This window comes from Arthrobacter sp. SLBN-83 (genome assembly GCF_006715285.1).
Lineage (GTDB): Bacteria > Actinomycetota > Actinomycetes > Actinomycetales > Micrococcaceae > Arthrobacter.
The window spans coordinates 172,274-229,122 of sequence record NZ_VFMX01000001.1 but is presented as its reverse complement, the minus strand read 5'-3'; the positions used below and the strand labels follow the sequence as shown (position 1 = coordinate 229,122).

The window sequence follows — 56,849 nt, the reverse complement described above, 5'->3', positions numbered from 1 at the left end:
CCGCCCGCCGACCAAAGGACACCCCTTGACTCCTCGCACCATCGTGATCACCGGCGCCAGCGACGGCATCGGAGCTGCAGCGGCACGGACGCTGGCCAAGGCAGGGGAGCAGGTGGTCGTCGTCGGCCGGTCAGCGGAAAAGACCCGCGCCTTGGCCGGAGACATCGGCGCGGACCACTACCTGGCCGACTTCGCGGACCTTGCACAGGTCCGCGACCTCGCGGAAAAACTGAAGGCCAACTACTCCCGCATCGATGTCCTGGCCAACAACGCCGGCGGCATCATGGGCAAGCGCGCCCTCACTGTGGATGGCAACGAATCCACGTTCCAGGTCAACCACCTGGCGCCGTTCCTGCTCACCACGCTCCTCATGGACACGCTCACTGCCAGCAACGCGAAGGTGATCAACACCTCCAGCGCCGCCAACAACTTCGGCAAGCTGGACCTGTTCGATCTCACGGCCGAGCACGGCTACAGCACCAACCGCGCCTACGGCACCGGCAAGCTGGCCAACATCTTGTTTACCTCCGAGCTGCACCGCCGCTTCCACGAACAAGGGATTACGACGGCGGCGTTCCACCCCGGCGTGGTCCGCACCAACTTCGCGGCGGAGTCTTCAAGCCCGTTCCGACACGTGTACACAACGTTGCTGAACCGCTTCATGCTCAGCCCGGACCAGGGTGCCGACACCATGCTGTGGCTCATCAACGGCACCGCCGGCACGGACTGGATCTCCGGCGCCTACTACGCCAAGCGCGCCCTGGCCAAGGCCAACCCCCAGGCGTACGACGCCGTGCTGGCGCGCGGCCTGTGGGAAAAGAGCGCGGAACTGGTCAGGGCGTTTGCCTGACCGGACCCTTATTCGCAGCCCACGCCGTCGTGGTCTGCGTCCAGCCCGTAGATGTCCCGGCCGATGACCTGGACCGGGCCACGGACGTAGGCAGGTCCGTTGCCGCTTCCGCCTGCGCAGTCCACGTCGGAGGCGATGGGCACGCAGCCTGAATAGTTCGGATCGCAGCCTGGGTTGGTTCCCGGGACGGCCGGTGCCACGGGGGCCGGAGGAGCCGCGGCCTTCGCAGCAGCCTCGGCGGCTGCCTTTGCTGCCGCGTCCTGGGCCGCCTTCGCTTCGGCGGCCTGCCGGGCTGCTGCGGCGTCCGCGGCGGCCTTGTCAGCTGCTGCCTTGTCTGCCGCGGCTTTATCGGCTGCGGCTTTGTCTGCCGCCGCCTTCTCCGCTGCTGCCTTGTCTGCCGCCGCTTTCGCTGCCTCCGCGGCGGCGATCTTGTCGGTGACCCGCTTGGATTCGGCGGCTTCAAGCCACACCAGCTTGCCGGATTCGTCCTTGGTGCATACGTAGCTGGCGCTGGCAGAGACCTGCTGGGCGTTGACAGCCGTGCAAGGAGTATTGGCGATCGGCGTGCTGGGGGTGGGCTTCGCCGTGGGTGTTGCGGAGGCGGACTCACTGGCTGGCCCGGCGGCGGAGGTCAGCGAGGCCTGGGGTCCGCCGCAACCGGCCAGGAGAAGTACGACGGCGGCAGCGGCCCCGGCGCCCAGCGCCTTGCTGGTGCCCTTCCGCAGCAGGGAGCCTGCCGGGGATGTGTCTTCCTGGCGGCGTGAACAGGGCGGGGCGAAGTTGTGGAAGCCGGGCATAGTTGTCCCCCAATTGCGTGTGCCGGATGCGGATGCACGGCCAGCGTAGCTTCGTCCGCCGGGGGGAGAACGGGTTAAGCGCAAATCTTGATTTATTCCTTGGGCAACCCTCAGAGATGACGGGCCGGCGTCATTTTTTGTCCGGTGACCCGTCCGGGGATTTCCCGAGCGGTTGCCCCTTCGTTCCGTCGTGGGCCCCGTCGTGCTTCGCGTCAGGGCCGTGCGTGGGCTTCTTGCCGTTGGGGCTGTAGGGGGCCATCCGGCGCGGGGGAAGCTCCTTGATGAGTTCGTTGACTGCATGGGCCACGAGGTCCCGCTCGGGGGCCGGCAGTTCCAATGACCCATTCAGGTAGGCGTCAATTTCGTACTCGCCTGCGGCGCCGGTGAAGCTGAAGTAGCGCATCCAGACGGCGCTGAGTGTGATCCCGGATTCCTGCATGGCTTCGCAGGTCGCCTGTGCCTGTTCCAGGGGCTGAGCGAATTCGTCCACAAAAGGTTCCTACCCGTCGGCGAGCCCGTTAACGATTCCGCGCGCTACCTCCTGCAATGGCTTGCCCTCTTTGCGGGACTCAGCCAGCATTACATCCAAGGCCTCGCGGGAGCTCACGTGCATCCGCTCGATCAGGACGCCTTGGGCTTGCGAAATCGCGTCCCTGTTGGCGAGCGCCTCCGCAAGCTGCGAACCAAGCCGCTGTGTCGCTTCACGGTCGCGCGCGCTGCCCAGGAGGACGGCTGCGGGACCGGCCAGCCGCTCAATCAGGAAAACTGAGTGGTCGTCGAACACCAACGGAGACGGCGAGTACACCTTGAGTGCGCCGATGCGCCTTCCCTCAGTGGTCAGTGGGGCACTGAGCACGGACCGCAGCGGCAGTTCCGCGATGGCTGCTGTCCACTTGGGCCAGCGGGTCTCTTGCCTGGTGTCCTGGATGATGATGGCACGCTGTTCAGCCCACGCGCTCAGGCACGGCCCCTGGCCCAGCTCGTACTGCAGCTTGTCGGCCCGGAGGACCACTGGATCGGTGGCACCCGCGCTTTCCCGCCGCCCGCGCGCGTTGATAATCGAAGCGCCGGCCCCGGCGGCGTTAGGGATCGAGTCCCGGAGGACGTAGGCCAGGGACTGGACGGCTTTGGACGCATTCTCCTCGGTGAGAAAGCCGTCCGCTGCCTGTCCTGTCAGCTTGGCCAGCTCATTGGCCAGCGGTAGGGAGTTGTCCATGTTGATCACCTTTTCATGCCCCGGCACCGAGGCTGCTGGATGAAGGTGGCCGGCCCTCCCCATCGGAAGGGCAAGAGCAGGTCAAAGTGCGTGGCGTGGTTGTGCCTGTGATGAAAACAGTAGTCCCTTCCGTCACGGATGCACCGGCCCGAAACGCACCAACTCAGACCTGCCGTGCCAGTGCGCCGCCGATGATCCTGGCTCCCTCCGGGTAGGCGCCGGGGTTCGGGCCAGAGTAGTTGAGCCGGATGAAGGCCCCCGCCGGTTCGGCAGGAAACCATTCCGTGCCGGCGGCAATGATGACGCCGGCATCGTCACAGTCCCGCACCAGCCGGGGAAGATCCGTGCCGTCCGGCAGACGCACCCACAGGTTGAGCCCACCCTTGGGCAGGTTGTCGATATGGGCCTGCGGAACGTGCTCACGGATGCTGCTGGCCAACAGGTCCCGGCGCGACTGGAGCTGCTGGCGGAGGTTCCGCAGGTGCGAGTGCCATCCGGGTTGGGTCACCACATCCAACGCCGCGGCCTGCAGCAGGCCGCTCACGTACATTGATTCGGCGGCCCGGTGGCCCAGAATGCGTTCCCGCGCCGGTCCGCGCGCGATCACGGCGGCTACGCGAATGGCGGTGGAAACGCTCTTGGTCAGGGACCGGATGTAGACCACGTGGCCGGAATCGTCCCTGGTGGCCAGGGGTATGGGGTCCGAGGTGATGCCGAAGTCGTGTGCCCAGTCGTCCTCCACCAGGAACGCGCCGTGCCGGCGTGCCACCTCCAGGATCTCGTCGCCCCGCCCCCGGGACCACTGGGTGCCGGCAGGATTCGAATAGTTGGGCTGTACGTAGAAGGCGCGCGCCCCGGTTTCGACAAAGGCGCGCTCCACGTCCGCCGGGTCCGGTCCCTCCGGTCCGCTGGGAACGGGAATCAGCCGCACTTCGGTCTGGGCTGCAGCCAGGATGGCGCCCCAGTAGGACGGTGATTCGATGAGCAGCGGCTGGCCGGCACCTACCAGCGCACGGAAGATGGAGCTGAGTCCGCTTTGGCTTCCCGGCAGCACGATGACGTCATTCGGTGTCGGGGGAGTGATGCCCACAGGGGTCGCCGATCCCAGTTCCTGGGCGAACCATTGCTGCAGTTCGGGCATGCCGGCGGCCGGAGGCCTGGACAGGGCGGCGTCGCCGCGCGCGGCCCGAGCCAGGGCGGAACGGACCAGCCGTTCCGGCAGCAGCTCGCGGTCCGGGTAGCCGGAGTGGAACCAGATGGCGTCGCCCGGAACGTTGCGCATGGTGCCCGACGACGACGGCAACGGGGCCGACGGCGGCCGCAGCGCAGCGGTTTGCCAGCCATAGTCCGACGGCCGTGCGGTGCGCACGGCCCGGACGAAGGTTCCCACCCCCGGCCGGCTGTCGATCAACCCCTGCGCGGTCAGCGCCTGCAGCGCCTTTTGCACCGTCACGGGACTGGCCTGGTACTCCGCCACCAACTGCCGGGTGGACGGCAAGCGCGCGCCCGGGGCGGCGTCCGAAATCCAGTGGCGCAGTGCCGCAACGATCCGGGAGCTGCTATCGTTATTCATGAAAGAACATAGTAGCGCTACTGTCCTTGGTGACCCAGTGGTACTGCCGTCCCAGAGCAATGGACTGCCCAGTTCCGCTCAAGCCCGCAAGGCCATTGGAATCTGGTGGGGCCTCCTGGGCGTCGCGGCCTTCTCCTTCACCGTCCCATTCACCCGGGTCGCCGTCGCCGGGATCCCACCGCTGTTCATCGGTTCCGGCCGGGCCGTGGTGGCCGCACTCCTCGCGGCCGCAGCCCTGGCCATCACCCGCCAGCGGCTGCCGCAACCCGGCACCTGGCTGCGCCTCGCGCTCGTGGCTGCGGGCGTCGTCGTCGGCTTTCCGCTGCTCACCTCCTATGCACTCACTGCCGTTCCGGCGGGGCATGGCGCGGTGGTCATCGCCCTGTTGCCGGCAGCCACGGCAACGGCGGCCATCCTGCGCACCCGCGAGCGGGCGCGTCCCGCTTTTTGGGCGGTGATGCTGCTTGGTTCGCTGGCGGCGGTGTCCTTCGCGTTCCTTCAGTCCGGCGGTGTGGGGCACCTGCACTGGGCCGACCTCCTGCTGCTCGGCGCCGTCGCCTGCGCGGCGGTGGGGTACGCGGAGGGCGGCCTGCTGGCCCGCGAACTGGGATCGTGGCAGACCATCGCATGGGCGCTGGTCCTCGCCGCTCCGGCCATGCTGGTCCTGGCCGGGGTTTCCGTCCTGGACCAGCCGCCGTCGGCCACCCCCGTCCAGTGGGCCGCCTTCGGATACCTCGCCGTGGTGAGCATGTTCCTGGGCTTCTTCGCCTGGTACCGCGGACTAGCCATCGGCCCCATGGCGCAGGTGAGCCAGATCCAGCTGCTCCAGCCCGTGATGAGCATCTGCTGGGCAGCCCTCCTGCTGGGCGAGGACCTCACCTGGACCACCGTCATTGGCGCCGTTGCCGTCATCCTCTGCGCCGCCGCGGCCGTCCGCGTCCGGCTTAAGCCAACCTCCTGACCACCGAAAGGACCCCGACATGTACGTTCCTGCCCACTTCGCTGCCCGTCCTGACGCCGTCCGGAACCTCCTCGCGAGCCCCGGCGCCGCCAACCTGGTGACCATGACAAACCAGGGCCTGCTGGCAACGCTGCTGCCGTTCGCCTTCAACCCCGCCGTGGGGGAGCACGGGGCGCTGCAGGCGCACATGGCGCGGAACAACCCGCAATGGTCCAGCGTGCCGATTGGTGAGGCGCTCGCCATCATCCAGGGGCCGGACGACTACATCTCGCCGTCCTGGTACGGCTCCAAAGCCGAGCACGGCAGGGTGGTCCCCACCTGGAACTACAGCACCGCCCACGTGTACGGCGAGCTGGTGGTCCATGACGACGCCGGCTGGCTGGCACGGCACGTCCGGCACCTGACCGCGCTGCACGAGAGCGGCCGGGAGGAACCGTGGACTGTTGACGATGCGCCGGACAAATTCATCGCAGGGCAGCTGCGGGCCATCGTGGGCGTGGAGCTGGTGATTACCCGGATCGAGGCGAAGGAGAAACTGAGCCAGAACCGCTCCGCCGCCGACGCGCAAGGGGTGGCTTCCGGGCTCCGGAGCGTCGGGCGGGAAGCCGGCGCGGCCGCCGTCGAACGGGTCCGCCCCTGAGCCGGCCGAACGTTGCTGCCTACGCAGTCCGCTCCAGCAGCACCATCACCTCGTAGTGCGTGGTCTGCGGGAACATGTCCAGCACCCGGGCCCGCCGTGCGCTGAAGGAGGGAAGGGCGGCCAGGTCGCGGGCCAGCGACTGGGCGTTGCAGCTGGAGTAGACCACGTGCTGCACGCCGGATGACTCCAGCCAGCCGCACAGCTCCTTGCCGATGCCGCGCCGGGGCGGGTTCACGATCACCAGCTCCGGCGACTGCTCCGCCGCAAGGGCGAACGCCGTGGCGTCACCGGCCTGGAACTCCATCCCCTCCAGCCCTGCTTCGTCGCTGCTGAGCCGGGCGGAAACGATCGCTTCGCTGCTGGCCTCGATGCCGGTCACCGTGCGGGAGGGGGCGGCGCTGTGCAGGGCGAAGCCGCCCACGCCGCAGTACAGGTCCCAGACCGAGGCCGGGGCCAGCTCGTTGACCCATTCGCGCCCCTGCCGGTACAGCGCCCCGGCCATCTCCGTGTTGGTCTGGAAGAAGCTTTGCGGGCGGAGGCGAAGGTTGATGCCGTTGACCCGCATGTTCAGGGTGGACTGCTCCGTCAGCAGGATCTCGCGCTCGCCCTCCAGGACTGCCTTGTGCTCCGGGAGCAGGTTGACCGATACCACCTTCACTTGCGGCAGGGCCGCCAGGAGGTCCGGCAGGTGCTTCCGGATGCGCGGTAGCGTGTTCTCGGAGCGCAGCACCAGGCGGAGCATGACCTCGCCGTCCGGGGACTCGGTGATGATGACGTGCTTGAGTTCACCCGTGCGCCTGGGGACGTCGTAGGGCGTGAGGCGCAGCCTGCGGATGAAGCTGGCCAGCACCGGGAAAACTGCCCGCAGGCCGGGGGAGCAGACGCCGCACTTGCGCAGGTCCACGCCGTGGCCGTCGGCGTCCAGGATCCCGATTGTGGGGTTTTGCGCCGTGCCGCCGATCACCATCTTGGCCTTGTTGCGGAAGCCGGACTCTTCGCTGGCAACGGGCGGCAGCCATTCGAGGCCGGTGTGGTCGGAGAGGAGGGTCTGGCAGTGCTGCTGCTTGCCGGCCAGCTGTTCGCCGTACGGCCTGCCCATCTGGGTGCAGGAGCGGCAGGTGCCGGCATCAAAGTAGGAACAGTGCATGACTGGTCCATTTTACGCGCCCAGCGCGGAAGGTCCGACGACGGCGCTGGGCGATGGCCGCCGTCGTACTTTTCTGAAGGGTGCCGAACCATGCGGGAACACCACTGTCTCCCCAGGTGTTAAACCCAGTGGAGACAGAACGATGGACAACAGAACTTACACAGCACTTGTAGTACCGGCCGGCAATTCAGAACCCATGCGCATCGAGCAGGTGGCAGCGGACCTGCAGGCACTGGAAGCCCTGGTAGGCGGGCCGCTGGAGTCGGTGATCCGCGGCGACTGGCACGTTTACCTGAACGCCGAAAGTGTCACCATGCTCCTGCCGGTCAACATCCGGGCCGGGCAGTTGATGCACGAATGCGGTTTGGACCTTAACGGAATCCGTGGCACCGCGGTCTTCCTGGGCCGCGGTGAACACGGGGCGGAAGCCGACATCCCGGAGCACTTGGCGCGGCTGGCCGAGGAATTGTTCGGGTCGCCGCTGGCCGCCTAAGTCCGGCCGGCTACTCGCTGCGCACCCCGTAGGTGCTGAGCACGTTGCCCTTGCTGGTGGTCTTCTGGTCCTGGAGCACCAGGCGGGTCAGCGGGTCGCCGTCCTCGAACAGCCGGCGGCCGCTTCCGGCGATGACTGGGTGGGTCATCAGCTGCAGCGAGTCCAGCAGCCCGGCGAACAATAGCTGCCGCACCACGGAGATGCTTCCGCACACGGCGATCTCGCCGCCGTCGCGCTCCTTCAAACCGGCCACGAACTCCTCAAGCGGCGCATCCATCAGCCGGGAGTTCTGCCACTCCAGCGGTTCGGTCAGCGTGCGCGAGGCCACGAACTTCTCCACCGGGTTGATGAACGCCGCAAAGTCCTGGTCGGTTGAGGCGTTCGGCCAGTAATCCGCCCACTCCTGGTAGCTGACCCGGCCCAGCACCACGGTGTCCACGTTGTTCATCATCCTGGTCAGGCCTTCGCCCAGTTCGTCGTCGAAGCTGTCGAACTGGAACTTGAAAGGTTCGGACACCACACCATCCACGGAGTGGAACAGGCCGGCAGTGACATTGCGCATGGGAGCCTCCAGAAATTGAGCGGACAGGCCTTACGGTATTCGGCAGTTTCCGTTGGGGGAAGGGTCTGCGGCACGCTTTTTTGGGCCAGGGATACGTACGACGGCGGGTGGCTGCGTTAGGTTCATCACTCGCCGTGTCGTCTTACCCGGTTTCGCCCGGGCCGGGCCCCATACTTGTTTTTGAGCGGCTTTTGCCGATCCCCCCGGCCAGGCAGGAGGAAGTGCATGGAAACCCTGAAAAAAGTCGTGACCAACCAGTATTTCCCCGCCGGTGCCGTACTGACAGCCGTTCTGCTGTTCTGGATCGTCGGCCTGCTCGGCGGACTGTCCCTGCTCAACAACAACCAGCCGCCGCTGACCACGCTGACCTGGATGCTCTTTGTCTACGCGTCTGCCGTGCTGACCCCCCTGGCTGGGCTGCTCGCCGCCGCCGACCTCATCCGCCGTTGGCGCCGGAACCGCGCGGCCGCGCCGGCACCTGCCAGCTTTGCGGCAACCAGCGCCGAACCTGCCGCTGGGCACTTTGAGGACGCGCCGGCGTCGGACCCTGTCACTTCCGGTGCCTCCGCACCTGCCGACCCGGCAGAGCCCAATGGTTCTGCACCTGCGCCCACCAAGCCGCGCCCCGGGCGCACGGAAGCAGCCTAACTCCGAAGAGGCCCTTACCGCCCCTTCAGGGCGTTAAGGGCCTCTTCGGCATGGTGGAGCGCCTGGCCAAGGCGTTCGCCCGGTTCCGGCAGCGAGAACAGGTAGCCCTGCAGCGAATCGCATTCCAGCGCGGTCAGGTAGTCAGCCTGTGCCGGGGTCTCTATTCCTTCCGCGGTAACGGTCAGCCCCAGGCTGTGGGCCATGTTGATCATCGAGCTGAGGATGGGCAGCCGCTCGTTGCCGGTCCGCACCATGGACACAAAGGTCTTGTCGATCTTGACCGTGTCCACCGGCAGGTCCTGCAGCCGGCCCAGGGAGGAATAGCCGGTGCCAAAATCATCCAGCGCCACGCGGGCGCCGGCATCCCGGAGGGTGCTCAGCTGCTGGATCAGGCTGCAGTCGGCGTCGAAAAAGACGCTCTCGGTGACTTCCATAACCAGCTGGTAGGGCGCCACGCCGCTGGCCTCCGCCAGTTGCAGGACAGTCTCGGCGAAATCCGGTTCCTGCAACTGGACGCCGGAGACGTTGACGGCCAGGGAGCGGGACGGATCTTCGCTGAGCCAGCGGGCCAGCTGCACCATGCCTGATGCCATCACCTCGGCCCCGATCTCGCCGATCAGCCCGGTGCGCTCGGCCAGTGGAATGAAGATTGACGGCGGCACCTGCTCGCCGCCGCGGTCCCACCTGGCCAGTGCCTCCAGCTGGACCACCTGGCCCATGCGGTGGGAGACGATCGGTTGGAAGTCCACGGTGATCTCGCCCCGCGGCACGGCCAGCTGCAGTCCGCTCTCCATGTGGGTGCGCTGCACCAGAGCCTGCATCATGTCCGGGTGGAAGCGCAGGAACCGGTTCTTGCCGGCAGCTTTGGCCGCATACATGGCAATATCGGCGTGCCGCAGCAGTTCGGAGGGCCCCACGCTGTCCTGGCCCAGCGAGGCAACCCCAAGGCTGAGGCTGGGCCGGAGGACGGTGCCGCCGATGGTTACGGGGACGTGCAGGCAGCGCACGATGCACGCCGCGATCGCGTCCGCATCGGGGCAGGCCGTGAGGAGCACCACGAATTCGTCGCCGCCCAGCCTGGCCACCACGTCCGCTGTGGGGACGCAGCCGCGGAGCCGGCGGGCCACTTCGATGAGCATGTCGTCGCCGGCCTGGTGGCCAAGGATGTCGTTGACTTCCTTGAAATCGTCCAGGTCAAGGAGCAGGACATCCACTGTCTTCAGCCGGGGTTCCTGCAGTGCCTCGGCCAGGGCGTCGTTGAACACCGCCCTGTTCGCCAGCCCAGTCAGCGGGTCCTGGAACGCCATGGCCCGTAGCTTCTCCGCCTGGACCGCAAGGTCCATCATGGCCCGGTGTGCCTGCTCCTGCGCTTTCCGCCGGGGAGTCACATCGCGGAAGCTCCACACCCGGCCCACGATCTTGTCGCCCACCCGTTGCGGCCGGGAATAGCGCTCGAAGGTACGCCCGTCGCGCAGTTCCACCACGTCGTGGCTTTCAGCGGCAGGGTCTTCCTGGAGTTCGCCCAGCCGTGCCGTGAATGGCACGGGGTCTGCCACTTGCTCCATGACCATCCACATCGCAGGCGCATCGCTGTCCGCTTCCAGAATTTCCGGCGGAAGGCTCCACATAGACAGGAATTGTTCGTTGAACCCGGCCACCCGCCCGTCGACGCCCATCACCAGGATGCCGTCGGCGGTCGACTCAAGGGTGGCGGTCAGCAGCGACATCGCATCGCGCAGGTTTGCGTCCGCTGCTGCGCGGTGCGCTGTTCCGCGGGCCGAGAGCAGGAGCTGGGTGGGCTTTGCCTGGTTGGCACCTGCCTTGCCAGGGCTGCCATCGGCGTCGGCAGCCGTTTCCTGTCCCGGGAGGGGAGCCGCTGCCAGTTCCAGGGGGAACTCTGTCCCGTCCCCGCGCAGCCCCGTTATGTCCCTGGGCGGTGCGAATTCCCCGGGCCGGGTCAGGATTTGGTGCAGCAGGTGGGCAAGCTTGTCCCGGGAGCCCGCCGCGAACAGCGTTCGGTGGTCCAGGCCGGTAAAGGAGTCCTGCTGAAGGCCAAAAAGCCTCGCTGCCGCAGCGTTGGCCGCCAGGACGGTGCCGTCACCGCTTACAGCCAGCAGCGCGTCCGGACTCGCGTCCATGACCACGCCAAAAGTTTGTAATGCCACATTGTTGCCGCGGTCTGGAAACCCGGTCATTACACCACCCCTTCGCCATCATAAAGGCCACAGCGAAAATAGGGTGGGAAAGCGGCACTGCAAATTAGCGCACGGGCAGGACAGAAGAAGCGCCGGCCTCTTTTTTGGAGTCCGGCGCTTCTTTCTGATGGATTATGTGGGAGCGGCTACACCCGGCGGCCGCTGCGGTTGGTGACTGCGCCGTAGATCAGCAGCACAATGATCGAGCCCAGAATGGCCAGCAGCCAGGTCCTGAGATCGAAGAACTCCGCCAGGCCGCCGCCAAAGATCAGCGAGCCGATCCAGCCGCCCAGGATGGCCCCGACAACGCCCAGGACCATGGTCACCAGCCAGCCGCCACCTTGGCGGCCCGGCAGGATGGCCTTTGCAATGGCTCCAGCAATCAGGCCCAAGATAAGAAAACCGATAATGCCCATGTTGCCACTCCTTGTCAGTAAGTTGTGCCGGGCCCCCATTTCCGGTGTGAACATTCAATCAGCAGGCTTACTATTCTGCAAGGCTTTGAATATCACAGGATGGTTGTCATTTATCCGGAAATGCGCCGCTTATAAGCGGGGAGCCCATTGCAGGTCCCGTTGCTGCACTCCCCGGGGCCTGCCGGGCCCGTGGCCCCAGATAAAATGGCAACTCCGGCAACAGACCAAGGAGCGCAGGCATGCCCAGCCAGACCGCCAGGCCCCGTGCCATCTTTCTCGACATTGACGGCACTTATGCCGACCACGGCCTCGCACCGGAAGCGCACGTGGACGCCGTGCGGACGGCCCGCAAGCTGGGCCACCTGGTCTTTGTCTGCACCGGGCGTCCCTTGTCCATGGTTCCGGGGCACATTCTGGACGCCGGCTTTGACGGCACCATCACGGGCGCCGGAGCCAGGGTGGAAGTCGACGGCGAGATCCTTAAGGACGCGCGCTTCGAGCCGGATCTCGCCGCACGAATTGTGGAAACCCTGGACGCCCACAATGCCGCCTACATTCTGGAAGCTCCGGAGGCCCTGCACGGCCGCACGGGAGTGGACCGGCGGCTGCGGGAGGTGCTGGGCCCCATTTTCGCCGGCCATCCGCAACACGACGGGATCCTCAGCACCGATGTGGATCCACTTGAGGACATCCTGGGCCCGATGCAGTACAGCGACGATCTCCGGGCCACGTCCTACGCCAAAATTTCGTGCTTCGATTCACCGGTGCCGCTGGGCCGCCTGATGGAAACCCTGGGCCCGGAGGTGGGGCTGATTCCCAGTTCCCTGTCAGCACTGGGTGAGCGTGCCGGGGAGATCTTCATGGCCGGCACGCACAAGGCTGTGGGCATCCAGGTGGTGGAGGCCCGGCTTGGCCTGGATCGTGCGGACATCGTTGCCATCGGCGACAGTGCCAACGACCTCGAAATGCTCGAGTACGCGGGTGTGGGCATTGCCGTGGCGGGCGGCCACCCCGCCGTTCTGGCTGTTGCGGACAGGGTCACCGCGGCGCCTGCCGGCAACGGTGTTGCGCTGGCTTTCGCGGAGTTGGGGCTCCTGGGCTAAACCTCAGCGTCCCGCAGCCGCCTCCTCCAAATTTCCAGCGTTCCAAGTGCCGGCGCCCAAGGTGCCCGTGCTCAGGGTGTCGGGTTCAAGGTTCCGGCGGAGGTCCCCAGGCCGCGCACAACCCACCCCTCCTCCTGCCAGGCCCCCGTATCCAGAACGTTCCTCGCGTCCAGGACCACCCGCCGTCGTACCAACTGGCCGGCAAGGGAGGGGTTCAGCCGCCGGTATTCGTCCCATTCGGTGAGCAAAAGCACCAACTCGGCGTCCTGGAGCGCTTTCCCGGTGGAGGCCTCGAACCGGAGGCGCGGGTAGCGCCGCCAGGCAAGGTCCACCGCTTTGGGATCCGTGACCGTCACGTGAGCCCCGGCGGCGGCCAGCCGGTCCGCGACATCGAGTGCGGGGGAGTCGCGGATGTCGTCCGTGTCGGGCTTGAAGGAAGCGCCCAGGATGGTCACTGAACGCCCGGCCAGGGCCCCGCCGCAGAGCTCCGCCGCGAGCCTGACGGTCCGGTCGCGCTGGCCGAGGTTCACCCCGTCCACCAGGCGCATCCAGTCCTCCACGGCGGATACGCCCAGCGTTGCCGCCTGGGTCCGGAAGCTGCGGATGTCCTTGGGCAGGCAGCCCCCGCCGAAGCCCAGGCCCGCTTGCAGGTATCGGTTTCCGATTCTGGGGTCCAACCCCATTGCCGCGCTGAGTTCGCTAACGTCCGCGCCGGCTGCATCGCACAGTTCCCCCACCGCGTTGATGAAGCTGACCTTGGTGGCCAGGTATGCGTTGGCGGCGGACTTGATGAGCTCCGCCGTGGCGAAACTGCACACCAGGCGGGGGATTCCGGCGGCCAGCAGCGGTTCATAGACGGCATCCAGTACCGCCGTTACCCCCGTAGGCACCCCGCTGGCAGGGTTGAAGGCAGCGGACCGTCCGCCCTCCACGCCGTACACCAGCCGGTCCGGCACCAGCGAGTCCTTCACGGCCGTGCCCTGCCGCAGGAATTCGGGGTTCCAGCCGAGCAGCACGTCGTGCCGCGGTGCCAGGATCGTGCCAAGCAGGTCCACCGTGCCAACCGGGACAGTGGATTTGCCCACGACGACGGCGCCCGGCGCCAGGTGCGGCAGCAACGCTTCCGTTGCGGAGACCAGGAAGGTGAGGTCGGCGGCGTCGGACGTCTTTTCCTGCGGCGTTCCCACGCAGAGGAAGTGCACCTGTGCACCCTTGGCGTCTGCCGGGTCCGTGGAAAACAGCAGCCGCCCGGTGGTGCGGCCGTCCTGGAGGAGTTCGTCCAGCCCGGGCTCGTGGAACGGCGCGCTGCCCTGCGCCAGTTGCCGCACCTTGCCGGGATCGACGTCGATACCCACCACGGTGTGGCCCATGGATGCCAGCGTTGCGGCGTGGACGGCGCCCAGGTAGCCGCAGCCGATCACAGATATCTTCAAAGGTTCGCTCCCTTGGTGTTGATTGAGCTTGCCGGCACCGGCCCGGCGGCCGCGATGGCCTCTTCGTAGTGGTGGATCAATTCCGAGCAGAGCGCCGGCCACGTTCTGCCCTGGACGGAGGCATGCGCGGCGGACGCGAACGCGCGGCGCTTGGCGTCATCACCCATCAGGTCCTGCACCCGGGCGCGCATCGCCGAGAGGTCACCCGGTTCGTAGAGCCATCCGGTCCGTGAATTTTCCACCAGGTCCAATGGGCCGCCCCGGCCCGTGGCCACCACCGGCACACCCGATGCCATGGCCTCCTGGATGGTCTGGCAGAAGGTTTCAAACTCGCCCGGGTGGACGAACAGGTCGAAGGATGCCACAATCCGGGCCAGTTCCTCGCCGCCCATGAAACCGGTGAACAGTGCGCCGGGAAGTGCCGCTTCGAGGGCCTGGCGCTGGGGTCCGTCCCCCACGACCACCAGCTGTGTGTTGGGAATGCCGGCGAGGGCCGCCAGGTCTTCCACCTGTTTTTCCATGGCAAGCCTGCCCACGTAGCCGATGATCCGCCCACCAGTGGGGGCTACCGTTGCCCGCCAGCCGTCGTCGCGCTTTTCCGGCGAGAACCGCGCGGTATCCACACCGCGGCGCCACATGCGCACCCGCGGGATACCCCGGCCGCGCAACTGGTTCAGCGCGAACGTGGAGGGCACCAGGGTGCGCGTGGCCAGCAGGTGGATGTTCTCCACCCGGGTCCAGGCCCAGTTCTCCAGGAAGGGCAGGCCGTAACGGGCCGCGTAGCTGGGAACCTCCGTCTGGTAGACGGCCACGGTGGGAATTCCCAGCTGGCTGGCAGCCTGCGCCGCACGCCATCCCAGTACGAAGGGAGAGGCAAGGTGCACCACGTCGGGCGCGTACTCGGCAAGGATTCGCTTGACCCGGCACACACCACCCAAGGCCACCCTGACATTCGTGTAGCCGGCCAGCGGGACCGCCGGAAGCCTGTGCACCTCAGCACCTTTTACCTGGCCCGCCGGCTCCGCGTCATGGGCGGAAGGGGCGATGACCAGGACGTCGTCGCCCCGCTCCTGGAGATGGTCCAGGACCCGCAGGATTGAGTGTGTGACACCGTTCATCAACGGCAAAAATGATTCGGCGACAATTGCGATCCTCACCCCTCAACCGTGGGTGCCTTCCTTGAAATGACGGGGGAGAAAGCATGACCCGGAGGAGAAGGAAGGGTGAACAGCTGCACCCGGCTCCAAAAAAAATTACTAAGTAGGCTTGGCATTCGATGCTAAGCATGCTTACGGTAGTGGGGCAGTCAGCGCAGAGCCTCAAGCAAAGGGGCAGGAACTGGACGTCGGGAGTCAGCCCCGGTCCATCACATCCACAGCTGGCAGACCCAGTGCAAAGACAATCCAAGGAGACGTCATGCTTAACAGGGAAAACCTTGAAAACCTGCTCACCAAGGGTGGCAACGTCGTCGGTTCCGACGGCTCGAAGATCGGATCGATCGGGCAGCTGTACGCAGATGACGACACGGGTGAGCCCACATGGGTCACCGTGAAGACGGGCCTTTTCGGTACGTCCGAATCCTTCGTGCCGGTTGAAGGCGCACACGAACAGGGTGAGGACCTGGTGGTTCCCTACACCAAGGAGCACGTCAAGGATGCTCCCCGCGTGGACGCCGACGGCCACCTCAGCCCCGAGGAAGAGGACCGGCTCTACACCTACTACGACCGTAACGGTGCACAGACCTACACCGAGGCGACCACAGGGTACTCAACTTCCGACATTGCCAGCTCCGGAACCAGGACGGACGCCGACCTGCAGGGCGATGCCGACCTGAACGCAGGCACCCCCACGGCCGGCATCCGCTCCGAGCGCGATACCGATTCCCGCGGAACGGTTGGGCACGACACCTCCGGCCCCACCACGGACGACGCCATGACGCGCTCCGAGGAGCAGCTGCACGTGGGCACGGAGCGCCAGGCCACCGGCCGCGCACGGCTGCGGAAGTACGTCACCACGGAGAATGTCACCAAGACCATCCCGGTGGAGCGTGAAGAGGTCCGCGTGGAGCGCGAGCCCATCACGGACGCAAACCGCGGCGCCGCCCTCGACGGGCCCGCCATCAGCGAAGAAGAGCACGAGGTGGTCCTCCACGAGGAACGCCCGGTGGTGGAGAAGGAAGCCGTTCCGGTGGAGCGGGTCCGGCTGGACAAGGAAACTGTCCGCGGCGAGGAAACCGTCAACGAAGAAGTCCGCAAGGAACACATCGACACCGACGGCGACACCCGCCGCTGATCGGAGCGGGGGACACGGTCCCCTTGTTCCCCTGGACCGGCTGGTTGGAGCAGCAGCCCTGACACGGTGAACGGCGCCGGGAGCCTACTTGGAGGCTCCCGGCGCCGCACCGTCTTAAGATGCTGGTGCAGCCGCGCCGATAGCGGTGACTGCACCAGCCAGTAGGACGAATATCTTCAGAACTTACGGTTCATCTCTCATTCGCGGCTCCTGTTTTCCCGGCTTACGACAATCCGGGCCCGTTGCCGGCACTGACCAGGTGCGGCGCCAGCAGAAATCGCAGTACCCCCTGGGCGGGGCGGCGGGTGTTGGTTTCTACCAATTTTACGGCCGTGCCCCCTAAAAAGCGCCGGGCCGTGGGGTATTTGCTTGTTGATCAGTGCTGCCGCTGAGCCTGTCGTTCGCGGGCGCGACCGGCCCTCCGTGACACCATGGAACACGATGAAACTGCGCGCTGATCAGACCGGAGACCGTGGCCTTCCCATGCCGTTGTGGCTGCAGGGTGCCCTTGAAACGGGGCAGGCGGCCGTCATTTCCGCGCTGGTGGTGGTGGCGCCCATCGTTGCCGTGTGGGCCACCGCCGGTTTCCAGAACGGACAGTTCGAGGTCCTCGCCAGGCTGGCCGGCCAGTCCTGGCTCCTGGTCCACGGCGTGCCGCTGGAACTCGCGGGCGCCGGACCTGAGGCAGCCTCCCACGGCGGCTCCGGCATGTTGAGCCTGGTTCCCCTGGGCCTGACGCTTATCCCGTTCCTGCTGGCATGGCGCGCCGGCCGCCGGCTGGCCCGCGCCTCCTATACCGATCAGCTTTGGCAGGCGCTGCTGGGGTCATGGGTGGTCTATGCGGCCTTCGGAGTGGCCACCGGGTTCGTTTGCCGCACTGCCGACGTCATCATCAATCTTTGGTACGCCCTGCTGATTCCCCTGATTCCGTACGGACTGGGCATGGTGATCGGGGCACGACGGGAAGCAGGTTCGTGGAGCCGGCTCATCGGCGTCGACGCCGTTGACTGGATTTCGCGGACCAGCCAGCATTCGCGCTGGGCCGGCTCGTACTTCGCATCCGTGGCGAAAGCCGGATTCGTGGCCGTGATGTCCGCCCTCACCCTGGCCGCTACGCTGCTGGCAGTCGACCTGTTCATCCACTGGAACCTCGTGGTGTCCGTCTATGAAGCGCTCGACGCCGGCCCGGTGGGAGGCGCGGCCCTCACCATTGCACAGCTCGGCTTCCTGCCCAACCTTGTCGTCTTTGCCCTCGCCTGGACGTCCGGCGCGGGTTTCGCCATGGGAGCCGGCTCCCACGTGGGTCCGCTGGCCACCGCCGTCGGGCCGGTGCCCTCCATCCCCGTCCTGTCGGCCATCCCGTCAGGGTCCCTCGACTACGCCTCTGTGGCCCTGGTGGTTCCGGTGTTGGCAGGTGTCATGGCCGGATGGTGGTTCCTTCGGGAGGGCGAAAACCACTTTGACGAGTGGCTGGCCATCAAGATCCACGCCCGCTGGTTCACGGCAAGTGCCTCCACGTTGGTACTCGCGGTCCTGGCCGGCCTGGCTGCCGGAGCGCTGACCGCGGTCCTGGCCTGGCTCGCCCGGGGCTCAGCCGGCCTTGGCCGCCTGACGGACATCGGACCCGACCCGCTGTGGACGGGACTGTGGGTGGCCGCGGAGGTGGGCATCGGCGTCGTCATTGGCTACGCAGCCGGACCGTGGCTGGAACGGGAGAAGGGCCGCGCCGTGGAACGGGACGCGGAGCTGGTCCACTAGGAGCCATTAGCGGCTAGCGCACCTTTGTGGGCAGGACGTCCTGGAACTGCACCATGCACGCGTGGGTGGCCCGGTCCGTCAGTGCCCGGCCAAGGCAGGCCTGGTATTCGCGCACTTGGTCGTAGAGGACCAAAGTGGTGACTATAAGCAGCACCATGACGGCCGCCACCACCAGGCCGGAAATGGTGCCGAAGAGGACCAGCTTTGATTCCCTCAACCGGATGGCCCGCACCAGCAGGACAACGCCCAGGACCAGGCCCACTGCGGTCAGCACTGTCGCCAGCCAGAGGTAGCCGACATCCAGCTGGTACACGAAGAACGCGCCGAGGACCGAGACAACAAACATCCGGAACAGGGTGCGGGTCTTGGCAAGCGAAGCCTTGGCCCCCTCGCTGAGCGGGGGTTTGACCTGCTGCGGCCCGCTCCGGCCCGGTTCGCTGTTCATGTTTTCCAGCGTACGCGAGCGTGCACCTAAGCTGGACCAATGCGTATCGTCGTCCTCGTTTCCGGAACCGGGTCCAACCTCCAGGCCGTCATTGACGCCGTCAAGGCGGGGGAGCTGGACGTGGAAATCGCGGCGGTGGGTGCTGACCGCCAGGGGACGTACGGCGTCGAACGTTCTGCTGCCGCCGGCATCCCCACCTTCGTGGTGGACTTCAAGGCCTACCCGGAACGCGCCGACTGGAATGCGGCCCTCACCGACGCCGTGGCCGCGTACAAGCCCGACGTAGTGGTGTCGTCCGGGTTCATGCGGATCGTGAGCCCCAGCTTCATCGATGCATTCAACGGCAGGTACCTCAACACCCACCCCGCGCTGCTTCCGGCATTCCCCGGGGCCCACGGCGTCCGCGATGCAATGGCGTACGGGGTCAAGGTCACCGGCTGCACCGTGCACTGGGCCGACGCCGGCGTGGACACGGGCCCCATCATCGCCCAGGAAGCGGTGGCCATCGAGGACTCGGACACCGAGGAAACCCTGCACGAGCGCATCAAGGTGGTGGAGCGCCGGCTCCTGGTCTCCACCCTGGCCGGGCTCGCCGCGGATCCCGCCTACTCCGCCTCCGTCTAGAGGGCTACTGCAGGCGGCGCTGGCGGGTTTCGGGGGAGCAGAACGCCATCCACAGCACCGACGCCAGGACCAGGGCACCTGCCAGGGCGAACGACGTGGCCAGCCCGAGTTCGGGCCAGAAGTAGTTGGCGAAGATCAGCGGCCCAAACCCTGCACCCAGCCGCGAGAACGTGGAAGCCCAGCCAAAGCCGGTGCCGCGCAGTTCGGTGGGGTAGAGCTCGGACACGTACGCGTACAGGACCGGGATGGCCACCTGCACCACGAACCCGAACACCAGCAGCCAGAACACCGCGGCGGTGGGGATGTCCACCACGAACGCCACGATCACCAGGGTCAGCGCGGACAGGGGACCGGTGATGGCAAGGATCCATTTGCGGCCCACCCGTTCCACCAGGAGGGCGGCCACCACCACGCCCAGGAATCCGACGGCGGCCATGGAGGCAGTTGTGACGAACGCCTTGTACTCGGCGAATCCGGCGCCGATCAGGATCCGGGGCATCCAGGTCAGGGACAGGTAGTACACCAGCAGGATGCTGAAGAACAGGGCCCAGGCCGCCGTGGTGATCTTCCAGTTGAACTGCCATACGGAGCGGAGCTGGGTCCAGGCGCTGCCGGCCGAAAGCCGTGGCACGTCCTTGGCGTCGGGAAGGCTGTAAGCCCGGGGTTCGGCGCCGGTGGCTTCCACCAGCCCGTCGATGATCCGGGCCGCTTCCTCCCGGCGGCCCTTACGGATGAGGAACAAGGGGGACTCCGGCACACTCCTCCGGACCCAGAACACCAGCAGGGCCGGCAGCACCATCACCAGCAGGGTCAGGCGCCAGTCGCCGGAGAGGGCCACCAGCCCTGCCGAGACGAAGCCCGCCAGGGCTGCGCCTACCGGCCACCACCCATCCATCGCGGTCAGCACCTTCCCGCGCTGTTTCCGCGGAGTGAACTCACCCACCAGGGCATAGTCCACCGGGATGCAGCCGCCCAAACCAAACCCGGCCATGAACCGGAAAACGCAGAACCAGATGAAGTCGGGGGCGAACGCGCCCAGCACGGTGAACACCGAGAACAGCAGCAGGGTTGCCGTAAAGGCCTTCTTCCGCCCCACCGTGTCCGCGATGGTTCCCCAGATGAAGGCACCCAGGGCCATGCCGATCAGGTTCGAGGTGCCCACCCACGCGGCCTCGCCGGCGGAGAGGGACCAGTGCTTGGACAGCAGCGGAATCAGGATGCCGTTCAGGGTCACATCCCAGGCGTCGAACATGAAGCCAAGGCCCCCCACCAGGAAGATCCTGCCCTGGACTTTCCATCGCCAGGGCAGTTCCTGGACCACCTGTTCGCCGCTGGGCACAGTGGTGTAAGTATTCATCGCCGCCTCCTGTTGAAAACTCTAGCCCGGCCTGCCGCGTTCACACTCCGGCAGACACACGGGGCAACAGCGCCCATCGCGATAAACTGGCCCTATCCCCACCAACCGCGGCCTCGTTCCGCGAGATAAGACGGAGACATTTGTGAGCTTCACGCAGCATGAACGCGTATCCATTGACCGTGTACCCATCCGCCGGGCCCTGATCTCGGTCTACGACAAAACCGGTCTGGAGGAGCTCGCCAAAGGCCTGCACGCCGCCGGCGTGAAGCTCGTCTCCACCGGCTCCACGGCCAAGAAGATCGCCGCCGCCGGCATTCCCGTGCAGGAGGTGGAGGAAGTCACCGGTTCACCCGAGATGCTGGACGGCCGCGTCAAGACTCTGCACCCCCGCGTCCACGGCGGCATCCTGGCGGACCGCCGCGTCCCGGCCCACATGGAAACCCTCGCCAGCATGGACATCGAAGCGTTCGACCTGGTGGTGGTGAACCTCTACCCGTTCGTCGAGACGGTCAAGTCCGGCGCCGCGCAGGACGACGTCGTGGAGCAGATCGACATCGGAGGACCTGCCATGGTGCGGTCGGCAGCCAAGAACCATGCCGCCGTCGCCATCGTGGTTGACCCCTCCTTCTACGGCGAGGTGGTGGAGGCCGCTGCCGCCGGCGGCTTCGACCTGAAGACCCGCCGCCGCCTCGCCGCCAAGGCATTCGCGCACACTGCCGCCTACGACAACGCGGTGGCCACCTGGACCGCCAGCCAGTTCCTGGACGAGGACGGCGACGGCGTCATCGACTGGCCCGCCTACGCCGGCTTGTCCCTGGAACGCTCCGAGGTGCTTCGCTACGGCGAGAACCCGCACCAGCAGGCCGCACTGTACGTGGACAAGGCCGCGCCGATGGGCATCGCCCAGGCTGACCAGCTGCACGGCAAGGCCATGAGCTACAACAACTTCGTTGACGCCGACGCCGCATTGCGCGCCGCCTACGACTTCGTCGAGCCCGCCGTCGCCATCATCAAGCACGCCAACCCGTGCGGTGTGGCCGTTGGTTCCGCTGGCGCTGCGGACCCCATCGCCGATGCCCACGCGAAGGCCCATGCCTGCGATCCCGTGTCCGCATTCGGTGGCGTGATCGCTGCCAACCGCACCGTCACCGCCGGCATGGCCAACACCGTGAAAGACATCTTCACCGAGGTGGTCATCGCCCCCGGCTTCGAGCCGGAGGCCGTGGAAATCCTCTCCAAGAAGAAGAACATCCGCCTGCTCGCCCTGCCCGAGGGCTACGGCCGGTACCCCACGGAGTTCCGCCAGGTGTCCGGCGGCATGCTGGTCCAGGTCACGGACAAGGTGGACGCCGACGGCGACAACCCCGCCAACTGGACCCTCGCCGCCGGCGAAGCCGCGGACGAAAAGACCCTCGCTGACCTCGCCTTCGCCTGGACCGCCTGCCGTGCCGCGAAGTCCAACGCCATCCTCCTTGCCGAGGACGGCGCCGCGGTGGGCATCGGCATGGGCCAGGTCAACCGCCTTGACTCCTGCCGCCTGGCCGTGGAGCGGGCCAACACCCTGGGCGTCACGGTGGAGTCCGACGTCGAAGGTGCCGGCGGTGCCTCCAACGCCAGCGGTGCCGGGGCACCGGAGCGGGCGCGCGGTGCCGTGGCAGCCTCCGACGCGTTCTTCCCGTTCGCTGACGGCCTGCAGATCCTGATCGCCGCCGGCGTCCGCGCCGTGGTCCAGCCCGGCGGCTCCGTCCGCGATGAAGAGGTGATTGCGGCAGCGAACGCTGCAGGCATCACCATGTACTTCACCGGAGCCCGCCACTTCTTCCACTAATCCCACGCTTGGCCAGGGAACCTGGCGGCGTGAGCCCGGATTGAACAACGACGGCGCCTGCCCCTGCGAAGGGGACGGGCGCCGTCGTTGTTGTGCTGGCTTAGTCCTGGTCAGCCGGGCGGGAGCCGGGCTCGGGAAGGCAAATCTCCCGGGGCTTGGCTTCCGCCATCCGCTCCTTGGTCCAGTACTCGAGGACTTCCTCGGGGGACTGGGTCAGGTCGACGTGGCTGACGGGATCCTCGTCGGGATCAGGCGCCTTACGATTTTGCTGCACGCTTGAACGTGTCCTGGATGACGGTGCCCCAGTAGGGGCCGTACATCACTGGGGAGCCGTTGTAGCCGTAGCTGTTAATGGAGTTCTGGACGCCATCGGAGTCGACGCCGATGAACCAAGGGCCGCCCGAGGAACCGCCGGTCATGTCGCAGGGGATGCCCTGGGTGGCGAACTGCGGGTTGTTGGGATCCGCCGTGGCCTTGCCGGTGCAGCTCCACAGCGTTTCTCCGTTGAAGGGTGCGGCGGCGGGGTAGCCATAGGACGTGTAGGTGAGGCCGCGGGCCTGGTTGAAGGCGGTGCCCGAGCCGCCGACGATGTCGGTCAGCAGGTCGCCGTTGGTGTCCGGGGCTACGACGGCGAAGCCCGTGTCATAGGTCATGTCGCCGTTGTTTACCCACTGGGTGGGGGCGTACAGGGCCTTGGCGGCCCACTTGCCATACGGCGCGTTGCCGTTCTCGTATTCGGGGACGAAGATGAAGTTGGTGGCGTAAGCGCCAGGGCCTTCGTTGACGCAGTGCCCGGCCGTGGCCACTGTACTTCTGTTCGCTGACGTGACGGCGTTGCCGGAGCACACGTAGTTGGCGCCCCCTAGCGTGAAGAACACCTTGCCGATGTGCGAGACGGGGTTCTCGCTCTTGGCAATGGTGGGCTTGCCCTTGGTTCCCTTGGTGGTGGCAGGCTTGCCCTTCTCCACGAAGAGGGCGCTGGAACGGTTGCCGCGTTCCAGTGCCTTGCCGGCCAGGGTGTCGCCGGGGACGGCACTCTGCATCCGCTCGGGGGTCCAGTAATCTGCCGCACCGCCGGCGTCTACGGTGACGCTGGCGACGGACGGGGTTGGCTTCCCGTCGGACGGAGCAGGGGCCGCAGCGGCCCCGCCGGCGGAAGCGAGAGCCAGCACAGCGGCCGCCGAGAGAGTGAGGAGGCCGGAGGCCAGAGACCTGGTGCTTGTCATTGTTGTCCTGTCTGAACGGGGTTGGGCCCGGGATCGGGAGTGACTCAGCGAATTTATCGTTACCAGTCAAGTTTGTACACAGTAGTGAGATATCAGAAAAGCGACTTAGGGCCCTTCCGGCGTCCTTTGAGGGTGGGAAGGGGCGACGGCGGGCTGGGCGCCCGGGTGCCCAGCCCGCCGTCGTACGTTCTCCATCGCTGTAATCCTGCTCTCACCGCGGTAATGCGGGAGCCCCGTTAAGGTTTGAAGTGGCGTCCTCGGGTAAGTTGTACATGGTGAAATAGACCGAATTTTTCACAACCAAGCCGACCCACAGGGAGACGCCCGCGCATGTCCAAGATTATCTACACCCACACCGACGAAGCGCCGATGCTGGCTACCTATTCGTTCCTGCCCATCATCGAGGCATTCGCTTCGACAGCAGGTGTGGAGGTGGAGACCCGCGACATTTCGCTCGCCGGCCGCATCATCGCCGTCTTCGGTGACTACCTGACCCCCGAACAGCAGATCGGTGACGCCCTTGCTGAACTCGGTGAGCTGGCGAAGACGCCGGAAGCCAACATCATCAAGCTGCCCAACATCAGCGCCTCCATTCCGCAGCTGAAGGCCGCCATTGCAGAACTGCAGGGCCAGGGCTACGCACTGCCGGACTACCCCGACAACCCGTCCTCGGACGAGGAAACGGCCGTCCGCTCGCGCTACGACAAGATCAAGGGCTCCGCCGTGAACCCGGTCCTGCGTGAAGGCAACTCGGACCGCCGTGCACCGCTGTCCGTCAAGAACTATGCCCGCCAGAACCCGCACTCCATGGGTGCCTGGACCCCGGACTCCAAGACCAACGTGGCCACCATGGGCCAGGATGACTTCCGCTCCAACGAGAAGTCCGTGGTCATCGAGAAGGATGGCACCATCTCCATCCAGCTGGTCCGCGGGGACGGCTCCGTCAAGGTCCTGAAGAAGGCCTTCCCGGTCCTGGCCGGCGAGGTCATCGACGGCACCGTGATGCGCGCCGCCGCCCTGGATGAGTTCCTGAAGGCCCAGGTGGCCCGCGCCAAGGAAGAGGGCGTGCTGTTCTCCGCGCACCTCAAGGCCACCATGATGAAGGTCTCGGACCCCATCATCTTCGGCCACGTGGTGAAGGCCTACTTCTCCGAACTGTTCGACACCTACGGCAAGCAGCTCTCCGCCGCCGGCATCAGCCCCAACAACGGCCTGGCTGCGATCCTCAGCAGCCTCGAGGACCTGCCCGCGGATGTCCGCGAGGGCGTCCAGAACCTGATCAAGAAGGGCCTGGAAGACGGCCCCGCCCTGGCCATGGTGGACTCGGACAAGGGCATCACCACCCTGAACGTCCCCAGCGACGTCATCGTGGACGCCTCCATGCCCGCCATGATCCGCAGCTCCGGCCACATGTGGGGCCCGGACGGCAAGGAAGCCGACACCTTGGCCGTCCTGCCGGACAGCTCCTACGCCGGGATCTACCAGGTGGTTATCGATGACTGCCGCGCCAACGGCGCCTACGATCCCACCACCATGGGCACCGTCCCCAACGTTGGCCTCATGGCGCAGGCAGCCGAGGAATACGGCAGCCACGACAAGACCTTCGAAATCCAGGAAGCCGGCAAGGTGCAAATCCTGGATGGCTCCGGCAACGTTCTGCTCGAACACGAGGTTTCCGAGGGCGATATCTGGCGCGCCTGCCAGACCAAGGATGCCCCCATCCGCGACTGGGTCAAGCTGGCCGTCACCCGCGCCCGTGCTTCCCAGACCCCAGCCGTGTTCTGGCTGGACGAGGACCGCGCGCACGACGCCAACCTCATCGCCAAGGTCAACGAGTACCTGAAGGAGCACGACACCGAGGGCCTGGACATCCAGATCATGGCTCCCGTCAAGGCCATCGCCTTCACGCTGGAGCGCATCCGCAAGGGCGAGGACACCATCTCCGTCACCGGCAACGTGCTCCGCGACTACCTCACGGACCTGTTCCCCATCCTGGAACTGGGCACCAGCGCCAAGATGCTCTCGGTTGTTCCGCTGATGAACGGCGGCGGACTCTTCGAGACCGGCGCCGGCGGCTCTGCCCCCAAGCACGTCCAGCAACTGCTGAAGGAAAACCACCTTCGCTGGGACAGCCTGGGCGAGTTCCTGGCCCTGGCCGTCAGCTTCGAGCACCTGGCCACCACCACGGGCAACGCCCGCGCCCAGGTCCTGGCCGACACCCTGGACCGGGCCACCGGCACATTCCTGCTGGAGAACAAGTCCCCGAGCCGCCGCGCCGGCGAGCTGGACAACCGTGGCAGCCACTACTACCTGGCCCGCTACTGGGCTGAAGAGCTGGCCAAGCAGACGGACGACGCCGACCTGGCCGCCGCGTTCAGCTCCGTCGCCAACGAGCTTTCCTCCCAGGAGGAGACCATCGTGGGCGAACTGGCCGAGGTCCAGGGCTCGCCCGTGGACATCGGAGGCTACTACCACCCGGAGGACGCCAAGGCTTCCGCAGTGATGCGGCCTTCCGCCACCCTGAACAAGGTCATCGCCAGCCTGAGCTAGCGGCGGGCTGCTGCGGCAGCCGTGGTTACAGAGAAGCGGGGCTCCGGATAACCTTCCGGAGCCCCGCTTCCTGCTTTAAGTGTTGGTGCCCTACTGACCGGCGGGGGACTTAGTTCTTGCCTTTGCCTTTGTCGCTGTTGTTCTTGCCGGCATTTCCGCCGTTGCCGGACGTATTGCCCTGGTCTGCCGCCGGAGCCGGGGCCGGAGCAGGCGCCGGTTGGGACGCGGGTGCTTCCGGTGCGGGGGCGGGGGCTTGCGTCCCCTGGCCGGCGGCAGAACGTGCGTCCTCGGCAGCCTTCGAGGCCGCCGCCTTCTGCGCTGCGACAGCATCGTTGAGGTCTGCCCGGACAGCTGTGGCCACGGTGGTGATGCTGCGCCGCCGCTCCTCGGAAACCTGGCCCTTCGCCTGCGCCGCGGCGAGGTCCGCCTCAAGGCCGGCCAGTGCCTGCAGCGCTGATTCAGGATTGTTTTGGGACGACGCCTGGGTCACCTCAAGCACCCGTGCCTGGAGCTGCGTGGCGGCTTCGCGCTGCAACCCGTTCCCGGGGGCCGCGCATGCGCTGAGGACGCCCGCCGCGACCAGTGCCGCTGAGCACGCAAGCAGCAGCCGCTGCGGAAATGACTTCCGCAGGGTCACGGTTCCACGCTCTTTTGAAGTTCCTGGAGATGGTCGCCCAGGACGCCGGTCACCGTGGGATAGGGTACGACGTCGGCCGGGCGAGCGGAGATGCTCATCATCACCGCTGCGGCGGCTGCGGCGATCACCAGGACACCGAGTACGACAGCCAGCCAGATGCGCTGCGTCCGGGTCAGGCGCGGCTTTTTGGAAGCCTTGGCGGTGGCCGGGCTGGTTGCCGCCGTACCGGAAGCAGAAGGCGAAGCGGGGGTCCGCTCAGATGGCTGTGCGGATGACACGGGGGAAATCGCACCGGTGGCCTCTGCCGCCTCCCGCACTTCGTCCACTGATTCTTCGGCGGTGATGGTGGGCGGGTGGAAGGGCATCGCGGGAAGCACCCGGGTGGTTTCGGGGGCGAGTTCTCCCGGCGTCGACGCCGGGGAAACCAGGGCCTGGCGCAGCGCCGTCTCAATATCCGCCGCCGCCGGCCGCTCCAGCGGCTCGATGGCCGTCATGGAACGGATGAGGTCGGCCCATTCGGCGGGGACGTCGTCGGGGATTTCCGGGGCACGGTGAAGCCGGGCAACAGCTGATTCCACGGCGCTGCCCGGGTACTCCACGGTGCCCTTAATGCACTCCAGCAGCACCAGGCCCAGGGAATAGATGTCCGTTGCTGACGACAGTGGTTTGCCCAGGGCCTGCTCGGGGCTGAGGTAGGCAGCGGTGCCCACCATGGTGCCCGTGGCCGTCAGGCGGGTGGAATCGACAATCCTGGCGATGCCGAAGTCCGTGAGTTTGGGCCGCAGCGGCTCGCCCGGGCGGATCTGAACCAGGAGGATGTTGCCCGGCTTGATGTCACGGTGGATGATGCCCAGGCCGTGCACGTAGGCCAGGGCGTCGGCGATCCCCGCGCCGATCACGGACAGCTCTTCAAGGGGCACGCGGCTGTGCCGGATGCGGCTGCGCAGGTCCTGGCCCTCCACGAGTTCCATGGTGAGGAACGGCCGGGGTTCGTCCGGGACGCGGTCATCGATGCCGGCATCGAAGAGCGTTACCAGACCGGGGTGGTTCAGGGTGGCGAGGAGCTGGATCTCCGCTTCCTGGCGCTTCAGCTCGTCGGCATCCGGAGCCTGCGGCGCGAAGAGCTTCAACGCAACGTCGCGGCCCAGGTTTTCATCCCGGGCACAGTAAACCGAGGACATTCCTCCACGGCCTATTACCTCACCCAAACGATAGCGACCGCCGACAACTTCATTCTTGATGGAGCTAGGCGATTCCGCCACCATGACCGTTCCTCCCGGTGCGCTGCGGCACTGATGTACCTCAAATTATACGGGCGGGACGGCCGAACTAGCGATTGACCTAGGCTTTCACGTTGCGACACGCCGACGGCCCGGTGGCGGATTCAAGCACTTCCGCCACCGGACCATTGGCTACAAGGACACGTGTGCTGAAGACGTGTTTTGTACTGTTCTTTCGTTTCCGGGCTGTTGTCCTCCTTCCGTCAGCCCGCGGAGTGCTGCTGCTTCAAGCGCACCGGTGCGGGCGATTTTTGTACTGTCTGTGAAGCGCTTTACGACACCTTGCGCTTGCGGAGCATCAGGAGTCCGCCGGCCAGGAGCAGCAGCGCCAGGGGAACCATCGTTCCGTCCCAGCCCGTGTTGGCGAGCCCGGCGTGGGCAGCTCCCGTGTTGGCAAGGGCAGACTTGCCGCTCGCCGGGGCGCTGCGGGGAGCAGTGACAGGGGCGATGGCGCCGCTGACAGCTGTGGAGCCGGCCGGTGCTGCGGAGACGCCTCCGTTGCCGGTGGTGCCGGCGCCGCCATTCATGCCCGTGGAATCATCGCCGGGGGCGGTGCCGCCGTTGCCTGCGGGGTCGTCCGAACCCGGGGTGCTGGTATTGGGAGTCCCTGTCCCGGGATCAAGCGTGCCGGTGTCACCGGTGGTGCCGTCGCCCGGGGTGGTACCGGGATTGGTGGTGCCCGGATCGGTGGTGCCGGGAGTGCCGGTGTTGGTGTCGCCTCCGAGTCCCAGGCCAATGCCAAGGTCAACTACAGCGTCCAGCCCGCCGTTGCCCGTTCCGGTGCCCAGATCGGCACCAAGGTCAACAGCTGCATCAACTCCGGCTGCCGCCTCACCGGTGGTGAGTCCGCCGAGACCGAGGTTGACGTCGGCTGCGGCTGCCACGTCGGTGGTGCCGTCCGTGGTTCCGGTGATGGGATCGGTGATGCCGCCGAGGCCGAGGTTCACGGCTGCGTCGACGGCGAGGTCGGCGGTGGTGCCGTCCGTGGTTCCGGTGACGGGATCGGTGATGCCGCCGAGGCCGAGGTTGACGTCGGCTGCGGCAGTGACATCGGTGGTGCCGTCCGTGGTTCCCGTGACGGGATCGGTGATGCCGCCGAGGCCGAGGTTGACGTCCGCTGCGGCTGCCACGTCGGTGGTGCCGGTGGTTGCCGGGTCAGTGGTTACGCCACCGAGACCGAAGTCCACGTTGGCATCGACGGCGAGGTCGGCGGCGGTGCCGTCCGTGGTTCCCGTGACGGGATCGGTGATGCCGCCGAGGCCGAGGTTGACGTCCGCTGCGGCTGCCACGTCGGTGGTGCCGGTGGTTGCCGGGTCAGTGGTTACGCCACCGAGACCGAGGTCCACGTTGGCATCGACGGCGAGGTCGGCGGCGGTGCCGTCCGTGGTTCCCGTGACGGGATCGGTGATGCCGCCGAGGCCGAGGTTGACGTCCACTGCGGCAGCGACATCGGTGGTGCCGGTGGTTGCCGGGTCAGTGGTCAAACCGCCCAGGCCGAGATCCACAGCTGCGTCGACGGCGAGGTCGGCGGTGGTGCCGTCCGTCGTACCTGTAGTGGGCGCCGTGACGGGATCGCTGATGCCGCCGAGGCCAAGGTTGACGTCCACTGCGGCGGCGACACCGGTTGAACTGGCCGGCGTTGGGTCACCCAGCAGGCCCAACGACGTCGAGTCAGCGGGTGCCGCCGCCGAGATGAGGGCGGTGGCGGACAGGTCCGTCCCGCTGGTGGTGGTGTCTGCGGCGTTGGCCGCAGCGCAGCCGAAGGTGAGAAGGCCACCGGCAAAGAGGGTGCTAAGCAGCCCCCTGCGAAGGGTGCAGTTCATGATGCTTACTCCTGAAAAGTTGATGTTGTCCGGCGCTGGTCAGCTGCCGGTATAGCCACGTGCTGCCCATGAGCGGGCAGGGCGGCATCAACTAGTCAGGAGAAGAACCGGGGTCAAAGGACACCGGGGCAGGGGCGTGTTCGGACATATCTCCGGCAAGGAGAATGCCGGTAGGTTCGAAATCGAAGCCGAAGGGGCTCAGCCATGCGGCGGCACCGGAAGTGCTGCCTGACGACCCACCGCTTCCCGTGCCCGATCCCGGGGCCGCAGGAGCGTTTGCAGGCAGCGGCGTCGGGTCAGCGGGAAAAGGCTCATCCGCAACGGGGTCACCAAGCCCCGACATATCAGGCTGCACAACGGGCATTCCAGCCAGCCGAGCAGCGCCCCCGGCTTCCGGGAGGCCGCTGCCCGCTGACGATGCGTCCGCCGAAGCCAGAGCATCCTGATCGGTTTCGGTTGCCGGCTGCGGCACGTCCGTGGATGCTTCCGCCGCAGCAGGGGCCCCTGCAGGAGCAGGAGTTTCCGCAGTCGGAAGCTCCGCCTGGACTGCGTCGATTGGCTGCTGGAACTCAGCTGGCGGTTCGGGAAGCGGGACGGGCAGCGGGGCGGCGCCGGTCAGAAGATCGGAAACAGGTTGGAGTACCGGTTCGAGCACAGGAACAGCATCGGCTGCAGGGTCTACGACAACCTGCACGACACCCGCTGTCACGCCGTCGGCGACTTCAACCAGGGGAGTTGACACAGTGGAGACCGTTCCCGCGGGAACCACTTGGTCCACCACCGGAACGGAGGCGATCAGGTTGTCCGCAGGTCCGGAAACCTGGGTTACCACGGGCTGCAAGAGCCCAGGAGTTGCCGAAGGGCCGGCCGGGGAACCCAAAGGAGCCGGTGAGACAGCGTCCGTAAGATCGTGGGTCAAGGATGAAACCGAGCTGGTGACGCCGCCGAGAAGGGACGAGGAGTCGGGCCCGGTGTCCGCCGAAGCGGCCGTGGAGGAAAGCGTCAACCAGGTCACTGCGGCGGCTCCGGCAAGAAGCGCCGGGCGCAGGGCACGCAATGACAAACTCCTATGAGCCATGCGTACCACCCCCCAGTGACCGGTGCAATTGATGCCCCTAAATACTAAGACTGCTTATTGCTGGAAGTCCAGCGTCTGCTAAAGGGATTTTACAAATGGTGGGAATACGCTCGAAAAGTGTCATCCGCTTAGACAACCCATCACCTTGCTGAGACTGACTCCGCAAGCTGCATCGCCGCCGTCGTACGCCCTTTGCCGAAGCCCTCTAATGCCTGTCGTTGGGGTAGGTGACTCCAAGCTGGGCCCGGACGCCGTCGAAGAGGCGCATGGTGTTCAACGTGTCCTCCAGGGGCATGACGGGGCTTTCGGTCAGCCCCTGCTGGATGCAGCGCACCACCTCACGCAGCTCGTACGCGTAACCCTTGCCCACGACGTCGAAGCTTTCCGTCCGGCGGTCCTCCCACCCTTTGGCGATGAGAAGCTCACTCGGGTTGTTGATGGAACCCACGCTCTGCAGGAAACCGAGGCTTCCCGCCACGGTGGCCGTGCGGGGGCCGTGGGCCAGGAGCGAGGAGGTGAGCTGGACCTGGGCGGCGTGGTCGTAGCCAAGGGTCATGGCGTTCTGCGCGTCAACGCCATCGTCATTGACCACGCCGGTGGCGCTGACAGTCTGTGGGAAGCCAAGCGTGCCGAGCGCCCACAAGAGCGGGTAGACGGACAAATCCAGCAGGGCGCCGCCGCCGTCATTCCGCGCCCATAGCCTGGCAGTGGGGGAGTACGGTGCAGGAAAGCCAAGGTCCGCCGTGACCCAGTGGATGTCACCCAGTTCCCCGGAGGCTGCGATCTCGAAAGCCCGCTGCATGGAGGGCAGGAACCGGCTCCAGACCGCCTCCATCAGGAAAAGCTTCCGGCTGCGCGCAACGTCGATAAGCTCCGCGGCCTCCCGCGCATTGATGGTGAAAGCCTTCTCGCAGAGCACGTGCTTACCGGCGTTGAGGGCGGCGAGGACAATTTCATGGTGCTGTGCGTGCGGCGTGGCAACGTATACAACATCCACGGCGTCATCAGCCAGGAGCCGCTGGTAGCCGGGCACACCGCCGTCGTCCCCGTACGCCTTGGCAAAGTCGTAGGCCACCGCGAATGCATCGGCGGTGTCCTGGGTCCTGGAACTGACCGCATACAGGTCGGCGTCTTCCAGGAGCGCCAGATCCTGTGAGACGGCGCGGGCAATGCTGCCGGTTGCAATGATTCCCCAGCGCAGGGGAGCCCCGGTCGCGGGGCGGGGATCCTGGTTGGGCTGGCTGGACAGCCATGGCGTGGCGATGGGAGCAGTCATAGCTGCCATCCTGTCACAGGGATGTGGAAGGCACGCGGAACTGCGGACCGCCCGGAGAAGGAAACGAAAAAGGGCCAAAGATGGAAGCAACTGTCCACCTTTGGCCCCTCTTGCGCGCGTCAGGCGGTGGCGGCTACTGCCCGGTCCCGCACTGGTTCTTCCGTGAGCTTGCCCTGCTGAAGCCGGAAGCGGCGGTCGGTCTTGTTCGCCAGGACCCGGTCGTGGGTGACCACCAGGATGGTGGTGTTGTGGTCGCGGCTCAGCGAGCTGAGGAGTTCGATGATGTGGTCCCCGGTCTGCTCGTCCAGGTTGCCCGTGGGCTCGTCGGCGAGGATCAGTTTGGGCTCGTTGGCCAGTGCCCTGGCGATGGCCACACGCTGCTGCTCGCCGCCCGAAAGCCTGTTGATGCGCCGGTCGTGTTTGGATGGATCCAGCTGGACCTGTTCCAGCAGTTCCTTGGCGCGCTGCAGCCTGGCACCTTTCCGGACCCCCGCAAACTCCATGGGGAGCATGACGTTGTCCACCGCGGTCAGGTTGGGGATCAGGTTGAACTGCTGGAACACGAAGCCGATGTCCCGGCGGCGGTACTCGGTCAGCTTGCTGTCCGGCAGGCTGGCCAGGCTGACGCCGTTGACGACGACGTCTCCGCTGGTGGGCTTGTCCAGCGCACCCAGGAGGGACAATAGGGTGCTTTTGCCGCTGCCGCTCTTGCCCACGATCGAGGCGAGGGTGCCCTGCTCCAGGACGAAGCTGACATCATTGACGGGTTTGATGGTGCGGTCGCCGGAGTTGAAGGTGCGGACCAGGTTCTTGACTTCAATCATGGCTATTCTCCTCGCAGGACTTCGATGGGACGGATGCGCGCCGTGAGCAGCGCGGGAACCAGGGCGCCGATGATGGCGACGCCAAACACGGCCGCGATGCCGCCCGCGATGACACCGGGGGATGCGCTGGCGGTCACGGAGTTCAGCAGCTGGGAAGCGCCGCCGAAGGGTCCACCCTGCCCGCCGCGGAAGCCCCCTGCGCCGGCTGCGCCGCCCGGGAAACCGCGGCCCGCGGTGGCAGAAGCGGTGGTGCTGTTGCTGCTGATCAGGGCGGAGGCGATGCCGCCACTGGCGAACGATGCGATGGCTGCGCCGACTGCACTGCCCAGGGCCGCCAGGACCAGGGCTTCGAGGACAAACTGGAGCCCGATGGTCCGGTTGGGCGCCCCGATGGCCTTCAGCACGCCGATCTCGCGGCGGCGCTCGCGGACCAGCATCACCATGATGAGCAGGATGATCAGGCCGGCAGTGCCCAGCGCGGCAATGAAGGCGATGAAGGAGATGTTCTTGACGCTGTCCAGGGAACTGACCGCCGTCTGCAGGTTCTGGCCCTGGGTGACATCGGCCTTGTCGGTGCCCAGGGCGGCCTGCAGCGCCGTCTTGGTGGCGGCGACGTTGTCCATGGAGTTGACCGTGACGATCATGCTGGACAGTTCACCGGGCGTTCCGGCGAGGGTCTGGGCGGTGGGGAGGGTGACGTACACGGCGTTGTTGCCAAAGGCCGTGCCGGCGTCGAACAACCCGGAAACCGTGTAGCTCTGGTCATTGATGGTGAAGGTGGATCCGACGGTGAGGTTGTTCTTCTCCGCCAGGGTGGTGCCGAGTAACGCCCCGGTGGATGCTGCCGTGTAATCACCAAGGCCTGAGCCCTGGCTGATGTTCAGTGCCTTGCCCGTGGCGTCCACCTCGGCTCCGATGCCGGTGGCGGTGATCGGCAGCGACCTGGGCTGCTGCGTGGTCCCGGTGGATCCCGTGGTCCCGTTGGCCTGCTGGTTGCGGTTGCCCAGGGTGCCGGCATCCACTGCGGCTGTAAGGCTGGTGGTCAGGGTGGCTGCGGCCTGGCCGCCGGGGCCTGCCTGGCCGGCCTGTCCTCCGGAACGGGCCTGGCTGGCTTGTCCTGCCTGGCTGGACGCCTGCGCTGCCGCCGCTGCCGCATTGCGCAGGCGCAGTGAGGAGGTTCCGACGACGGCGCTGACGTTGGGAACGTCCGCGGCCGTGGTTGCCTGTGCGGTGGTGAGCGGTTCCCCGCCGCCTTCGAAGCCTTGCCCGCCGGCGGGGTTGACCGTCAGGACGGTGCCCACGGAGGCATTGAGCTCCTGGACTTTGGCTCCAACCGCCTGGTTGGCCACCAGCATGGCCAGGGCCAGGCCGATGGCGACGGCCAGCACCGCAACGACAGCTGCGGTGCGGACCTTGTTTCTGAAGGCATTGCCTACGCTTCGGGCAAGGACGCTCACGTTACTCCTACGACTCAGGGGCCGGCGCGGAGGGCCGGCTTCGCATCAACCTTCGCCGGGCATCCTGTGCAGGTATCCGGCCGAAGCTGTGTTTGTCCTGTGAAGGATGTTGCTGCTGTGCCGGACGCCGGAAAGCCCGGCCCCAATGAAGGGACCGGGCTTTCCGGTTGCCGGTCTTACCCGGCGGGTGCTGCAGAGGTGTTACTTGGTGATCGGGCCGAGTACGGGATCGTCCGTGTAGGCCGTCTTGACGTTGGCGGCGGTCACGATGACCGGCTCCAGCAGGTAGGCGGGAACCACCTTGTTGCCGTTGTTGTAGGACTTGTCGTCGTTGACCTCAGGCTTCTTGCCGGCCTGCAGGTCCTTCACCATGGTGATGGCGTGCTCAACGAGCTTGCGGGTGTCCTTGTTGATGGTGGAGTACTGCTCGCCGGCGAGGATGGACTTGACCGACTCAACCTCGGAGTCCTGGCCGGTGACCACCGGGATCGGCTTGCCTGCGGCCTTGACCGAGGTCAGGATCGCACGGGCCAGGGTGTCGTTGGGGGACAGGACGCCGTCAACGTTGGCGCTGGTGTAGCTGCCGCTGAGCAGGGTGTCCATGCGGCGCTGGGCGTTCTCCGCCTTCCAGCCCTGGGTCACGGCCTGCTCGAAGCTGGTCTGTCCGGAGACAACCTTGAGGGTGCCGTCGTCGATCTTGGGCTTCAGGACGCTCATGGCGCCGTTGAAGAACACCTTGGCGTTGGCATCATCAGGGGAACCGGCAAACAGTTCGATGTTGTACGGGCCGTTCGGCTTCTTGGCCTTCATTCCGTCCAGCAGCGCCTGGCCCTGGAGCACACCGACCTTGAAGTTGTCGTAGGCCACGTAGTAGTCCACGTTGTCGGTGTTCAGCAGGAGGCGGTCGTAGGCGATGACAGTGGCGCCGGCGTCCTTGGCCTGCTTGAGCTGGGTGCCCAGCTGGGAGCCGTCGATGGCCCCCACGATGATGACCTTGGCACCCTTGGTGACCATGGCGCTGATCTGGTTCTGCTGCTCCGAAACGCCGCCGTTGGCGAACTGGACGTCAGCCTTGAACCCCGCGCCGTTGAGGCCGTCGTTGAACAGCTTCTCGGCCAGGACCCAGTTTTCACTGGTCTTCTGCGGAAGGGCAACGCCGATGGATGAGCTCTGGTCGAATCCGCCAGCGCCTCCGCTGGCTCCGCCCGATGAGCCGCTGTCATTGCGGCCACAGCCCGTCAGCGCCAGTGCTGCGATGGCAGCAACCGCTGCGGCCTTTCCTGCTTTACCAAACATTCGCATTGTTGGTTCTCTTTCTTTGTGTGATGGAACGGTATTCAGGCTGCAAACTTCAGGCTTCCCTGGCGATCGCTTCCTTGGTGGAGGTGGTTTCGTCGGGCTGGATGGGGTTGCTGGGCCCGGAAGTGGGTCGGTTCATGTTCCGGGTCAGCATGCCGATGATGGAGCGCTTGCCCTGGGACTTGTTGTAGACGTCGAAGGCGACGGCGATCAGGAGCACCAGGCCCTTGATGATCTGGGTGAGGTCGGCGCCGACGCCAAGGAGCTGCAGGCCGTTGTTGAGCACTGCCATGACCAAACCACCGATGATGGAGCCGACCACGGTGCCCACACCGCCGGTGACTGCGGCGCCGCCGATGAAGACTGCCGCGATGGCGTCCAGTTCCCAGCCGACGCCGTCGAACGGGCCCGAGGCGGTGGAGCGGCCCACGAAGATCATGCCGGCCAGGCCGGCCAGGATGGACATGTTCATCATGACCAGGAAGTTGACCTTCTTGGACTGGACACCGGAGAGTTCGGCCGCGTGGCGGTTGCCACCGACTGCGTAGACGTGCCGGCCCAGGATGGTGCGGGAGGAGATGAAGCCGTAGATGAGCACCAGGACGGCCAGGATGAGGCCGGGGATCGGGAAGGAGGTGCCGGGCCGGCCGGTGGCAAACAGGTACGTGGCGTAGAGGATGGCGGCGCAGACCAGGACCAGCTTCAGCACGGTCACCCACATCTCGGGAACTTCAGCGCCCAGCGCCTTGGCGCGGGCCCGGGAGCGCAGCTCGCCCACCACGACGAAGGCCACGACGGCGATGCCCAGCAGCAGCGTCAGGTTGTTGTAGCCGGTGTTCGGTCCCACCTCGGGCAGGTAGCCGGAGCCGATGAACTGGAAGTCATTCGGTACGGGGATGGTGTTGGACTTGCCCACGAACTGGTTGAAGCCGCGGAAGAGGAGCATGCCGGCCAGGGTGACGATGAAGGCGGGGATGCCGACATACGCCGTCCACCAGCCTTGCCAGGCACCAATGATGGCGCCGAGGACCAGGCCCAACAGGATGCCGGCCCACCAGGGGATGCCCCAGTCGCGGATGGCCAGGGCAACAGTGACCCCGACGAATGCCGCGACCGAACCAACGGAGAGGTCGATGTGGCCTGCGATGATCACCAGGACCATGCCGATGGCCAGGATCAGGATGTAGGAGTTGCCGTTGAAGAGGTTGATGACGTTGCCGGGGGTCAGGGTCCGGCCTTCGGTGGCGAACTGGAAGAAGATGATCAGGGCCACGAGGGCGAAGATCATGCCGAATTGGCGGGTGTTTCCGCCAAACAGCTTTTTGAGGGCGTTCATGGTGTCAGTCCTTGTGTCCGGAAGGTTCTGGATGGGCCAGAGGGTCAGGCGGCTTTTCGGGTGGCGGAGGTCATCAGCTTCATCAGGCTTTCCTGGCTGGCCTCTTCTTTGGTCAGGACACCGGTGATGGCGCCTTCGAAGATGGTGTAGATGCGGTCGGACAAGCCCAGGAGTTCGGGCAGTTCGGAGGAGATCACGATGACTCCCTTGCCCTGGTTGGCCAGCTGCTGGATGATTCCGTAGATCTCATACTTGGCTCCGACGTCAATGCCGCGGGTCGGTTCGTCGAGGATCAGCAGGTCCGGGTCGGTGAACATCCACTTGGCCAGGACCACCTTCTGCTGGTTGCCGCCGGACAGCTTGGCCACGCCCTCCTCGACGGACGGCGTCTTGGTGCGCAGCGACTTGCGGTACTGCTCGGCCACGGTGAATTCCTGGTTGGGGTCCACCACCGAGTTGTGGCTGATCTTCTTCAGGGCGGCTGACACGGTGGTGGTCTTGATGTCATCAAGGAGGTTCAGGCCCAGCGACTTGCGGTCCTCGGTGACGTATCCCAGTCCGGCATCGATGGCCTGGCGGACGTTCTTGAGGACGATCTCCTTGCCGTCCTTATAGATGTGGCCGTCGATGAAGCGTCCGTAGGAGCGGCCGAAGACGGAACGGGCCAGCTCGGTGCGGCCGGCGCCCATGAGCCCTGCGAAGCCCACGATCTCCCCGCGGCGCACGTAGAAGCTGGAGTTCTTGCAGACCAGCCGGTCCTGGACGGCAGGGTGGCCCACGGTCCAGTTCTTGACCTCGAAGAAGACTTCCCCGATCTTGGGGGTGTGGTCCGGGAAGCGGGATTCCAGGGTGCGGCCCACCATGCCCTTGATGATGCGGTCCTCGTCTACGCCGTCCTTCTTCACATCCAGCGTCTCGATCGACTTGCCGTCACGAATGATGGTGATGGAATCGGCGATCTGCTCAATTTCGTTGAGCTTGTGCGAAATGATGATCGAGGTGATGCCTTTGGCCTTGAGCCCGAGGATGAGGTCCAGCAGGTGCTGCGAATCGGATTCGTTCAGCGCGGCCGTGGGCTCGTCCAGGATGAGGATCTTCACGGACTTGTTCAACGCCTTGGCAATTTCCACCAGCTGCTGCTTGCCGACGCCGATTTCCTTGATGGGGGTGTCCGGGTCTTCCCGCAGGCCGACGCGCGCCAGGAGGTCCAGGGACCGCAGGCGGGCCTCGGCCCAGTTGATGACGCCCCGCTTGGTGGGTTCGTTGCCCAGGAAGATGTTTTCCATGATGGACAGCTCGGGGATCAGCGCCAGTTCCTGGTGGATGATCACGATGCCGGCGTGCTCGCTGGCGCGGATATCCCGGAACTGCTGGACCTGCCCCTGGTAGACGATGTCCCCGTCGTAGCTCCCGTAGGGGTACACACCGGAAAGGACCTTCATGAGGGTGGACTTGCCGGCCCCGTTTTCGCCGCAGATGGCGTGGACCTCGCCGGCTTTTACGCTGAGGTTCACGTTCGACAAGGCTTTAACGCCGGGGAATTCCTTGGTGATGGACCGCATCTCAAGGATGACCGGGTCCGTGTGCGTGGTCTGGGACGTCATGAGCCCTAACCCTCCAATGCAATGACTTCTTTGTCCGGCCGGCAAAGCGCAGGGCCGTCTGAACCAAAAGTAAACTGGATCACAGCTATTGTCGTCAAGTCTTTAACGCAATTGCCGGATAACGAAACGGTCTAGGACTTCCGGATTCCCGCATGTTGGAAGACCAAAGCTGCTGCCCCCAGGGCCTCCGCGCGGTCCCCCAGCGAGGACATGGTGAGGGTGGTGGTTTCGCCGATCACGGGCACCGCATGCCGGATCAGGCCCCTCCGGATGGGGTCCAGCAGGAGGTCCCCCAGCCCGGCCAGAGGGCCGCCGACCACAATAACCTCGGGATTGATCAGGTTGGCCACGTTGCCCAGCGCCCGGCCCACTGCAAGGCCCGCATCGTCCACCACGCGGAGGGTGGCGGAGTCCCGGTTCAGGGCTTTGCGGACAATGTCCGCGGGAGTCAGTGGAGGGTCGTCGCCGCGGCTGAGGAGTTCGATCATGGTGGTGGTGGAAGCGATGGTTTCCAGGCAGCCGCGGTTGCCGCAGCGGCACACCAGGCCCTGCTCATGGATAGTGGCATGGCCGATTTCGCCGGTGATTCCCACGTTGCCGTAATAGGGCGCGCCGTTGAGGATCAGGCCGGCGCCGATGCCGGATCCGATCTTCAGGAACAGCAGGTTGCTGACCCCGGAATGCTGCCCCCAGGTCACCTCCGACCACGCGCCCAGGTTGGCGTCGTTGTCAACAAACACGGGGATTCTCAAGGTTTCCTCAAGATGCTGGAGGATGTTGATACCCACCCATTCCGGAAGGATGGCCCCCTGCGCCACCGTCCCGGTCCGCCGGTCGATAGGACCGGGAATCCCGACGCCGGCACCCACAACGGAGGACCGGTCCACGCCGCTTTCGCGCAGCAGTTTCTCCAGCAGGGCCACCGCGGCCTGGATGCCGTCATCCGCCTGATGGCCCAGGGGGAGCATCACCGATTCCTCGGCAATGACGTGGTAGCTGAGGGAGGCCAGTACCACCCTTAGGTGGCGGCGGCCAAAGTCGATGCCGACGGCCACGGCGCCGTTGCTGTTGAGCCGCACGTTCAGCGCCCGCCGGCCCGAGCTGGTGATCGGTTCGGTGGATGCCAGGCCGGAGTCGAGCATGATTTTGACGATGTTCGAGACGGTGGCGGTGGACAGCCCCGTTTGCCGGGCGAGCTCCGCCTGCGTGGAGGGGCCGCCCATCAAGGTCTCGATGATCCGCTGCTGGTTCAGCTGCCGCAGCGCGGACTGGGACCCGGGATTCTTGGGCTTGCTCTTCGTTGAGCGCGGGGGTGCGGACATGCTAAGAACATTGCCCTATTGCTGCTCTTGTAGTCAAGAAGTTAACGCATAGCCGCGCGCCGGCGTCTAGGCAACCACCTGGACAAGCCTGCTTGCACTGGCCCGTGCATTCTGTCCCGGACGTCAACCGGACGGGTCCAATCGACCCGGCGCACTCCGCTCAGGGCTGGCTAGGCTGGAAGGCGAGAACACTAAAGCGCAGCCATCCCGTGTGGAGAGGCATACAGAAGGTGGTAACGATGCTGCTGTCCGTCCTGCAGGCCAATGCCGCGGTCCTGGACGTCGAGGCCAATCTTCGGACGCTGGATGATGCCGCGCACCGGGCCGCCAAAGCGGGTGCGGACCTGCTGCTCACGCCGGAGTTGTTTCCGGTCGGCTACGCCCCGCTCAGGCTGCGGTCCGAACTGGACCCGGCAACCCTTCCCGCCATCCGTGCCCAGCTGGCAGCCATCGCCCGGCGGAACAGAATTGCGCTCGTCTACAGCCTGCCCTCAGCTGCAGGAAGCGAAAGCGGTGCTTCCGCCCAGGGCCGCGACTGGCACATTTCGGCGTCGCTGGTGGACGCCGCCGGCACCGAGCTCCTGACTTACGCCAAGGTGCACCTTTTTGGCGGCGAGGAACGCAAGGCCTTCGTGGCAGCCGCTGAACCTCCCGCCGTCGTCACCTTCAAGGGCCTGCGCACCGCCCTGCTGATCTGCTACGACATTGAATTCCCCGAGGCCGCCAGGGCGGCAGCCGCCCGGGGCGCCGAACTGCTCCTGGTGCCTACCGCCTTGTCCGCCGGCTTCGACGCTGTGCCGCAGGTGCTGATCCGTGCCCGGGCGCTTGAAAGCCAGCTGAACGTGGCCTATGCCAACCACTGCGGAATCGAGGACGCGTACACGTTCGGGGGCGGAAGCGTGGTGGCCGGCCCGGACGGCGCACTCCTCGCCGCCGGGGGCGACGGTCCGGAACTGCTGTTCGCCCAGGTTGGAACCAAGGCCGTGCACGAAGCGCGGGAAGAAGTGCCGTACCTGCGCGAGCGCCGGCCTGAGCTCTACCGGGAGTGGGAGGGGCGCCTGGCCGGGGACACCGATACCGCCGGCTGAGCCTGGGCCGTCAATCAGCGCCGGCGTTCAAGCCGTCCGCGTACTGCAGCGCAATCCACAGCTCAGCCCGAACTTGCGCCTGGTTCAGGTCCATCTGCAGCAGGTCGCCAAGGACGCCGATCTGGCGCCGCACGCTGTTCCGGTGCAGCCCCAGCAGTTTCGCGGAGCCGTCCCAGCTGCCGTTTTCGCTGAGCCACCCGCGGAGGACGGCCAGCAGCGGATCGCGCCGGTCCGGTTCCAGCGCCAGGACCGGCCGCAGCAGCCTTTCGGCCAGCAGGGTGCCTGCCTCGCGGCCCAGCAGTCCCGTGACAGACCAGGACACCTCGTCGGCGCGGACGCTGTTTCCGCTTCTCTGGACCTGGCTGCGCAGCGAGGTGGCACGCTGGTAGGCGGCCGGAAGGGCGGTGAGCTCGGTGGGTTCACCGATCACCAGGCGCCATCCGAGTTTCTCCACGTCCGCAAGCAGGGCATCGTCAACCTTGAGCCGGGTCACTGCGGCGAACCCGTAGTCCGTAATCTCCACCAGCTTGGAATCGAACATCCGCCGCCACTGCAGGAGTTCCCGCACGGGACTGTCGCCGGCCGGCCAGTCGGGCGCCTCCACCTTGATGCCCTGCACCACGCGCATGGGCGCGGAGCGCGTGGAGGACAAGCTTTGCGCCAGCAGGTCCTTGAGCCCGTTCAGGTGTTTGGTGCCGCCCGTGACGAGGCTTTCGGGGTGCAGCAGGACGGCGGTGGCCAGCTGGCTGGGAGCCAGCGACCCGCTGGTGCGCTGCCTTACCAGCAGCTCAAGCAGCCCGACGACGGACTGGACCACGTTGTTCTGCGCGGGCGTGAGCGGAACGTCGGAACCAAGGATGAGGGCGCCCAAGTTGGCATCCCTGGTGCTGCGCAGCGGGTGCCCCACCACCAGCGCCGAGCCCGGCTGGTCGAAGCCGTCCATTTCCACCCGGGGGCCTCGGCCGGACAGCAGCCGTTCCAGCATCGGCTCCAACAGGGAAAGTTCGACGGCGGTGCTGCCGCCGGCGTTGGTGCCGCGGGCCCGCACCCTGCCGTCCGCTCCCACCATGACCGCCCACACGGGTACGCGCTGGACCAATGCCGCCAGCAGTTCGTGCTCGGGTTTGGGGGAGAGGACGGCGCGCATGAGCTGACGGTTGGTCTCTGCCAGCTGCCGGAAAACCCTGGCGTTGTCAGTCTCCAGGAGCTGCGAGAACTCGAGCCCGATAGCAGCGAACGGCAGCGACTCCGGCACCTCGAACAAGGTGAGGTTGTGCCTGCGGCAGGCATCCACCACCACGTCCGGGACTGCGTCGAAGTAGGGCCTGATCCCGAAGCCGAGGGCGGCCACCTTCGCCCCAACCAGCCGCCGGACATAGGCATCCACCTTGGCAGGTGACCCCCCCTCGCCAAGGAAGGGCAGGCCGGCCGTGAGCAGGAACTCACCCTCGGGCAGATAAGGTGTGGGGTCCTCCAGCTCGCTGGGCTCCACCCACCGCAGCAACTGGCCGCCGCTGTCGCCGTCGTGGAGCATCTTCAGCAACGGCGGCAGCTGGTCAAGGAACTGCTGGAGGGTGACAAAGCTCAGCCGCCCGGTTGCGGCGGGCTCAGCCGGCATGGCCGATGCCGGCGCGAACCGGCTCCTGGTAGTCCGGGCACTGGTGCGCCGCACCCGCGACGCCATAGGAACGCGGCAGGCGCGGGGCGATCCTGTTGATGATCTCGTCTCCGTGGCTGCCAATGGCCGCTCCCCAGTCGTCGGCGCTGGCTGCACCGGACGCGGGGTCGCCAAACAACACAGCGGTATCACCCACTTCGATGCCGGCGGGCTCCGGCCCCAGGTCCACCATGAACTGGTCCATGCACACCTTGCCGATCACGGGCACCCGGCGGCCTCCGACACTCACCACCGGACGGCCGCTGATGCCCTTGGGGATGCCATCCGCATAACCGAGGGGAATCAGGCCCAGGTAGCGCGGCTCGTGGGTGATGGCCTGGTGCTCGTAACTGATCCCGGTTCCGGCGGGAACCTTCTTGATCATCACCAGCGGAGCCGTCACGCTGAGTGCGGGCCGCAGTCCGAAGTCGGCGGGAGCCAGATAGTCGGCAGGTGCCAGGCCGTAGATGGCCAGCCCGGCACGCACCATGTCGAAATGGAATCCGGGGCGGTCCAGGATGTTGGCGGAGCTCGACACGTGCCGGAGTTCGGGCTGGAGCCCGGCCTCTTTCGCCAGCCTGACCGCGTCCTCGAATTCCGCTACTGCCGAAGCATTGCCGGGATGGGCCGGCACGTCCGCCCACGCCAGGTGGGTCCAGATGCCCCGCACCCGCAGGGTGCCGTCGAGCTCGGCCTGGCGGGCCCGGGCAACCAGCCCGGCCCAGTCCTCCATACGCGCGCCACCCCGGCTGAGTCCGCTGTCCAGTTCAAGATGTACGACGCCGGGACGGCCAAGGCGCCGTGCGGCGGCTGCCAGCACCTCCAGTTGGGAGACGCTGCCGTGGGACAGATCGACGTCGTTTTCCAGAGCCTCAGTGATGGCCTCACTCGTCTGGGATGCCAGATAGAGCCAGGAGAGGATGGGAGCCGTGATGCCCGCCCTGCGGAGTGTGATGGCCTCGGCGAGCTGTGCCGTGCCAAGCCAGTCTGCGCCGGCCTGGACCGCTGTTGTGGCCACCTCAACCAGGCCGTGGCCATAACCATTCCCCTTCACCACGGCCATGAAAAAGGGCGCGGTGCTGCGTTTCTTCAGGGCTTGGATGTTGTCCGAAATGGCGGACAGGTCCACGGTGACCTGCCCGGACAGGACCGCCGAAGCAGGCCGCTGGGTGTGTGCATTAAGTCTCATGGTGGATCACTATAAGTCATTTTGCACCGGGTTGAGAGTTGCCTCACATGCCAACCTTGGGGAGGGGAAACCGAAAACTACTCTGAAGGGACGTCAACGTTGACTGTGCCTGTAACCACCGAAAAAACCTTTGCGCCACGTGGCGGCCGGCCCGGCCTCCGGGCCCAGTTGCTGCGCCGCAAACCGATCGGCCAGATGATCAGCGAAGCCGGAAGCGGCGGGGGTGGCACCGGGCTGGTGCGCAGCTTCGGCGTCCTCCAGCTCACCATGATCAGCGTCGGCGCCACCCTGGGGACGGGCATCCTGGTGATCCTCGGGGAGTCCGTGCCGCTGGCCGGCCCGGCCATCTGGATCTCGTTCGTCATCGCGGGCCTGGCCGCCCTGCTCTCCGCCGTCTCCTACGCCGAAATGGCGGGGCTGGTGCCCGTGGCCGGCTCGAGCTACTCCTACTCCTACGCCACCATGGGCGAGGGTATGGCCTGGATCTGCGGCTGGTGCCTGGTCCTTGAATACGCGGTCTCCGTGGCAGCAGTGGCCGTGGGCGCCGGGCAATATGTCAACGAGGCCCTGGCCGCGTTCGGTCAGGTCCTGCCCGACGCCATGTCCCAGCCCCCGGGCGACGGCGGAGTGGTGAACATTCCCGCCGTGGCCATCGTGGTGCTGGCCATGGTCCTGCTGGTCCGCGGTGCACGGGAAAGCGCCTGGATCAACACCGCCATCGTCATCATCAAGGTGGGCATCCTGTTGTTCTTCTGCGCCGTTGCCTTTACCGCCTTCAACGCCGGGAACTTCGAGCCGCTGATGCCCATGGGCGCCGCCGGCGTCTCAGCCGCAGCTTCCAGGGTCTTCTTCTCCTACATCGGGTTCGATGCCGCCTCCACCGCCGGTGAAGAAGCCAGGAACCCCAAACGCGACCTTCCCCGCGCCATCCTGCTGTCCATGGTGATCGTCACCAGCATCTACGTCCTGGTGGCCGTCGCCGCCATCGGCGCCCGGCCCTGGGGCTGGTTCGACGGCACCGAGGCCGCCCTGGTCCAGATCCTGGAGGAGACCACCAACCAGCCCTGGATCGCCCTGCTCTTTTCCGTTGGTGCCGTTTTGGCCATCGCCAGCATCGTTCTTACCGTCCTGTACGGGCAGACCCGCATCCTGCTGTCCATGTCGCGGGACGGGCTGGTGCCCCAGGTCTTCGGGCGCGTCTCTCCCCGCACCGGCACCCCGGCCGCCGGCACCCTCATCGTGGGCACCGCCGTCGCCCTCACCGCAGGGCTGGTGCCGCTGGGCGCCCTGGCCGACGCCACCAGCATCGGCACCCTGTTCGCCTTCGCGTTGGTCAACGTGGCCGTCATCTACCTGCGCCGCCACCGCCCCGACCTGAAGCGGAGCTTCCGCGTGCCGCTTTACCCACTGACCCCCGTGCTGGGCACGCTGATGTGCGCCTACCTCATGGCCAACCTCGGAGCCGATACCTGGCTGGTCTTCGGCGCCTGGATGCTCGTGGGCATCGCCATCTACTTCGGCTATGGACGCCGGAACTCGAAGGTAGCGGCACTCAGCGAGCTCGACTACCGTGAACTGACCGCCAAGGCCCCGCGCCAGGAACCTGTGAAAGCAGCACACTCATGACCATCGCCACCGAACTGCCCGCCTTCGACCCCTCCAGCACGTCCACGCCTCCGGCCGACGCGGCCGGACGCGGCGCTGCGGGGCAGGCAGCACCCATCACCATGCTGAACCCCGACTTTCCGTTCAGCTACGACCACTACCTGGCCCACCCGGACGGCCTGGGCTCGGTCCCGCCGGAACTGTACGGCACCGAAGTGGCCGTCATAGGCGCCGGGCTGTCCGGCCTGGTGACCGCCTACGAACTGATGAAACTTGGGCTCCGGCCCGTTGTCTACGAAGCAGACCAGATCGGTGGCCGGCTCCGGACAGCCGCCTTCCCCGCCGCCCCCGGCGTGGTGGCGGACCTGGGCGGCATGCGGTTCCCGGTTTCCGGCAAGGCCTTCTACCACTACGTGGACCTGCTGGGCCTGGAGACGCAGGACTTCCCCAACCCCCTTGCTGAGGCCACCTCCAGCACGGTGATTGAGCTGGCCGGCAAGAAGTACTACGCGGAAAAGTCCGGCGATCTGCCGCCGTTCTTCCGTGAGGTGGCTGACGCCTGGAAGGCCGCGGTCAACGACGGCGCCAAGTTCGTGGAGATGCAGGAGGCCATCAAGGCGCGGGACATGGCGCGCATCAAGGAACTGTGGAACGAACTGCTCCCGCTGATGGACGAGCAGACCTTCTACGGCTTCATCGCTGCCAGCGACTCCTTTAAGAAGGCAGGGTTCGCCCACCGGGAAGCCTTCGGCCAGGTGGGCTTCGGAACCGGCGGCTGGGACACGGACTTTCCCAACTCCATCCTGGAAATCCTCCGCGTGGTCTACACCGACGCGGACGACCAGCACCGGCTCATCCGCGGGGGAGCGCAGCGGCTGCCCGAGGCACTGTGGCAGCACGCGCCGTTGGACCTGGCGCACTGGCCTGCCGGCACCTCCCTGGCCTCGTTGCACTCGGGCTCGCCCCGCGGCGCCGTGGGGAAAATCAGCCGGGACCCGGACGGCAACCTGCGGGTCCGGGAACGCTGGGGCCGCGAGGCCAGCTACCCGGCCGTGGTCACCACCTGCCAGTCATGGCTGCTGTCCACCAGGATCCACACCGAAGAGGCACTCTTTCCGGCCGAGCTGTGGACCGCCATGGAGAAATCGCATTACATGCAGTCCTCCAAGACGTTCGTCATGGTGGACCGGCCGTTTTGGAAGGACATCGATCCCGAAACCGGCAACGAGGTCCTGTCCATGACCCTGACGGACCGGCTTAACCGCGCCACGTACCTGCTGGACAACGGCCCGGACCAGCCGGCCGTGATCCTGCTCTCCTACACCTGGAACGACGACGCCCTGAAGTGGCTGGCACTGGATGCCGACGAGCGGGTGGAGCTGATGCTGCACTCGCTCGAGCAGATCTATCCGGGGGTGGACATCGCCGGGCACATCGTGGGCCAGCCCATTACCGTGTCCTGGGAGGCGGACCCCAACTTCATGGGCGCCTTCAAGGCCAACCTGCCCGGGCACTACCGCTACCAGCAGCGGCTGTTCACGCACTTCAAGCAGGACAAGCTGCCGGAATCCCAGCGCGGCATCTTCCTGGCTGGCGACGACGTCTCCTTCACCGCCGGCTGGGCCGAGGGCGCCGTCACCACCGGGCTGAACGCGGTCTGGGGTGTGGTGAAACACCTGGGCGGCTCATCCGCGCCGGGCAACCCGGGACCGGGTGACCTACTGGAGGAGTTCGGCCCGATCAGCCTGGACTAGCCAGCGTGGAGCTCGCGGTGTTTCGCCGCGAGTTCCACGTAGCGCGTCGCATTGGCGCGGACGCCGTCGAACTCTTCATCGGTGAGTTCGCGGCGCACCTTGGCGGGTACGCCCGCCACCAGTGAGCGGGGCGGGACCACCGTTCCTTCGAGGACCACGGCGCCGGCCGCCACCAGCGAGCCGGCGCCGATCACTGCGCCGTTCAGGACGGTGGCGCCCATGCCGATCAGGCAGTCGTCCTCCACGGTACAGCCATGCACGACGGCGGCGTGCCCCACACTGACGCGTTCGCCCACCGTGCAGGGGAAGCCGGGGTCGGCGTGCAGCACCACGTTGTCCTGCAGGTTGCTGCCGGCGCCGACGGCGATGGGCGCCGTGTCGGCGCGGACGGAGACACCGTAGAAGGCGCTGGAGTCAGGGCCCAGGGTGGCATTGCCGATGATGGAAGCCGATGGGGCCACGAACGCTGTTTCATGGACGGCCGGGGCGTTGCCGGCGAAAGGGTAGAGAGGAGCCATGGCTTCACCCTAAGGCACCCCTGCCGGCCGGGGCTTCCGTGTCCTTTGCGACTGCCGCCGCCAGGGGGGGGCTGCCTAGTTGAAGACCACCGTCCGGTTGCCGTCCAGCAGCACCCGGTGCTCGGCGTGCCACTGCACGGCCTGGACCAGCGTGCGGCCCTCCACGTCGCGGCCCATCTGGACAAACTGCTCGGCGGTGCGGGCGTGGTCCACCCGGATGACTTCCTGCTCGATGATCGGCCCCTCGTCCAGGGCGGCGGTGACGTAGTGGGCGGTGGCGCCGATCAGCTTCACGCCGCGCGCATGCGCCTGGTGGTACGGCTTGGCGCCCTTGAAGGAGGGCAGGAACGAGTGGTGGATGTTGATGGCCTTGCCCGTGAGGTCGGTGCAGAGTTCATCGGACAGGATCTGCATGTACCGGGCAAGGACCGTCAGCTCAATGTCGTGCTCGGCGATGAGGGCGCGCAGCTTGTCCTCCGCCTCCACCTTGGTGTCCTTGGTCACCGGAATGTAGTGGAACGGGATGCCGTAGAACTCTGCCAGACCGGCCAGGTCCTGGTGGTTGGAGACGATGGCCGGGATTTCAATGGGCAGCGTGCCGGAGCGCTGCTGGAAAAGCAGGTCATTAAGGCAGTGGGCCGAGGTGCTGCACATCACCAGGGTGCGGACCTTGTCGCCAACGGTGTTGAGGCTCCACTGCATGGAGAAGGCATCGGCCACCGGCTCAAGCGCGGCCCGCAGCTCCGACTTGGGGGCAGCCGTGGTCACCTCCACCCGCATGAAGAAGTTCCCGGTTGATGGGCTGCCGTACTGCTGCGAATCCGTAATGTTGCACCCCGCCACCAGCAGGGCTCCGGCCACGGCGTGGACAATTCCGGGGCGGTCCGGGCAGGACAGGGTTACTACATACGCTTGGTTCAGCAGCTGTTCATTCACGCGTAATAGCCTACCCGCGCCGGGGGCGCCGGTTTTGGTAGGCTGGAACGGTCGCAACTGGCGTTGGGTGGCTAACCACCAGGGAGCGGCAATCACGAAGACCACGGATCGTACGCCTGGGCCGAGGGTCATGTTTTGCCGGAAATTGGGGCTGCGCCCGCGTCAGGACTGCAGCACCATGCCGAGCTTTCACGCCCTGTCATCAACACGGTGCGGAAGCGCGCCAGCCGGTAGCCTGACCTAAGCAGTGCCCGTATCCCTAGCCAGGAGTTCTTCGTGACTACTACAGCCACCTCAACCACAGCCGTCAGCAACCAGCCGCTGGCTGAGCTCGACCCCGAAATCGCCAAAGTCCTCGAGCAGGAGCTTGGCCGCCAGCGCGGCACCCTGGAAATGATCGCCTCCGAGAACTTCGCGCCCCGCGCCGTGATGGAGGCCCAGGGCTCAGTCCTCACCAACAAGTACGCCGAGGGCTACCCGGGCCGCCGCTACTACGGCGGCTGCGAATACGTTGACGTTGCAGAGCAGCTGGCCATCGACCGGGTCAAGGCACTTTTCGGCGCCGAGTTCGCCAACGTCCAGCCGCACTCCGGGGCGCAGGCCAACGCTGCCGCCCTCTCCGCCATGATCACCCCCGGCGACAAGATCCTGGGCCTGTCCCTGGCCCACGGCGGCCACCTCACCCACGGCATGAAGCTGAACTTCTCCGGCAAGCTCTACGAAGTTGCCGCCTACCAGGTGGAGGAAGACACCTTCCGGGTGGACATGGACAAGCTCCGCGAGCAGGCCATCAGGGAAAAGCCCCAGGTGATCATCGCCGGCTGGTCCGCCTACCCGCGCCACCTGGACTTCGCCGCCTTCCGCTCCATCGCCGATGAGGTGGGTGCGCTGCTCTGGACCGACATGGCACACTTCGCCGGCCTCGTGGCTGCAGGCCTGCACCCCAGCCCGGTGCCGCACTCCGACGTCGTCACCTCCACCGTGCACAAGACCCTGGCCGGTCCCCGCTCCGGTGTGATTCTGGCCAAGGAACAGTACGGCAAGAAGCTGAACTCCAACGTCTTCCCCGGCCAGCAGGGCGGCCCGCTGATGCACGTGATCGCCGCCAAGGCCGTGGCCTTCAAGATCGCCGGCACCCAGGAATTCAAGGAGCGCCAGGAGCGCGTCCTTGAAGGGGCCAGGATCATCGCCGACCGCCTGAACCAGGCCGACGTCGCCCAGGCCGGCGTCTCCGTCCTCACCGGCGGCACGGATGTCCACCTGGTGCTCGTCGACCTGCGCAACTCGCAGCTTGACGGCCAGCAGGCCGAGGACCTCCTGCACTCCGTGGGCATCACCGTCAACCGCAACGCCGTGCCGTTCGACCCCCGCCCGCCGATGGTCACCTCCGGCCTGCGGATCGGCACCCCGGCCCTGGCCACCCGCGGCTTCGGCGCCACCGAGTTCACCGAGGTCGCCGAGATCATCGCCACCGCGCTCAAGGCAGGCAACAGCGCCGACGTCGAGGCCCTGCAGGCACGCGTGGACAAGCTGGCGGCAGACTTCCCGCTCTACCCGCAGCACGAGCAGTGGTGACCAATGACTGAAACCACAACCGCACAGATCCTTGACGGCAAGGCCACCGCCGCTGCCATCAAGGCCGAGCTGACCGAACGCGTGGCCGCACTCAAGGCCAAGGGCGTTACCCCCGGCATCGCCACTGTGCTGGTGGGCGCCGACCCCGCCTCGCAGCTGTACGTCTCCATGAAGCACAAGCAGTCCGTGCAGATCGGGATGAACTCCATCCAGCGCGAGCTTCCGGCCGACGCCACCCAGGAACAGGTGGAGGCCCTCATTGACGAACTCAATGCGGACCCCGCCTGCCACGGCTACATCGTGCAGTTGCCGCTGCCCAAGCACCTGGACACTGACGCCATCCTGGAGCGGATTGATCCCGCCAAGGACGCCGACGGCCTGCACCCCACCAACCTGGGCCGGCTGGTGCTGAACGTCAACAACAAGATCACCACGCCGCTGCCGTGCACCCCGCGCGGTGTCATCGAGCTCCTGCAGCGCAACGGGTACAGCCTCGCCGGCAAGCACGTTGTGGTGGTGGGCCGCGGCGTCACCATCGGCCGCTCGATCGGCCTGCTGCTCACGCGGCGGGACGTCAACGCCACCGTGACCCTGACCCACACGGGCACCACGAACCTGTCCGAACTGCTGAAGCAGGCGGACGTGATCGTGGGTGCGGCAGGCGTGAAGCACATCGTCAAGGCGTCGGACGTGAAGCCGGGGGCAGCCCTGCTGGACGTCGGCGTCACCCGGGAGACGGACCCCGAAACCGGCAAGAGCCGCGTCTACGGTGACATTGATCCGGCTGCCGCCGAGGTAGCAGGCTGGATCTCGCCGAACCCCGGCGGCGTGGGCCCCATGACGGTGGCCCTCCTGATGACCAACGTGGTGGAGGCCGCGGAACGCGCTGCAGGCATCGGCCAGTAGGCACCGCGCGGTAGTCCCGCCAGGAAGAAGTACGACGGCGGCACGGCACCTTTCCCCGGAAAGGCGCCGTGCCGCCGTCGGACGTTAATAACGAAACTGCAAGCGTCCTTCCACATGCGCCGCGCCTCCACTAGTCTGCACAGGTGCACAACCACGCCCTGAGGCCTGCCGGCACACTGACCACGGGCCCGCCTTCCGGCACCGTCATCTCCGCTGAAAACCTGACCAAGACCTATGGCGATGTCGCCGCCGTCGACGGCATCTCGTTCGCCGTGCCCGCGGGGGAGTCCTTCGGGCTGCTCGGGCCCAACGGCGCGGGCAAATCCACCACCATGAAGATGATCGGCGGCGTCACCCGGCGCTCCGCGGGGCAGCTCAACATCATGGGACTGGACCCGGACACACACGGCCCGGAGGTGCGCGCGCACCTGGGCGTAGTGCCGCAGCAGGACAACCTGGACGAGGAACTGCGCGTCCGCGACAACCTCCTTGTCTACGGCCGCTACTTCGGCCTGCCCATGAGCTACCTCAAGCCCAAAGCGGACGAACTGCTGGAGTTCGCCCAGCTGACGGACAAGGCAAAATCCCGGGTGGATGCGCTCTCCGGCGGCATGAAGCGCCGCCTCACCATTGCCCGGTCCCTCATCAACGAACCGCGGATCCTGCTGCTGGACGAACCCACCACCGGGCTGGACCCGCAGGCCCGCCACATCCTCTGGGACCGGCTGTTCCGGCTGAAGGAACAGGGCGTCACCCTGATTCTCACCACCCACTACATGGATGAAGCGGAGCAGCTCTGCGACCGGCTGATCGTGGTGGACAAGGGGCGCATCATGGCCGAGGGATCGCCCGCGCAGCTGATCCGTGAGCACTCCACCCGCGAAGTGGTGGAGCTGCGGTTCGGTTCGGAACGCAACGCCACCATCGGGGCGCAGCTGGAAGGCATCGGGGAACGCCTTGAGGTGCTGCCGGACCGGGTGCTGATGTACGCGCACGACGGCGAGTCGGCCCTGGAGCAGGTATCGGCCCGCGGCCTGAGGCCGCTGACATCGCTGGTGCGCAGGTCCTCGCTGGAGGACGTGTTCCTGCGGCTCACCGGGCGGAGCCTCGTTGACTGAATCACTGGACGGGGTTGGCTTGAGCCCCCGCCTGCGCGCTCATTCACCGGAGGTCTCGGCCGCCAAGGCGCGGCGCTGGGGTGCTTTTTACTACGCCGAGCAGGTGCTCCGCGTCATGAAGGGGTACACCTGGTCCATCGTGATGTACAGCGTGGGCCAGCCAGTGGCATACCTGTTTGCCATGGGCGTGGGCCTGGCCACCCTGGTGGACACCGGCAACGCGGCCTTCGGCGGCGTCTCCTACCTGGCCTTCATCGCCCCTGCACTGCTGGTGTCCGCCGCCGTGATGACGGCCGCGAATGAGTTCACGTTTCCCATCATGGACGGCTTCAAGTGGCGGCGAATCTACTTTGGCCCCCACGCCTCGCCGCTGACACCGCAGCAGATCGCCGCCGGCCAGATCATTGCCGTGACGCTGCGCCTGCTGCTGCAGTCAGGCATCTACTTCGCCGCCGTGGCATTGTTTGGTGCGTCGCCGTCGGGCTGGGGCTGGGCGGGCATCCTGGTGGCCACCCTGACGGGGCTGGCCTTTGGGCTGCCGCTGATGGCCTACTCAGCCTCCATCACCGAGGACAAGGGCCAGTTCGCGCTGGTGATGAGGTTCATCGTGATGCCGCTGTTCCTGTTCTCCGGCACGTTCTTTCCACTGGACAACCTGCCATTGGCCGTCCGCTGGATCGGGTGGATCTCACCCATCTGGCACGGCACGGAACTGGGCCGGGTGTTCAGCTTCGGATACCGGGAGCCGCCGCTCCTCACGGTTCTCCACGTTGCCGTGCTCGCGGCGCTGGCTGCCCTGGGGTGGGTGCTGACGCGGCGCCGCTTTGCCCTGAGGCTGGGCCAGTGAGCGCCCCCGCACAGGCCCGCCGCCGGACGTTCGGGCCGCTGTACTCCCGTAACGCCAGGGCCGTGATCTCCCGGGGGCTTATGGCCACGCGGAGCACCAACTGGCTGGTGATGGTGTCCGGGTTCTTCGAGCCCGTCCTGTTCCTCATCTCCATGGGCGTGGGCCTCGGGGCGATCGTTGGCGACGTCCAGGGGCCTGACGGCACGCACATCAGCTACGCCGCCTACATCGCGCCCGCACTGCTGGCTGTCTCGGCCATGAACGGTGCGGTGTACGACTCCACGTGGAACGTCTTCTTCAAGATGAACTTCGCCAAGCTGTACCAGGGCATGCTCTACACGTCGCTGGGCCCGCTGGATGTCGCGTTGGGGGAGATCTTCCTGGCCCTGCTGCGGGGAATGCTTTACGCCACCGGGTTCACGGCGGTCATGGGTGTGATGGGGCTGATCACCACGCCATGGGCGCTGCTGATGATTCCGGCATCCGTGCTCATTGCCTTCGGATTCGCCAGCCTGGGCATGGGCATCACCAGCTTCCTCAAGACCTTCCAGCAGATGGACTGGATCAACTTCATCCTGCTGCCCATGTTCCTGTTCAGCGCCACCTTCTACCCCCTAAGCGTTTACCCGCAGCCCATCCAGTGGTTCATCCAAGCCATGCCGCTGTGGCACGGGGTGGAGCTGCTGCGGCAGATCAGTGTGGGGAGCTTTACCGCCGCCACGCCGCTGCACGTTGGCTACTACCTGGTGATGACCGCCGTCGGGATGCTGCTGACCACCCTGCGCCTGCGGAGCCTGTTCCTGAAGTAGTTAGGGAAGTCTGCGTGGCCAAGGGTGTTCGCCGGGGGTGGAAGGCGGCGGAAGCACACTCTTGCGTTTGAGACAATAGCTGCATGCGAACTTTGGGCAGCTCCTCGTCATCCTCCAAACCCGCCCGGGGCGGTTTTTCGATGTTCCGGATCAGCGGACCGGGGTTGATGGTCCTGGTGACGGCTTTCGTTGTGGCGGTTATTTTCGCGGCAAACCAGAACGACGTCGTGGGCTGGGTTGTGGCCATCATCGCCGGCTTCTGGCTTGCGCTGGCGGCGTTCGTGGTCTTCAGCATCCAACGGGCCGCCAAGAGGGCCGGGGCGAAGCTGTCCGAGGCCCAGAGTGCCTTCCAGACGGCAACCGGACGCGGCCCGGCCCACGTGTCCGCCGACCAGGGTGGGACGCAGGTGATCTACGAACGCACCGAGGCTGACGAGGTGCGCGACCTGAAGCTGGACCATTCGTTCAAGATCGTCCAGGTACAGATCCGTGTGGTGGAGGAGGAGCGCGCCAAGGGCGACGCTGCGGACCACGACACCATCAACCGCGCCCTCGAGACCATCCAGATCACAGCCACCAACGCCCGGGACATGATCAAGTCCTCCGGGGGCAGCGGGGAGCCGGTGACCGGAACCATCATCGACTAGAGTGGAGCGGGTGAGCTCGGCATTGAACAAGGACCACCTTCGCATCGCATCCGTGAACGTCAACGGCCTCCGGGCTGCCTACAAAAACGGCATGGCGGCGTGGCTGGAGCCGCGCGAAGTGGACATTCTTTGCCTGCAGGAAGTGCGCGCCCCTGACGCCATCGTCCGGGAGCTGCTTGGGGATGGCTGGCATATCCTGCACGCCGAAGCTGAAGCGAAAGGCCGTGCCGGCGTCGCCATCGCATCCCGGCAGGAACCGCTGGAAACCCGGAACGGCATTGGCGACGACTACTTCGCCACCGCCGGGCGCTGGGTGGAAGCCGATTTCCGCGTCCCTGACGCTGCTGGAAATCCCGTCCAGCTCACCGTTGCCAGTGCCTACGTGCACTCCGGTGAAGTGGGAACTCCCAAGCAGGATGACAAGTACCGCTTCCTGGACGCCATGCACACCCGGCTTCCGGAGCTGACCAAGCACAGCGACCACGCGCTGGTTGTGGGGGACCTGAACGTTGCCCACACGCCACGGGACATCCGGAACTCCAAGGGCAACCTCAAAAAGGCGGGGCACCTGCCTGAGGAACGCGCCTACTTCGACCGCTTCTTCGGGGAGGAAATCGGCTGGCATGACGTCCACCGGAACCTTGCCGGCGACGTCGACGGGCCGTACACCTGGTGGTCCTGGCGCGGCAAGGCGTTCGACAACGACACCGGCTGGCGCATCGACTACCACATGGCCACCCCCGGGCTGGCCGCGTCCGCCATTTCGGCTGTTGTAGACCGTGCAGCCACCTGGGACACCCGCTTCTCCGACCACGCCCCGCTGGTAGTGGACTACCAGCTCTAAGCCCGAAAGTTTTTCCATGACCACCCAGACTTCCTCCACCGACAAGAAGCGCATTCTTTCCGGCGCCAAGCCCACCGCCGATTCCCTGCACCTGGGCAACTACATCGGAGCCGTGCGCAACTGGGTGGACATGCAGGCGGAGTACGACGCCGTCTTCTTCATCCCGGACCTGCATGCGATCACCGTGGACTTCGACCCCGCCGAACTGGCAAAGCGCACCCGCATCGTGGCGGCCCAGTACATTGCCGCCGGGATCGATCCGGACAAGAGCATCTTCTTCGTCCAGTCCCACGTTCCCGAGCACGCACAGCTCGCCTGGGCGCTGAACTGCATCACCGGCTTCGGCGAGGCCTCCCGCATGACGCAGTTCAAGGACAAGACCCAGAAGTCCGGGGCGGACTCCGCCACCCTGGGCCTTTTTGCCTACCCCACACTGATGGCCGCGGACATCCTGCTGTACCAGAGCGACCTGGTGCCGGTGGGCGAGGACCAGCGCCAGCACCTGGAACTGACCCGGAACCTGGCGCAGCGGTTCAACACCAGGTTCGGCCACACGTTCACCGTTCCCGAGGCCACGATCGTCAAGGAAAGCGCCAAGATCTACGATCTCCAGAAGCCCAGCGCAAAGATGTCCAAGACGGGGGAGTCCCCCAACGGTGCCATCCAACTGCTGGAGGATCCCAAGATTGCGGCCAAGCGCATCAAGTCGGCCGTGACCGACGCCGGAACGGACATCCGCTTCGATCCTGAGGAGAAGCCCGGGGTGTCCAACCTGCTGACCATCTACTCCTCCCTGACGGGCAAGTCCGTGGCGGACCTCGAAGCCGAGTACCAGGGGAAGATGTACGGCCACCTCAAAGTGGACCTCGCCGAGGTGGTGGTGGACTTCATCACCCCGCTCCGCAACCGGACCAATGAGCTGATGGCCGACCCCGCAGAACTTGACCGGCTGCTGGCCCTTGGCGCGGAACGGGCCAGGGAGATCGCCTCGGTCACGCTGGGCCAGGTGTACCAGCGCATGGGTTTCCTGCCGTCCCTCAGCCTCGCAGGAGTCCGCTAGCGCCATGTCTTCGAGAAACGTCACCGCCAGGGGAGGTGCCTGCTCCGCCGGCCAGGTGGAGCAGACCCTGGCCGACCGGTTCGGAGACCAATCCGGCAGGAGTGCCGCTGCGGAACATGAAGCACGGAGTGAAGAAATCAGTGTGGGCGTCATCCTGGGATTCCCACCCGAGATAGCAGGGGAACTGCAGCGCTGGCGGGCGTCCTTTGGCGACCCCATGGCCGATGTTGTGCCGGCGCACATCAC

General features: G+C 66.3%; 52 protein-coding genes and 1 riboswitch (1 of these 53 cut by a window edge). Of the genes, 23 read left to right on the top strand and 29 right to left on the bottom strand.

Going from position 1 to position 56,849, the window contains the following annotated elements; all coding sequences use genetic code 11:
- Positions 1–25 precede the first annotated feature (25 nt).
- The gene (locus FBY30_RS00945) at positions 26–850 is read left to right on the top strand and encodes an SDR family NAD(P)-dependent oxidoreductase (protein WP_142130760.1); all 825 of its coding nucleotides are present in this window, start codon (positions 26–28) and stop codon (positions 848–850) included.
- Between the two features lie 8 nt (positions 851–858).
- Here the strand turns inward: FBY30_RS00945 and FBY30_RS00940 are convergent, their stop codons facing one another.
- The 4 genes from FBY30_RS00940 to FBY30_RS00925 form a co-directional block, all read right to left on the bottom strand.
- Positions 859–1,647 (bottom strand): hypothetical protein, encoded by a 789-nt coding sequence (locus FBY30_RS00940; RefSeq protein ID WP_235009284.1) that lies wholly within the window; start codon positions 1,645–1,647, stop codon positions 859–861.
- Positions 1,648–1,777: 130 nt separating this feature from the next.
- Entirely contained in the window at positions 1,778–2,137 is a 360-nt protein-coding gene (locus tag FBY30_RS00935) for a hypothetical protein (RefSeq protein WP_142130759.1), read from the bottom strand.
- 9 nt (positions 2,138–2,146) lie between these two features.
- Positions 2,147–2,863, bottom strand: a complete 717-nt coding sequence (locus FBY30_RS00930) for a GAF and ANTAR domain-containing protein (protein WP_160141440.1) — start codon at positions 2,861–2,863, stop codon at positions 2,147–2,149.
- Positions 2,864–3,026: 163 nt separating this feature from the next.
- Positions 3,027–4,436: an aminotransferase-like domain-containing protein gene (locus tag FBY30_RS00925; RefSeq protein ID WP_142130757.1), complete on the bottom strand. Its 1,410-nt coding sequence runs from the start codon at positions 4,434–4,436 to the stop codon at positions 3,027–3,029.
- On the opposite strand from FBY30_RS00925, the gene FBY30_RS00920 reads away from it, so the two are divergent.
- Both FBY30_RS00920 and FBY30_RS00915 read left to right on the top strand, forming a co-directional pair.
- Positions 4,435–5,397, top strand: a complete 963-nt coding sequence (locus tag FBY30_RS00920) for a DMT family transporter (protein ID WP_142130756.1) — start codon at positions 4,435–4,437, stop codon at positions 5,395–5,397. The genes FBY30_RS00925 and FBY30_RS00920 overlap by 2 nt on opposite strands.
- A 19-nt stretch (positions 5,398–5,416) precedes the next feature.
- Positions 5,417–6,037, top strand: a complete 621-nt coding sequence (locus tag FBY30_RS00915) for an FMN-binding negative transcriptional regulator (RefSeq protein WP_142130755.1) — start codon at positions 5,417–5,419, stop codon at positions 6,035–6,037.
- Between the two features lie 19 nt (positions 6,038–6,056).
- Here the strand turns inward: FBY30_RS00915 and rlmC are convergent, their stop codons facing one another.
- Entirely contained in the window at positions 6,057–7,184 is a 1,128-nt protein-coding gene (rlmC, locus tag FBY30_RS00910) for a 23S rRNA (uracil(747)-C(5))-methyltransferase RlmC (RefSeq protein WP_142130754.1), read from the bottom strand.
- Between the two features lie 142 nt (positions 7,185–7,326).
- On the opposite strand from rlmC, the gene FBY30_RS00905 reads away from it, so the two are divergent.
- On the top strand, positions 7,327–7,677 hold the full coding sequence (locus FBY30_RS00905; RefSeq protein WP_142130753.1) for a DUF3846 domain-containing protein: 351 nt from the start codon (positions 7,327–7,329) through the stop codon (positions 7,675–7,677).
- A 10-nt stretch (positions 7,678–7,687) separates the two neighbouring features.
- On the opposite strand, the gene FBY30_RS00900 is transcribed toward FBY30_RS00905, so the two are convergent.
- Entirely contained in the window at positions 7,688–8,239 is a 552-nt protein-coding gene (locus FBY30_RS00900; protein ID WP_142130752.1) for a dihydrofolate reductase family protein, read from the bottom strand.
- A gap of 225 nt (positions 8,240–8,464) precedes the next feature.
- On the opposite strand from FBY30_RS00900, the gene FBY30_RS20875 reads away from it, so the two are divergent.
- Complete coding sequence (locus FBY30_RS20875; RefSeq protein ID WP_235009282.1) at positions 8,465–8,887, top strand: hypothetical protein; 423 nt, start codon at positions 8,465–8,467, stop codon at positions 8,885–8,887.
- A gap of 14 nt (positions 8,888–8,901) precedes the next feature.
- Here FBY30_RS20875 and FBY30_RS00890 read toward each other — a convergent pair whose 3' ends face one another.
- Positions 8,902–11,082: a putative bifunctional diguanylate cyclase/phosphodiesterase gene (locus FBY30_RS00890; protein WP_235009281.1), complete on the bottom strand. Its 2,181-nt coding sequence runs from the start codon at positions 11,080–11,082 to the stop codon at positions 8,902–8,904.
- A gap of 146 nt (positions 11,083–11,228) precedes the next feature.
- Entirely contained in the window at positions 11,229–11,498 is a 270-nt protein-coding gene (locus tag FBY30_RS00885; protein WP_142130751.1) for a GlsB/YeaQ/YmgE family stress response membrane protein, read from the bottom strand.
- Positions 11,499–11,737: 239 nt separating this feature from the next.
- Between FBY30_RS00885 and FBY30_RS00880 the strand changes: the two genes are divergently transcribed.
- Entirely contained in the window at positions 11,738–12,601 is an 864-nt protein-coding gene (locus tag FBY30_RS00880; RefSeq protein ID WP_142130750.1) for an HAD family hydrolase, read from the top strand.
- Positions 12,602–12,672: 71 nt separating this feature from the next.
- Here the strand turns inward: FBY30_RS00880 and FBY30_RS00875 are convergent, their stop codons facing one another.
- Complete coding sequence (locus FBY30_RS00875) at positions 12,673–14,034, bottom strand: UDP-glucose dehydrogenase family protein (RefSeq protein WP_142130749.1); 1,362 nt, start codon at positions 14,032–14,034, stop codon at positions 12,673–12,675.
- On the bottom strand, positions 14,031–15,191 hold the full coding sequence (locus FBY30_RS00870; RefSeq protein ID WP_142130748.1) for a glycosyltransferase family 4 protein: 1,161 nt from the start codon (positions 15,189–15,191) through the stop codon (positions 14,031–14,033). The genes FBY30_RS00875 and FBY30_RS00870 overlap by 4 nt, the downstream gene beginning before the upstream one ends.
- Before the next feature lie 259 nt (positions 15,192–15,450).
- On the opposite strand from FBY30_RS00870, the gene FBY30_RS00865 reads away from it, so the two are divergent.
- Complete coding sequence (locus FBY30_RS00865; protein WP_142130747.1) at positions 15,451–16,326, top strand: DUF2382 domain-containing protein; 876 nt, start codon at positions 15,451–15,453, stop codon at positions 16,324–16,326.
- Positions 16,327–16,767: 441 nt separating this feature from the next.
- Positions 16,768–18,084, top strand: a complete 1,317-nt coding sequence (locus FBY30_RS00860) for a cell division protein PerM (RefSeq protein WP_142130746.1) — start codon at positions 16,768–16,770, stop codon at positions 18,082–18,084.
- 13 nt (positions 18,085–18,097) lie between these two features.
- Here the strand turns inward: FBY30_RS00860 and FBY30_RS00855 are convergent, their stop codons facing one another.
- Positions 18,098–18,529 carry a hypothetical protein gene (locus FBY30_RS00855; protein ID WP_142130745.1) on the bottom strand — a complete coding sequence of 144 codons (432 nt, stop codon included), beginning with the start codon at positions 18,527–18,529 and terminating at the stop codon, positions 18,098–18,100.
- A gap of 39 nt (positions 18,530–18,568) precedes the next feature.
- Here FBY30_RS00855 and purN point away from each other — a divergent pair, with 39 nt between their 5' ends.
- Positions 18,569–19,153, top strand: a complete 585-nt coding sequence (gene purN, locus FBY30_RS00850) for a phosphoribosylglycinamide formyltransferase (RefSeq protein ID WP_142130744.1) — start codon at positions 18,569–18,571, stop codon at positions 19,151–19,153.
- Positions 19,154–19,157: 4 nt separating this feature from the next.
- Here purN and FBY30_RS00845 read toward each other — a convergent pair whose 3' ends face one another.
- Positions 19,158–20,510, bottom strand: a complete 1,353-nt coding sequence (locus tag FBY30_RS00845) for an MFS transporter (protein ID WP_142130743.1) — start codon at positions 20,508–20,510, stop codon at positions 19,158–19,160.
- A 142-nt stretch (positions 20,511–20,652) separates the two neighbouring features.
- Between FBY30_RS00845 and purH the strand changes: the two genes are divergently transcribed.
- Positions 20,653–22,338 carry a bifunctional phosphoribosylaminoimidazolecarboxamide formyltransferase/IMP cyclohydrolase gene (gene purH / locus FBY30_RS00840; protein ID WP_142130742.1) on the top strand — a complete coding sequence of 562 codons (1,686 nt, stop codon included), beginning with the start codon at positions 20,653–20,655 and terminating at the stop codon, positions 22,336–22,338.
- Between the two features lie 100 nt (positions 22,339–22,438).
- Here purH and FBY30_RS20750 read toward each other — a convergent pair whose 3' ends face one another.
- Both FBY30_RS20750 and FBY30_RS00835 read right to left on the bottom strand, forming a co-directional pair.
- Entirely contained in the window at positions 22,439–22,612 is a 174-nt protein-coding gene (locus tag FBY30_RS20750) for a hypothetical protein (protein ID WP_200830606.1), read from the bottom strand.
- Complete coding sequence (locus tag FBY30_RS00835; RefSeq protein WP_142130741.1) at positions 22,596–23,564, bottom strand: trypsin-like serine peptidase; 969 nt, start codon at positions 23,562–23,564, stop codon at positions 22,596–22,598. Before FBY30_RS00835 ends, FBY30_RS20750 begins: the two co-directional genes overlap by 17 nt.
- A gap of 330 nt (positions 23,565–23,894) precedes the next feature.
- Here FBY30_RS00835 and FBY30_RS00830 point away from each other — a divergent pair, with 330 nt between their 5' ends.
- Positions 23,895–26,114 carry an NADP-dependent isocitrate dehydrogenase gene (locus FBY30_RS00830; protein WP_142130740.1) on the top strand — a complete coding sequence of 740 codons (2,220 nt, stop codon included), beginning with the start codon at positions 23,895–23,897 and terminating at the stop codon, positions 26,112–26,114.
- A gap of 109 nt (positions 26,115–26,223) precedes the next feature.
- Here FBY30_RS00830 and FBY30_RS00825 read toward each other — a convergent pair whose 3' ends face one another.
- The 11 genes from FBY30_RS00825 to FBY30_RS00775 form a co-directional block, all read right to left on the bottom strand.
- Entirely contained in the window at positions 26,224–26,751 is a 528-nt protein-coding gene (locus FBY30_RS00825) for a hypothetical protein (protein ID WP_142130739.1), read from the bottom strand.
- Positions 26,748–28,016: a serine/threonine-protein kinase gene (locus FBY30_RS00820; RefSeq protein WP_142130738.1), complete on the bottom strand. Its 1,269-nt coding sequence runs from the start codon at positions 28,014–28,016 to the stop codon at positions 26,748–26,750. Before FBY30_RS00820 ends, FBY30_RS00825 begins: the two co-directional genes overlap by 4 nt.
- Before the next feature lie 287 nt (positions 28,017–28,303).
- Complete coding sequence (locus FBY30_RS00815) at positions 28,304–29,854, bottom strand: hypothetical protein (protein WP_142130737.1); 1,551 nt, start codon at positions 29,852–29,854, stop codon at positions 28,304–28,306.
- Positions 29,855–29,945: 91 nt separating this feature from the next.
- A complete protein-coding gene (locus tag FBY30_RS00810) occupies positions 29,946–30,911 on the bottom strand; it encodes a hypothetical protein (RefSeq protein WP_235009280.1) in 966 nt (321 codons plus the stop codon).
- 226 nt (positions 30,912–31,137) lie between these two features.
- A complete protein-coding gene (locus tag FBY30_RS00805; protein ID WP_142130735.1) occupies positions 31,138–32,208 on the bottom strand; it encodes a Gfo/Idh/MocA family protein in 1,071 nt (356 codons plus the stop codon).
- Positions 32,209–32,327: 119 nt separating this feature from the next.
- Positions 32,328–33,032: an ABC transporter ATP-binding protein gene (locus tag FBY30_RS00800; protein WP_142130734.1), complete on the bottom strand. Its 705-nt coding sequence runs from the start codon at positions 33,030–33,032 to the stop codon at positions 32,328–32,330.
- A 2-nt stretch (positions 33,033–33,034) separates the two neighbouring features.
- Positions 33,035–34,489, bottom strand: a complete 1,455-nt coding sequence (locus tag FBY30_RS00795) for an ABC transporter permease (protein WP_142130733.1) — start codon at positions 34,487–34,489, stop codon at positions 33,035–33,037.
- A 201-nt stretch (positions 34,490–34,690) separates the two neighbouring features.
- The gene (locus FBY30_RS00790; protein ID WP_142130732.1) at positions 34,691–35,791 is read right to left on the bottom strand and encodes a substrate-binding domain-containing protein; all 1,101 of its coding nucleotides are present in this window, start codon (positions 35,789–35,791) and stop codon (positions 34,691–34,693) included.
- A gap of 49 nt (positions 35,792–35,840) precedes the next feature.
- Entirely contained in the window at positions 35,841–37,124 is a 1,284-nt protein-coding gene (mmsB, locus tag FBY30_RS00785; protein ID WP_142130731.1) for a multiple monosaccharide ABC transporter permease, read from the bottom strand.
- A 44-nt stretch (positions 37,125–37,168) separates the two neighbouring features.
- Positions 37,169–38,728, bottom strand: coding sequence for a multiple monosaccharide ABC transporter ATP-binding protein (gene mmsA / locus FBY30_RS00780; protein WP_142130730.1), 1,560 nt, complete (start codon positions 38,726–38,728; stop codon positions 37,169–37,171).
- A 131-nt stretch (positions 38,729–38,859) separates the two neighbouring features.
- A complete protein-coding gene (locus tag FBY30_RS00775; RefSeq protein WP_142130729.1) occupies positions 38,860–40,050 on the bottom strand; it encodes an ROK family transcriptional regulator in 1,191 nt (396 codons plus the stop codon).
- A 239-nt stretch (positions 40,051–40,289) separates the two neighbouring features.
- On the opposite strand from FBY30_RS00775, the gene FBY30_RS00770 reads away from it, so the two are divergent.
- A complete protein-coding gene (locus tag FBY30_RS00770) occupies positions 40,290–41,138 on the top strand; it encodes a nitrilase-related carbon-nitrogen hydrolase (RefSeq protein ID WP_142130728.1) in 849 nt (282 codons plus the stop codon).
- A 10-nt stretch (positions 41,139–41,148) separates the two neighbouring features.
- Here FBY30_RS00770 and FBY30_RS00765 read toward each other — a convergent pair whose 3' ends face one another.
- Both FBY30_RS00765 and alr read right to left on the bottom strand, forming a co-directional pair.
- Positions 41,149–42,756 carry a PucR family transcriptional regulator gene (locus FBY30_RS00765; RefSeq protein ID WP_142130727.1) on the bottom strand — a complete coding sequence of 536 codons (1,608 nt, stop codon included), beginning with the start codon at positions 42,754–42,756 and terminating at the stop codon, positions 41,149–41,151.
- Positions 42,746–43,984: an alanine racemase gene (gene alr / locus FBY30_RS00760; RefSeq protein WP_235009279.1), complete on the bottom strand. Its 1,239-nt coding sequence runs from the start codon at positions 43,982–43,984 to the stop codon at positions 42,746–42,748. The genes FBY30_RS00765 and alr overlap by 11 nt, the downstream gene beginning before the upstream one ends.
- Positions 43,985–44,179: 195 nt before the next feature.
- On the opposite strand from alr, the gene FBY30_RS00755 reads away from it, so the two are divergent.
- A complete protein-coding gene (locus tag FBY30_RS00755) occupies positions 44,180–45,610 on the top strand; it encodes an amino acid permease (RefSeq protein WP_235009527.1) in 1,431 nt (476 codons plus the stop codon).
- Positions 45,607–47,343, top strand: a complete 1,737-nt coding sequence (locus FBY30_RS00750) for a flavin monoamine oxidase family protein (protein ID WP_200830605.1) — start codon at positions 45,607–45,609, stop codon at positions 47,341–47,343. Before FBY30_RS00755 ends, FBY30_RS00750 begins: the two co-directional genes overlap by 4 nt.
- On the opposite strand, the gene FBY30_RS00745 is transcribed toward FBY30_RS00750, so the two are convergent.
- Together FBY30_RS00745 and purU are read right to left on the bottom strand one after the other, a co-directional pair.
- Positions 47,340–47,861, bottom strand: coding sequence for a gamma carbonic anhydrase family protein (locus tag FBY30_RS00745; RefSeq protein ID WP_142130725.1), 522 nt, complete (start codon positions 47,859–47,861; stop codon positions 47,340–47,342). The genes FBY30_RS00750 and FBY30_RS00745 overlap by 4 nt on opposite strands.
- Positions 47,862–47,936: 75 nt before the next feature.
- The gene (gene purU / locus FBY30_RS00740) at positions 47,937–48,797 is read right to left on the bottom strand and encodes a formyltetrahydrofolate deformylase (RefSeq protein WP_142130724.1); all 861 of its coding nucleotides are present in this window, start codon (positions 48,795–48,797) and stop codon (positions 47,937–47,939) included.
- 43 nt (positions 48,798–48,840) lie between these two features.
- A riboswitch (ZMP/ZTP riboswitch) is annotated at positions 48,841–48,926 on the top strand.
- Between the two features lie 147 nt (positions 48,927–49,073).
- On the opposite strand from purU, the gene glyA reads away from it, so the two are divergent.
- The 9 genes from glyA to FBY30_RS00695 form a co-directional block, all read left to right on the top strand.
- On the top strand, positions 49,074–50,372 hold the full coding sequence (gene glyA, locus FBY30_RS00735; RefSeq protein ID WP_142130723.1) for a serine hydroxymethyltransferase: 1,299 nt from the start codon (positions 49,074–49,076) through the stop codon (positions 50,370–50,372).
- A 3-nt stretch (positions 50,373–50,375) separates the two neighbouring features.
- Positions 50,376–51,278: a bifunctional methylenetetrahydrofolate dehydrogenase/methenyltetrahydrofolate cyclohydrolase gene (locus FBY30_RS00730; RefSeq protein WP_142130722.1), complete on the top strand. Its 903-nt coding sequence runs from the start codon at positions 50,376–50,378 to the stop codon at positions 51,276–51,278.
- A gap of 143 nt (positions 51,279–51,421) precedes the next feature.
- The gene (locus tag FBY30_RS00725) at positions 51,422–52,396 is read left to right on the top strand and encodes an ABC transporter ATP-binding protein (RefSeq protein ID WP_142130721.1); all 975 of its coding nucleotides are present in this window, start codon (positions 51,422–51,424) and stop codon (positions 52,394–52,396) included.
- Complete coding sequence (locus tag FBY30_RS00720; protein WP_235009278.1) at positions 52,389–53,243, top strand: ABC transporter permease; 855 nt, start codon at positions 52,389–52,391, stop codon at positions 53,241–53,243. Before FBY30_RS00725 ends, FBY30_RS00720 begins: the two co-directional genes overlap by 8 nt.
- Complete coding sequence (locus FBY30_RS00715; RefSeq protein ID WP_142130720.1) at positions 53,240–54,052, top strand: ABC transporter permease; 813 nt, start codon at positions 53,240–53,242, stop codon at positions 54,050–54,052. Before FBY30_RS00720 ends, FBY30_RS00715 begins: the two co-directional genes overlap by 4 nt.
- 83 nt (positions 54,053–54,135) lie before the next feature.
- Positions 54,136–54,699, top strand: a complete 564-nt coding sequence (locus FBY30_RS00710; RefSeq protein ID WP_142130719.1) for a hypothetical protein — start codon at positions 54,136–54,138, stop codon at positions 54,697–54,699.
- Positions 54,700–54,709: 10 nt separating this feature from the next.
- Positions 54,710–55,543, top strand: coding sequence for an exodeoxyribonuclease III (locus FBY30_RS00705; protein ID WP_142130718.1), 834 nt, complete (start codon positions 54,710–54,712; stop codon positions 55,541–55,543).
- 16 nt (positions 55,544–55,559) lie between these two features.
- Positions 55,560–56,603 (top strand): tryptophan--tRNA ligase, encoded by a 1,044-nt coding sequence (gene trpS, locus FBY30_RS00700; protein ID WP_142130717.1) that lies wholly within the window; start codon positions 55,560–55,562, stop codon positions 56,601–56,603.
- Positions 56,604–56,607: 4 nt separating this feature from the next.
- Positions 56,608–56,849 carry the 5' end (the start) of a 2'-5' RNA ligase family protein gene (locus tag FBY30_RS00695; protein WP_235009277.1) on the top strand. The gene runs 460 nt beyond the window's last position, so the window shows 242 of its 702 coding nt (coding positions 1–242); the start codon lies at positions 56,608–56,610; its stop codon lies beyond the right edge, outside the window.

Excerpts from the sequence above, each read along its gene's own strand:
- FBY30_RS00710 (WP_142130719.1), top strand. The coding sequence starts at position 54,136 with ATGCGAACTTTGGGCAGCTCCTCGTCATCCTCCAAACCCGCCCGGGGC.
- FBY30_RS00880 (WP_142130750.1), top strand. The coding sequence starts at position 11,738 with ATGCCCAGCCAGACCGCCAGGCCCCGTGCCATCTTTCTCGACATTGAC.
- FBY30_RS00805 (WP_142130735.1), bottom strand. The coding sequence starts at position 32,208 with ATGACTGCTCCCATCGCCACGCCATGGCTGTCCAGCCAGCCCAACCAG.
- mmsA (WP_142130730.1), bottom strand. The coding sequence starts at position 38,728 with ATGACGTCCCAGACCACGCACACGGACCCGGTCATCCTTGAGATGCGG.
- FBY30_RS00815 (WP_142130737.1), bottom strand. The coding sequence starts at position 29,854 with ATGAACTGCACCCTTCGCAGGGGGCTGCTTAGCACCCTCTTTGCCGGT.
- FBY30_RS00750 (WP_200830605.1), top strand. The coding sequence starts at position 45,607 with ATGACCATCGCCACCGAACTGCCCGCCTTCGACCCCTCCAGCACGTCC.
- FBY30_RS00885 (WP_142130751.1), bottom strand. The coding sequence starts at position 11,498 with ATGGGCATTATCGGTTTTCTTATCTTGGGCCTGATTGCTGGAGCCATT.
- FBY30_RS00905 (WP_142130753.1), top strand. The coding sequence starts at position 7,327 with ATGGACAACAGAACTTACACAGCACTTGTAGTACCGGCCGGCAATTCA.
- FBY30_RS00920 (WP_142130756.1), top strand. The coding sequence starts at position 4,435 with ATGAAAGAACATAGTAGCGCTACTGTCCTTGGTGACCCAGTGGTACTG.
- FBY30_RS00745 (WP_142130725.1), bottom strand. The coding sequence starts at position 47,861 with ATGGCTCCTCTCTACCCTTTCGCCGGCAACGCCCCGGCCGTCCATGAA.
- rlmC (WP_142130754.1), bottom strand. The coding sequence starts at position 7,184 with ATGCACTGTTCCTACTTTGATGCCGGCACCTGCCGCTCCTGCACCCAG.
- FBY30_RS00865 (WP_142130747.1), top strand. The coding sequence starts at position 15,451 with ATGCTTAACAGGGAAAACCTTGAAAACCTGCTCACCAAGGGTGGCAAC.
- mmsB (WP_142130731.1), bottom strand. The coding sequence starts at position 37,124 with ATGAACGCCCTCAAAAAGCTGTTTGGCGGAAACACCCGCCAATTCGGC.
- FBY30_RS00930 (WP_160141440.1), bottom strand. The coding sequence starts at position 2,863 with ATGGACAACTCCCTACCGCTGGCCAATGAGCTGGCCAAGCTGACAGGA.
- FBY30_RS00925 (WP_142130757.1), bottom strand. The coding sequence starts at position 4,436 with ATGAATAACGATAGCAGCTCCCGGATCGTTGCGGCACTGCGCCACTGG.
- FBY30_RS00755 (WP_235009527.1), top strand. The coding sequence starts at position 44,180 with ATGATCAGCGAAGCCGGAAGCGGCGGGGGTGGCACCGGGCTGGTGCGC.
- FBY30_RS00855 (WP_142130745.1), bottom strand. The coding sequence starts at position 18,529 with ATGAACAGCGAACCGGGCCGGAGCGGGCCGCAGCAGGTCAAACCCCCG.
- FBY30_RS00800 (WP_142130734.1), bottom strand. The coding sequence starts at position 33,032 with ATGATTGAAGTCAAGAACCTGGTCCGCACCTTCAACTCCGGCGACCGC.
- FBY30_RS00730 (WP_142130722.1), top strand. The coding sequence starts at position 50,376 with ATGACTGAAACCACAACCGCACAGATCCTTGACGGCAAGGCCACCGCC.
- alr (WP_235009279.1), bottom strand. The coding sequence starts at position 43,984 with ATGAGACTTAATGCACACACCCAGCGGCCTGCTTCGGCGGTCCTGTCC.
- FBY30_RS00835 (WP_142130741.1), bottom strand. The coding sequence starts at position 23,564 with ATGACAAGCACCAGGTCTCTGGCCTCCGGCCTCCTCACTCTCTCGGCG.
- FBY30_RS00820 (WP_142130738.1), bottom strand. The coding sequence starts at position 28,016 with ATGGTGGCGGAATCGCCTAGCTCCATCAAGAATGAAGTTGTCGGCGGT.
- FBY30_RS00915 (WP_142130755.1), top strand. The coding sequence starts at position 5,417 with ATGTACGTTCCTGCCCACTTCGCTGCCCGTCCTGACGCCGTCCGGAAC.
- FBY30_RS00860 (WP_142130746.1), top strand. The coding sequence starts at position 16,768 with ATGAAACTGCGCGCTGATCAGACCGGAGACCGTGGCCTTCCCATGCCG.
- FBY30_RS00770 (WP_142130728.1), top strand. The coding sequence starts at position 40,290 with ATGCTGCTGTCCGTCCTGCAGGCCAATGCCGCGGTCCTGGACGTCGAG.
- FBY30_RS00830 (WP_142130740.1), top strand. The coding sequence starts at position 23,895 with ATGTCCAAGATTATCTACACCCACACCGACGAAGCGCCGATGCTGGCT.
- purN (WP_142130744.1), top strand. The coding sequence starts at position 18,569 with ATGCGTATCGTCGTCCTCGTTTCCGGAACCGGGTCCAACCTCCAGGCC.
- FBY30_RS00775 (WP_142130729.1), bottom strand. The coding sequence starts at position 40,050 with ATGTCCGCACCCCCGCGCTCAACGAAGAGCAAGCCCAAGAATCCCGGG.
- FBY30_RS00790 (WP_142130732.1), bottom strand. The coding sequence starts at position 35,791 with ATGCGAATGTTTGGTAAAGCAGGAAAGGCCGCAGCGGTTGCTGCCATC.
- trpS (WP_142130717.1), top strand. The coding sequence starts at position 55,560 with ATGACCACCCAGACTTCCTCCACCGACAAGAAGCGCATTCTTTCCGGC.
- FBY30_RS00765 (WP_142130727.1), bottom strand. The coding sequence starts at position 42,756 with ATGCCGGCTGAGCCCGCCGCAACCGGGCGGCTGAGCTTTGTCACCCTC.
- FBY30_RS00940 (WP_235009284.1), bottom strand. The coding sequence starts at position 1,647 with ATGCCCGGCTTCCACAACTTCGCCCCGCCCTGTTCACGCCGCCAGGAA.
- FBY30_RS00900 (WP_142130752.1), bottom strand. The coding sequence starts at position 8,239 with ATGCGCAATGTCACTGCCGGCCTGTTCCACTCCGTGGATGGTGTGGTG.
- FBY30_RS00890 (WP_235009281.1), bottom strand. The coding sequence starts at position 11,082 with ATGACCGGGTTTCCAGACCGCGGCAACAATGTGGCATTACAAACTTTT.
- FBY30_RS20875 (WP_235009282.1), top strand. The coding sequence starts at position 8,465 with ATGGAAACCCTGAAAAAAGTCGTGACCAACCAGTATTTCCCCGCCGGT.
- FBY30_RS00845 (WP_142130743.1), bottom strand. The coding sequence starts at position 20,510 with ATGAATACTTACACCACTGTGCCCAGCGGCGAACAGGTGGTCCAGGAA.